Genomic DNA, 43,795 nt, shown 5'->3' with positions numbered 1-43,795 from the left:
TTTAGGATAAGGATAATCAAAAGTATGATGCGAATAGGTTTTTAAAGTATGAGCCACTGCTTTTGTAGACAAATCGCCCCAAAGTGGATTTGCTTCTTTAGGATAAACTGAAATTGCCAATGGCTTGTTGGTTGGCAAATTAACGGCCATCGCATCAATAATGAATTTTCTAGATGTTGAAAATCCGAAATCTCTAACATTTTGTGCTTTAAATCTCCATGTTTTTTTCTGTTCAGAAAATCCTTTTTCGGCTTGTATTGCTTCTTCTTGAGTTACAATTACTACTGGCTTATCAAATGTAGTTTCGGCCAAAGCCCAACGCTTCATTTGTTCGGGAGTATATACTTCACTTTTGTTTTGAATCACTCCAGTTCCTTCCATTATGTGATCGGCAGGCACTGTAATATTCACTTCATAATCTCCAAAAGTAAGCGCAAACTCTCCTCTTCCCCAAAACTGCATATTTTGCCATCCTTCCACATCGCTGTAGACTGCCATTCTTGGATAAAACTGAGCCATCACATACAAACGGTTTCCATCAGGGAATTGTTCATATCCAGAGCGTCCGTTGTTAACTTGCTCTTGGTAATTGACTATATTGTACCACCATTTGATCGAAAAAGTTATTTTTTCACCATTTTTTAATGGCTTTGCTAAATCAATACGCATCATGGTTTGGTTAATCGTATAATTCATGGGATTTCCCTTGGCATCATTTACATATTCAATATTAAATCCTCCTTGAAATGGCTTTTCCATAAATTTTTTAGCAAACCCATCGGTTGATATTGATTTGCTCAACGATTCGCTTTCTGCTAACGGGGTCTTTGAATCGGGTCGTTCAATATTTTGATCCAATTGTACCCACAAATACTCTAATGACTCTGGAGCGTTATTATGATAGGTAATCGTTTCCGAACCGTATAACTTCTTATTTTTATCGTCCAATTCCAAATTCATTTTATAGTCAGCCTTCTGCTGATAATAAGCTGGTCCTGGAGCACCCGATGCCGTTCTATACATATTAGGCGTTGCCATTTCGTTATACATTTGACGAAATTTATTTTCATCATAATGTCCCAGTTCACGCTTTTTCTCTTCTGTTTTTACTTCTTGAGCCATAGTCCCTAAAGCAACCGTTAAGGTTAATAAAGCACTAAGTAGAATTGATTTTTTCATAATATAGTTGGTCGTTTTAATAGTCAATTTTTTCGTTAAACTTTGTATTTGTCATCAAAAAGCTCTTTTTGTTACCGTTGATATTGGTATGCACAATGTTTTGCTGTTCTTGAAAGGTTTCTGTTAATAATGAATTGTAAATTTCGAAGGTATTTATTTTTTTTGAAATGGCAATTTTTGTGTAAATAATTATCACATCACCATCTATTTCTTTTGCTAAATATTCGATTCGTTGTAGTTTATTATTGATCGAAACTTTAATTTTTTCAGTGATATATTGCTTTATCCATTCTTCTGCTTCTGGGAGTTCATTCGAAGTAGTAATGTTTGGCTTTTGCTTGAATTTTTTTGTTAGAGCCTTTTCGAAATCATCAATGAAAATTCGTGAGGTAATTTCAACACGCTTTTTTTGAGGCACTAAATCCATTTGAGTAACAGCTACATAATATTTGTGGGGTGTAAATGAACTACAAACGATCCAACATAAAAGCAAAATTCCTATGATATACTTAATTTTCATTTGGTAAAAATACAAATTATTCTTTTTGATTTTGCTTTTTGAATTCGGCAGCTTTTTGAATTAAATATTCTATTAATTTCAACTCGTTTTCTGGCTTTAATAAGGGCGATAATTCATAAACATTTAGTTCAGAAAAACCCATAAACATCGGTATATCTTCATTTTTGATTTTTAAAGTTTCCACAAAAAAGTTGTGTGAAAACCGTTCAAATAAATGATCGGAATACGATTTTGATTGCAAATTTTTAATTCTTCGCTCTTCAAAAACACGCTCTGAATTCTTTTTTGGATTTGTCTTTAGGCCAACTAAATTTACTATTCCAACCACTACTAGTCCCAGTAAATTTACTCCTGTTGGTGCAAAAACATTGGGCATAGCGGTATTTACAGGTGCACCAGTTCTTACGTCATCCTCATAATGCATTATTTTTTTTGCATCAATTAAAGCAAAACCATCTCCGTATACTTGAATACGATTGGTATCTTCGGATAAATTGCCCGATAAAGTATATGGCGTAATAACGAGTTCATCCAATTCTGTTATTTTTACGTGCAATCGAATTTCTAATTCTTCCTTCCAAAAATCTTTATGAGACAATATGTATCGTTGTGAAATAAACGACTGACTTTCAAAAAACAAAGTGTCGGTGGCTCTTGCGCGAATTGAAAACTTACCGTCAATATCAGTTATTGCTTTAAGATTTGACGAAATATTACGAACAGTAACAGCTTCAACATCAAACGAATCAACCACGACAATACCGCGAAGGACCTTGCGTTCAATTCCTTGAGAAAACAAATAAGGCCCTACGAACAAACTTAACAACAATAACGTTTTCATAATTGACAATTTAAGTACTATTTAAACCCTTGTAATTCGCGATATTTTGAAGCCAATTCAGAAAGTATAAACGAAGCCATCGTATAATTTTTAACTTTCATAGACGAGGCAAAACCTTCATTTTCTGAAGCATAAAATATGAATCCATCTACATATTCTTCCGGTATTTTAAGAGTATTGATGATATATTCTTTATCATACTTATTAGCTAATTTAACTTGAAGCCTCTCTTTTTTTTCTACTTCTAATTCTTTCTTGAGCATACTGGTTCGCCCGCTAATGGAATTGATGAGTCCGTCGACACTCATTCCTCCCAATGGAATCAACAGCGGACTGTACCATTTAAATTCGCCCGCAGCTATTAATTTTCGCTCTGCAGGTGTGTAGGTTCTTTGTCCTTTTGGAACAATTCCTAAGGATTCGGCGTTAATACTTTTATAATCAATAATTGCGAGTTCTTTGAGTTGGGTTCGGTGCAATTGCATCGGAATAAAAACTAAATTTTCGCCAAAATCTTGTTCCGAAATTATATGTTTGGTTGGCGTAAAATTAAAACCAATAAATTTCAACGTATCATTTGGTTTTCCTTGGATCCTAAAATATCCGCCACGTTGAGAAAAGGTTTCCTCATTAGACGTATTGTTTTTAATTAATATCCCTTCAACATCCATAGCTTCAGAAACTATTTTTCCACTTACAAACCTCGTGTTTTGCGAAAAGCCGCAAACCGAAATCATATAAATTAAATAGAATAGACTCCTCAGCATTATGCTTTTTTTGAATATTTTTGTAAATGTAGGAAATCATCCTTAAAAGGAAATCCTAACAAGATGATAAACTTTTGTTAATACAAAGCCTTACTTTTGCAAAAAAAGAACCATGAAAAAAATTTTAATTGCCAGTACCTCAACCCTGCATAATGGAAGTTATTTAGATTATTTATTACCCGAATTAAAACTGTTTTTCAAAAATTGTACAGAAATAATATTCATACCTTATGCGCGTCCAAGCGGAATATCTTACGACGATTACACACAAAAAGTAGCTCAGGCTTTTAGTAAAATTTCGATTACTGTCAGAGGTATTCACGAATTCGAAAATCCTATAAAAGCCTTAGAAAAAGCTCAAGGTGTTTTTACGGGAGGTGGCAATACTTTTCTATTAGTAAGCCAATTATACGAAAACAACCTTATGGATACTTTGAAAGAAGTAGTTAAAAATGGAATCCCTTATTTAGGAACCAGTGCAGGAAGCAATATCTGTGGTTTAACGATGAGTACAACTAATGATATGCCCATAATATATCCACCAAGTTTTAAAACTTTAGGTTGGTTACCTTTCAATATCAATCCACATTATCTAGATCCAATTGAAGGATCAATGCATATGGGAGAAACGCGTGAAACAAGAATTCAAGAGTTCCATCACTTAAATACAGTACCTGTAATTGGTTTAAGGGAAGGGAGTTGGTTAGCAGTGAACGGAGATTCTATTGTATTAAAAGGCAATTTAACTGCTCGAATTTTTAAGAGAAATGAAACGCCATATGAAGTTTCACCCGGAACTGAACTGAATGAGTTGAAATAAAAAAGCCTTGCAAATTGCAAGGCTTTTTTATTGGAGCGGAAGACGAGGCTCGAACTCGCGACAACCAGCTTGGAAGGCTGGAGCTCTACCAACTGAGCTACTTCCGCAGGTGATAATTTTTAAAACTTTATCTTGTTTTGGAGCGGAAGACGAGGCTCGAACTCGCGACAACCAGCTTGGAAGGCTGGAGCTCTACCAACTGAGCTACTTCCGCAAAAAAGTAGTTAATTACTTATTTTGTGGGTGCAAATATACTCCAAAAGTTTTTTGAATTGCAAATTTTTAAACATATTTTTTTAAATCCTTTGTTATAAATTTGGGGCTAAGAATTGATGCTTTCTTAATTCATTAAAAAATAAATAGTTAGCTATACATGATCCTTCCCATTCATTATCAAGAAACCTATGTAATTCGTCAAGAAGTATTGCGAAAAGGGAAGCCTATTGAAACCTGTTATTTTACAGGCGACACTGAAAAAAGCACAGCGCATTTTGGATTCTTCCATGAAGAAAAATTAATAGGTGTAATTTCTGTTTTTAATAGCCCTTCAACGCTTTTTCAAGAGAAATCACAAATTCAGATTAGGGGAATGGCAGTTTTAGATAAATTTCAGCAAAATGGAATTGGAAACCAACTCTTACTGCATGCTGAAAATTATTGCAAACAGCAAAAGGTGGAGATTATTTGGTTCAATGCGCGAGAAAAAGCTGTTCAATTTTATAAAAAAAATGCCTACAAAATTTTAGGCGATGCATTTGAAATTCCTGAAGTGGGTATGCATTTTGTAATGTATAAACAAGTTATGGAATACTAGTATATAAGGACTAATTGCTATGAAAAAAATAATTTTTCTGTTTTCATTATTTGTACTCACTTCTTGTTTTAAGGAAACAAGAACACAACCATTTGAAAACAACAATCAGAGAGACAGTGTGCATAATGTAATTATTAGACCCGTGAATCCGGAACTCTTGAATGATACAACAGATAGTGTGCGCTTGTACTATCAAAAAATGAATTTTTACGAAATTTGGTATTTGGATGAAAACCGAAACGCTTTACTCGCCGAAATAAAAAAGTGCGGTGAAGATGGCTTAAATCGAGATGACTATGAATACCAAACACTAAAAGAATTAGAAAACAAAAGAAAGCACCTTTCAGAAAAACAACAAATAGCATATGACATATTATTGACCCAATCTTTTGAAAAATTAGCATTGCATTTGTATAAAGGAAAATTAAATCCAAAAACACTTTATTCGAATTGGGACTTACATCCAAAAGAAATTGCGCTTTCAGATTACCTAATTAAAGCTGTTAAGAAGCAAAAAGTAGCGTCAACTTTAAAAGAACTAAAACCGAATCACATTGTATATCAATTGCTTAAAAAAAGCTTAGTAACACTGGACGCATTTCCAGATATGCCTTTTTCAACAATTTATAGTTCCAAAAATAAAATACAACTTAACGATACCCTACCTGAACTGGTTAAAATTAAAAAACGATTGACATATTGGAAAGACTATACCAATCCGGATAGTATATTTACTTGGGCTTATGATTCAATTACATATAAAGCGGTAAAAAAATTTCAGAAAAGGCATGGATTAAAACCAGACGGAGTGATTGGGAAAGGAACAATTTATGCCTTAAATTTCACAAAAAACGAACGAAAAGAACAAATATTTGCTAATTTAGAACGTTGGCGTTGGTATCCTAAAGATTTAGGTGATCAATATCTCCTTGTAAATCTGCCCGAATATACCTTGAATTATGTGTCTCATAATGATACCGTTGCAACACATAAAGTTATTGTTGGAACCGCTAAAAGAAGCACTCCAATATTGAGTTCAAAACTATCTAATTTTGTTTTTAATCCAACGTGGACTATTCCCCCAACAATCATTAAAGAAGACCTACAGCCAAGTGCGGCAACCAATAGAGAATATTTTGCTGCCCGAAGATTAACCATATATAATACAGAAGGAAAAGAAATTAGTCCTAGTGAGTGGAATCCAGATAAAGCTAATAATTATCGCTATGTGCAAGAACCAGGCTATAACAACTCTTTAGGCTTGGTGAAATTTAATTTTCCAAATCATCACACAGTTTATCTCCACGACACCAATCACCGAGATTATTTTACCAAAACAAATCGCGCTTTGAGTTCGGGCTGTGTACGAGTAGAACACCCTTTAGAATTGGCTCAACAAATTATAGCACAAGAGTATCCTGAGCGAAATGCGAAAGAATGGATTGCATCCTTACTAAAAAATAAAAAAACGAAATCAATTTCCGTAAAGAGTACAATCCCAATTCATCTTTTTTACTGGACCAGTTGGATAGAAGGCAGCCAACTGCAATTTAGACCTGATATTTATTTACTGGATAAAGAATTGGCTAAAAAATTACGACAATAATTTGGCCGCTTGAAGCGGCTTGCGAGAAGGATGAAAAATGAACAAACAGGATTTGTTTTTGATCAATTCTATCATTTGCAAATGCACTTCAATTGGCACTGCCGGACAACCTAAACTTCTACCTATATAACCTTGTTTTTGGGCTAATTTTTTATTGACGTAATCGGCTCCATGAAGCACTACCGCTCGCTCACGAGCATTATGATTGATCCCGTATTCTAATCCGTCGAGGCGCAAAGAAACACCGTGTTTTCCCTTATACACTTCTCCTGTAAGATAAAATCCTAAACTACTTTTAAAGGAATCATTTTCATTTGAAAAATCGGTTGCATAGGCAAGACCCGAATTTCTTCCATGGGCTACTAATGATTTCAAAACAATTTGTTGGCAACTCATATCAATAACCCACAAACGTTCTTCTGAAGAAGGCAAACTAAAATCAATTACCGTCAATAAATCATTTTCTAGTCGTCCTTGCTGTTTTATTTGCTCATATCCTTGAAAGGCCGCTAAAAAAACATCAAATTTTGGCAACGAAAAAGAATTTAAATCTAAAGTTTCGTAAATCGATTTGCATCTAAATTCTAATGAATTTGATGAATTTGACGCTATTATATTAGCATCCGCAACATAAGAACGCTTCCTTGAAGACTCATATGAGCTAAAAGAAAACAATACTACAATCAGTACGGGTATAATGCGGTAAATCATAAATTTTTTTCGTTAACAAAACTTTGAAAGCTCCAAATATATTTATTAAAAAATCAATATCCAATAAAAAAATGTTTTTTATCGATTATTTGTGTATTTCATCGATTATTTATTTAAAAGTTAAACATAAATTAAAAAAAATAGACCAATACAATATTCGCTTACATTTGCGCCAAATTTATCCATATGCCAAATAAAATCTGTTTACTGTTACTACTTTTTATTGGAAATTTGTTTTTCTCGTTTGCGCAATCCAAAAAGAGCATTTCAACTACAAAAATTTCAGGAACCATAGCTTTAGACGGAGAACTAAATGAGGAAGCATGGAAAAATGTCTCAGTGGCAACTGATTTTGTGATGTTTGAACCCGATAATGGCAAAGCTATTGATCCCAAAAAAAAGACTGAAGTTCGAATTTTATATGATGATGAGGCTATTTATGTTGGAGCCCTACTATATGATGATGAACCTTCAAAAATAATGAAAGAAATTACCGAGCGGGACGACTTTGGAACGACAGATGCTTTTGGAATTTTCATAAATGGTTATAACGATGGGCAGCAAGATTTTCGCTTTTTTGTAACTGCAGCAGGTGGACAATTAGATTGCTTAGCAACTGAACAAATTGGGGAAGATTTTTCATGGAATGCTATTTGGGATAGCAAAGTAAAAATAACCTCTTTTGGTTGGGCTATAGAAATGAAAATTCCGTATGCCGCGCTACGTTTTCCGGGAGAAAACATACAAACTTGGGGCTTAAATTTTGTGCGTGAAATCAAAAGAGAGCGACGCATTTATACGTGGACACATGTAGACTCTAGAATTGGAGCTGTTATTCAACAAGCAGGAATTTTAAACGGAATTCAAAACATTAAAACCCCCACACGGCTCTTTTTAATTCCCTATTCTTCCTTTTATTTGAATGCTGGAGACCGTCAAAATACCAAAGGCGAACTTAAAGGCGGTTTAGATGTTAAATATGGTATTAACGATGCTTATACCCTTGATGCTATATTAGTACCGGATTTTGGCCAAACCAAGTTTGATAATGTAATATTAAATTTAGGCCCATTCGAACAACAATTCAACGAAAATAGGCCTTTTTTTACAGAAGGAACCGATTTATTCAGTAAAGGAAATTTACTGTATTCACGTCGTATTGGTCAAACACCTAACTTCTATCCATCACTTTCGGAAAATGAATCCATTACAGACTATCCTGGAGGGATAAATTTATTGAATGCAATGAAAATATCAGGTCGGGATAAAGACGGTTTGGGTATTGGTTTTCTAAATGCAATTACTGAAAGAACAACTGCAACTGTTTCAAATTCTAGTGATAATAGCACCAGAGAAGTCGTTGTTTCACCATTAACCAATTACAATGTAACCGTATTCGACCAACGTTTTAACCAAAATTCATCAGTAACATTCATCAATACCAATGTAACCAGAAACGGAAGTTTTAGAGATGCAAATGTGACCGGTTTACTTTTTGATTTGAATAACAAATCAAACAAATATAATGCTTCAGGAGGAATTAAATCGAGCGGTATTTATGATGTGATAAATACCAATGGTGTAAATGCATCTTTAAATTTAGCTGAGACTAGTGGGAAATTTAGATACAGTGTGGGAGGTGAATACATTTCAAAAGATTTTGACAACAACGACCTTGGCATTAATTTTAAAACCAATTATTATTCAATATATAGCAATGTAAACTACCGTATCCTAAACCCAAACAAAGTATTCAATACATTTAGAGTCAGTTTAGGTTCGTATGTTGAATTTTACAAACCTACCCAACAAATTCAGTTGAGTAATTTTAACTTCAACCTCAATTCTACCAACAAGAACAATCATTATTTTGGTGGAGGCATTTCTATAAATCCATTTGAAAATTATGATTATTATGAGCCGCGAATAGCCAATCGCTATTTTGTAAACCCAAAAAATATGGGTGGGTACTTTTATTTTTCTTCCAATTACAATTATAAATTTGCCATTGACTTGAATCCCTATCTCACGCATGTATTAAACGAAAATCGTTATGAAACAGGTATCAATATCCGCCCGAGATACCGTTTTAATGACCGCTTTTCCTTAGTATATAGTTTTGATTATGCCAGACAACAAAATGACATTGGATTTATTGATTTTGAAAACAGTGATATAATTTTTGCACGTAGAGACCGAAATACGTACACGAACGCTTTGAGCAGTAAATTTTCAATCAGTAGTGTTATGAACTTTAATTTATCCGTGCGTCATTATTGGTCAATTGCAGAAAACAATCAAATCAACACCTTGAATGAAGACGGAAGTTTATCACCAAACACAACATATTCCAACAATAAGAATTCCAATTTCAGCAGTTGGAATTTAGACTTATCATATTCGTGGTGGTTTGCACCTGGCAGTCAAATGTCAATTTTGTATCGCAACAATGCAGCTACTTTCGATCGCAACATAAATAGAAATTTTGGCACTAATTTTAACAACCTTTTCGATGACAATTTAAATCATGTATTATCTATAAGTGTGCGCTATTTTATCGATTACAATCAGGCTAAAGGTTGGGTTAAAAAAGGGTAATCAGCGTAATCGTTTTCGTAAATTTCACCTTAAATAACCGCAAAAAAACAGCCATTTGTTTATCTTTGTACAAATACAAAGTCATGAATAAAAAAGTAATTTTAATGATCCTTGACGGTTGGGGAAAATCACCTGATCCAAAAGTATCCGCAATAGATCAAGCAAATACCCCCTTTATTGATCGTTTATATACCCAATACCCAAATGCACAACTTCGAACTGATGGATTAAATGTAGGATTACCGGAAGGGCAAATGGGAAATTCTGAAGTAGGCCACATGAATTTGGGTGCTGGTCGAATTGTATACCAAGATTTAGCAAAACTTAATTTGGCAGTGGAAAACAAAACCATGAGTCAAGAACTTCCGCTACAAGAAGCTTTTGAATATGCGAAGAAAAACCAAAAAGCCATTCATTTTTTGGGATTGGTTTCAGATGGAGGTGTTCATTCGCACACTTCACATTTGCGCGGATTAATTGATGCAGCTCAAGAAAGCGGTGTTCAAAAAATGTTTGTTCACGCTTTTACGGATGGTCGGGATGTCGATCCAAAATCGGGAGTTACATACCTTACTGACCTAGAAAAATATTTAGAAAACACCCCCGCAAAACTAGCAACAGTTATCGGAAGGTATTATGCAATGGATCGCGACAAACGATGGGAACGCGTAAAGTTGGCCTACGATTTAGTAGTTAATAATGACGGCACTCCTACTCACAATGCAGTAGCTAGTTTACAAGAAAGCTATGCAAATAACATCACCGATGAGTTCATACAACCTTTAGTGATAATGGACAAAAACAACAAACCGATCGCTGCAATTAAAGAAGAAGACGTTGTAATTTTTTTCAATTTTAGAACCGATAGAGGCAGAGAATTAACCGAAGTACTTACTCAAAAAGATTTTCATGAATTCAATATGCATAAATTGAATTTATATTATGTAACCATGACCAATTATGATGAAACCTATCAAAATGTTAAGGTCATATATGATAAGGATAATATAACCGAAACTTTGGGTGAAGTATTGGAAAAAGCAGGAAAAACTCAAATTAGAATAGCTGAAACTGAGAAATATCCACACGTTACCTTTTTCTTTTCAGGGGGTCGTGAAGAACCTTTTAAGGGCGAAACACGTATTTTAAAAAATTCTCCAAAGGTAGCTACTTATGACTTACAACCCGAAATGAGCGCCTTTGAACTTAAAGATGCTTTGGTTACCGAATTGAAAAAAGGAACCGTTGATTTTGTGTGCTTGAATTTTGCAAACGGAGATATGGTGGGACATACAGGTGTTATGGAAGCTGCTATAAAAGCCTGTGAAGCAGTAGATGAGTGTGTAAAAGAAGTTGTTGAAACGGCACTGCAATACAAGTATACCACACTTATCATTGCCGATCACGGAAATTGTGAAACCATGATTAATCCAGATGGCTCACCCAATACCGCTCATACAACCAACCCGGTGCCCATAATCTTAGTTGATCCCGAATTAAAACAAATTAATAATGGCGTTTTAGGAGACATTGCTCCCACAATTTTAGCCTTAATGGGGGTTGAACAACCCATTGTAATGAATTGCAAATCACTACTATAGTTTGCAATTCTATTTTTGTTTAACAAAATTAAAAAAATGATAAACATTTTTTTAATTTTAATATTTATTTATATATTTGAAAAATTTTAAAAAAAAATAAACAGCATAATTATGAAAAAATTAAAACATTTATTTATTTTATTGTTGGCTTTTACTACAGTATTTCAATCGTGTACGAGTAGTGACGATGTTGCTGATCCTCAAAAGAGTACAGCATTACGTATTTTCTTGAAAGAAATGAAATCTGCGTACAACATATCGGGTAGAACATCAAGTGATGATTCAGACATGTGTTTTGAATTTGTATACCCTCTAACCTTATCCTACAATAATGGCACTACAGTAGTTGTAGCTAATGAGAATGAATTACTTTCCATATTAGAAAACGAGACCAGCGAATTATATATTGATGGTATTTCTTTTCCTTTTGATATTTTAGTCGCTGGAAGTACTGTTCCAGTTACAATTGCAGATGAAGAGGCATTTTGGAATGCTATTGAAAATTGCGACATGGATACTTATGACGATTCTATTAGTGAAAACGACTGCTTCACTTTCGTGTATCCTTTTTCATTGGTGACAAACAATAACCAAACAATTGTCATTACTAGTGAAAGTGCTTTACTAAATATTTTAGATGATGATGATAATGATGACAATTATATTGTAGATTTTGTGTATCCATTTTCTATAATAATTAACAACGAAACGGTACAAGTTGACAATGCATATGAATTTGAAGAGCTTATTGAAGATTGTTCTTCTTCGAATTGTAATTGTCCTGATATTGACGCACCGGTTTGTGTAAATATTGGTGGTGAGACCATAGAATTCCCTAATGCTTGTAACGCTGAATGTGCAGGATTTACCTCAGCAGATTTTGTGGATTGTGGTAGCGACGATGATTTTGACGATGATTTTGACGATGTATTAGAAAGTTGTTTAAACATTTCATATCCTGTGCAGGTTCAATTTAATGGCGCAGTAGCAACTGCTCAAAATGATTCGCAATTGCTACAATTATACAACCCAAGCCAAAACCAAATTCCCGCATTTAATTACCCTATAACTGTTTCATTTGAGGACAATCCAAATGTAACGTACACTGTAGCCAATCAAAATGGGTTGATTGAATTGATTAATACACATTGTGACTAAACTTTAAAAGTCATTAACAATACAAAAAACATCACAAATAGTATTTGTGATGTTTTTTTTTACGTGTTAGTGAAGAAAAAAATATTAATTAAAAGTTAAACTTTTAACACTTAATAGTAATACTATTAAATTTGCAGTGATAAAGTAAATTGTTATGCAACATATATTATCCAATATTAAAATTACCATTAACGAAAAACTCTATGTTAAAGACCCCGAAACATCAGATTTGGGACGTAACATATTAAAAAACAGCATTGAGTTAATTGACAAAATTGGTTTTGAAGCCTTTACTTTTAAAAAACTTGGCGAACAAATTCAATCCAACGAAAGTTCAATTTACAGGTATTTTGAAAACAAGCACAAATTATTAATGTATTTGTCTTCCTGGTATTGGTCTTGGATGGAATATCGTATAATATTTGCTACAGCAAATGTTACAGATCCGATTCAAAAATTAGAAAAAGCGATACAAATTGTTACAGAGAATATATCAGAAGACGAAGCTACGCCTTACATTAATGAACAACTCTTGAATCGAATCATTATTGAAGAATTTACTAAAACGATGCGCACTAAAAATGTAGACGATGAGAACAAAGCAGGCTTCTTTTTAGTTTATAAAAGAGTCATTAATCGATTGGTGAACATTATTGAAGAAATCAATCCCAATTATGCCTATTCGAAAAGTTTAGCCTCTACAATTGTAGAAAGTGCTCTTCACCAACAATTTTTAAAAGAACATTTGAAAACAATTACAAATTTTTCTGAAAAAGACTGCTCCTCTGCCTTTTTTATTGATTTAGTTAAAAAAACCATCTTATGAGACCATTAGAACGATTTAAGAACTTAATTTTGATTGATAAACAAGACATTTATCAAATCTTTTTATATTCTATCATTGCGGGGCTTATTAGCTTATCGCTTCCATTAGGAATACAATCAATCATTAATTTTATTCAAGCAGGAAAAGTAAGTACCTCATGGATTGTACTCGTATTTGTAGTTGTAATAGGAGTTGCTTTCGTGGGACTGTTAAAAATAATGCAATTTAGAATTACCGAAAACTTACAACAAAAAATATTTGTACGATCGTCTTTTGAATTTGCCTACCGCTTTCCAAAAATAAAATTCAATCAATTACACAACCAATATCCGCCTGAATTAGCCAATCGTTTTTTTGATACCCTAACGGTTCAAAAAGGAGTATCCAAATTATTACTTGATAGTTCTGGAGCTGCACTGCAAATTATTTTTGGAATTGCATTACTTTCCCTTTATCATTCATTTTTTATATTTTTTGGAATACTTTTAATGGGTCTATTATATTTGATTTTTAAAATCAACTTCAATACGGGTTTAGAAACCAGTCTAAAAGAATCCAAATACAAATATAAAATTGCACATTGGCTACAAGAAATAGCCAGAAATCACTTGAGCTTTAAGAGTAATACCACTTTCTCTTATTCGTTGCATAAAAACGATCGATTGGTAACCGAATATTTAAAACAGCGCGAAAGTCATTTTCATGTATTGTTAAAACAATTTATTCAACTTACCGGATTTAAGATTCTAATAACTGCAGGGCTATTAATCATTGGAGGACTTCTCGTGATCAATCAAAAAATGAATATTGGACAATTTGTAGCGGCAGAAATTATCATATTAAGTATCATTACCGCTGTAGAAAAATTATTTTCGGGACTTGAGTTGTTTTATGATGTGTTGACCTCATTAGAAAAACTGGGAGCTGTTGTAGATCTCGAATTAGAAGAAGAGTCAGAAAACACCACTTATACTATTGAGCAAGAATCATTGTCGGTAGAACTACAAAACGTATCATTTAAATATCCCGACGCTGAAAAAGAAACATTGCAGAATGTTTCATTAACCATTCAACCCAAACAACATACTTTAATTGATGGTGAAAATGGCTCAGGAAAAACCACATTAATTCGTTTGTTAGCTCGAATATTAGAACCCACAACGGGTAGTATTTTTATCAACAATACCAATTATAAAAAATTCTCTGGAGCAAAATACCGATCGAGAATTGGAGTTATTACAACCCAAGAGATGCCATTTGAAGGAACCATTTTGGAAAATATAACTTGCGCTAACCCGGCCATTAAAATGGAGTCTGTTTTTGAATTGTTAGACAAGTTGAAACTTACAGAGGTCATCAAAGCTTTACCCCAGGGCTTGGAAACAAACATATCATCAGAAGGCAAACAAATCAATGCTTCAACGATTCAAAAAATTGTTTTGGCGCGATGCATTATTAACCAACCCAAGTTGTTATTTTTAGAAAATCCTTTAGATAAAATTGATGAAAACAATTGTAAAGAAATATTGGATTTCTTATGTGAAGAAAATCAACCTTGGACTTTAGTGGTCGTAAGTAAAAACAATTATTGGAAACAAATTTGTAAACAGACGATCGTTTTAGATCGAGGCACAATTAAAACACGCTAATTATGTTAAACATCTCTAAAAATAGAATTAATCCTTTAGTGAAAGTTGATGAATTTAAGTCGACAGCTGTCTTTAAACAACCCAAACATTACCAAATCATTCGTAAAATAATATGGGGATTTGTTTTGTTATTACTGATATTTCTATTTCTCCCATGGACACAAAATATCAAGGGAACTGGGTTTGTTACTACCTTAAAACCAAATCAAAGACCACAGACCATTCATACCGCCATTGCAGGTCGAATAGAACAATGGTACGTTCAAGAAGGTGATTTTGTAAAAAAGGGGGATACTATATTATTTATCTCAGAAATCAAAGAGGATTATTTAGATCCAAATTTAATTGAAAATACCGGCAAACAAGTAAAAGCAAAAGAAATGGCGGTACAATCTTACTCTGATAAAGTAAAAGCTTTGGAAAATCAAATGGGTGCCATCGAGAGCGAAAAAAATCTAAAAGTAAGACAAGCACAAAACAAACTGAAACAATCTTATTTAAAAGTACAAAGCGACAGCATTGATTTTGAGGCAAGTAAAACCCAACTTAAAATCGCTAAAACACAATACAATCGTTCGGTAAACTTAAATAAGGAAGGTTTAAAACCGCTAACCGATGTGGAAGAAAAACGATTGAAACTGCAAGAAACTGAAGCTAAAATTATTACGAAAGAAAACGACTATATAACCAGTAAAAATGAAGTACTAAATGCTACAATGGAACTCAACCGTATTCGTGCAGAATATGCAGAGAAAGATGCAAAAGCGAGTAGTGACAAACAAACAGCTTTAAGTGTGCAGTTTGATACTGAAGCCCAAGTAAATAAATTGAAAAATCAATACAGTAACTATCAAATTCGAAACGGTATGTATTACATTACTGCTCCTCAGGACGGTTACATCAATCGCGCTTTACAATCAGGTATAGGCGAAACCTTAAAAGAAGGCACGCCTGTTGTTAGCATCATGCCTTACTTATACGACATTGCCGTTGAAACCTACATTGAACCTATGGATTTTCCTTTGATAAATAATGGTGAAAAAGTAAGAGTTTGGTTTGATGGATGGCCAACCATCGTATTTAGCGGATGGCCCGATGTATCGTTTGGAACCTTTGGAGGAGTTATTGTAGCGAAAGAAAATTTCATTAGCGAAAATGGCAAATATAGGGTGTTGATTGCTCCCGATCCAAAGGATAAAAAATGGCCCAAACAACTTAGTATTGGTGCCGGAACCCAATCATTGGCCTTATTGAATAACGTTCCCATTTGGTTTGAAATTTGGCGAACATTAAATGGTTTCCCACCAAATTTTTACCAACCTTCTACGCAAGAAAAATCAAAAAAATAATGAAAACGAAATTGTATTTTCTTTGTATTTTCATCGGATGGAGTTGGACCATTTTTGGACAAAACAATACAGAGTTTAGCTTTAATGAATTTTTAGGATATGTAAAAAAATACCATCCTCTTGTCAAACAAGCTGACTTAAAATTGAACGAAGCACAAGCCAATTTAATGTTAGCTCGCGGAGCTTTTGATCCAAAAATCGAAGTGGATTTCAGTGAAAAACAGTTCAAAGACACAAACTATTATTCGATTCTAAACAGCAGTTTTAAAATACCTACTTGGTATGGAATTGAATTAAAAGCAGGATTTGACAATGCTGAAGGCATGTATATAAATCCCGAAAACACCCTGCCTAATACTGGGATAACCTCTTTGGGGATATCTGTACCGGTAGGCCAAGGCCTTTTCATCAATCAAAGAATGGCGGATATTAGAAAAGCAAAAATTGCACAAAATTTAAATAGTGCCGAACGAAACTTACAAGCGATTGAAGTATTGTATCAAGCCTCTACAAGTTATGCCAATTGGAAGAGAAGTTATGATGAGGTGAAATTATATGAAAACTATTTAAAAAATGCTCAAATTCGTTATGAAGGAGTATCTGAATTAATTGTTCAAGGCGATAAACCTGCAATCGACAGTGTGGAAGCTGGTATTGCAGTTACTACTAGGAGATTAAATTTAGAAGACGCCCAATTAAAATACACCAAAGCTCGATTGGAACTGTCTAACTATTTATGGTTTGAAAACAACCTCCCTTTAGAATTGAAAGAAGAATTACTGCCTGAAAAAACACTGTCAATTACAATAAAAGAAACGCTACAAGTTAATGAATTGAATAGTTTTTCATTAGACAACCATCCAAAAATTAAAGCCTTAGATGCTAAAATTGCTCTTTTAAATGTTGAAAAACGGCTGAAAGCAAATGCGCTTTTACCCAAATTAGATTTAAGTTATAACTATTTATCGGAACCCAGTGCAATCGATCAATACCGAATGGAAGATTACAAAATAGGCTTGAATTTTTCGATTCCAATTTTTTTGAGAAAAGAACGAGCGGGACTAAAATTGGCCAAACTAAAAATTCAAGATTCTCAATTTAGCTTACAATTTGAAAGAAAAAGTTTAGAAAACAAACTGAAATCACAACAACAAGAAATTATTTCGTTACAAAAACAACAAGCTTATAATTCGCAATTGGTTCAAAACTTTAATCAATTACTAACGGCGGAAGATCGGTTATTTGGTATGGGTGAAAGTTCGCTTTTTCTCATTAATTCTAGAGAAAATACTTTAGTAAGTTCACAACTGAATGCCATAGGTTTAGAAAATCGGTATTTTCAGGCGCTCATAGAATTGTACAAAACTTTGGCACAACCATAATAAATTAAAAAACCTCCGCAAATGCGAAGGTTTTTTTCGTTTTATATTACAAAAATATTAGTAACGATCTCTTGAGTTGTTGTCTCTATTACTAGAGTATCCACCTCTGTTTCCACCTGAATTACGATCGAAACTTCTTCTTTCGCCTTCTGGTTTTGGTTCTGATTTGTTCACAACGATTTTTCTACCTTCGATAGTTCCACCGTTTAATTCGTCAATTGCTTTTTGTGCTTCTGCATCATTAGGCATTTCAACAAATCCAAATCCTTTACTTCTTCCGGTAAATTTATCCGAGATAATTTTAACTGACTCAACAGTTCCATACTCTTCAAAATAACCTCTTAAATCTGCTTCCTCTACACTGAAAGGAAGACTTCCTACAAAAATGTTCATCTATGAAAAATTTAATTCTCAACAAAGGTAGACTATTTAATGTTGTTTTACCTTTAAACTTTGAAATATTTTCAAAAAGTAGGTATTTTAACTAAATATTATAAAATCAAACAGCCTTTTTATTGAAATTTTTACAAAAAAAGACAATAAAATAATATGACTGCCTATTTTAGAACTAAATAAAGTATACGCGTAGATTAAATCTTATCCTTTCATCATTAAGTAGTGCTTTTCATTTACAGTTGAAGAAAGCGATAAGCAGTACAAACATGATATTGCTGCAATTTGGAATTGGTTTTGGCGCTTTAAAATTGAATTTTTAATTTGGTCTTGTAATTGAACTTGAATTTGTATTTTTGTCTCGAAATTTTCTATTATGATTGTACTCAAAACCCTTGAAGAAATTGAACTAATGCGTGAAAGCGCCTTAATCGTTTCTAAAACGCTAGGAATGATTGCGAAAGAAATCAAACCGGGTGTTACCACTTTATACCTAGACAAATTAGCCGAAGACTATATTCGCTCTCATGGAGCCGAACCTGCATTTTTAGGAATGTATGGCTTTCCAAACACCCTTTGTATGAGTCCAAATACTCAAGTGGTTCATGGTATTCCAAATACAATTCCTTTACAGGAAGGAGATATTATTTCGGTAGATTGTGGCGCTTTAAAGAACGGATTTTATGGCGATCATGCCTATACTTTTGAAGTAGGTGAAGTAGATGCAGCGACTAAAAAGTTATTAAAAATTACTAAAGAATCTCTTTACGAAGGCATTCGAGCTACAAAAGTGGGCAACCGCGTTGAAGATATTGGAAATGCCGTTCAAGTATATTGTGAAGCACAAGGCTATGGCGTGGTTCGAGAGTTGTGCGGGCACGGATTAGGAAGAAAAATGCACGAAGATCCGGAGGTACCAAATTATGGGAAACGAGGGCGTGGAAAAAAATTAGTCAACGGTATGGTTATTGCCATTGAACCAATGATCAATATGGGAACCAAAAACATCAAACAACACAAAGACGGATGGACGATTACCACTGCCGACGGGAAACCGAGTGCCCACTTTGAACACGATGTGGCGATTGTAGATGGTAAACCCGAATTATTATCCACTTTTGCATACATCTATGAAGCGCTTGGAATTGTAAGTAATGAAGAAGATGGATTGCGACAAAAACCAATGGTATTATAATGAAACAACTTTTTAAACTCCTGTTAAATACCATCCCTCGTCCGATATTAATTCGGGTAAGTCTGGTGGTGCGTCCAATTCTAGCTTTACTCTTGAAAGGATCGCGCTATACGGATCCAATTGATGGAAAAAGCTTTCGAATGTTTTTACCCTATGGATACGGAACCCAACGAAACAATGTATTATCTCCCAGTACCCTTTCCTTAGAAAGACACCGATTATTGTGGTTGTATTTACAAAATGAAACCAATTTTTTTACGGCACCCAAAAAAGTCTTGCATTTTGCTCCAGAACAAGAATTTTACAAACGATTTAAAAAACAAAGCAATTTAGACTATACTACAACCGATTTGTATTCACCCTTAGCGGATGTCAAAGCTGATATTTGCAACCTTCCATTTAAAGATAATACCTACGACATCATTTTGTGCAACCACGTTTTGGAACACATTCCAGATGACACCAAGGCCATGCAAGAATTGTATCGCGTATTAAAACCAGGGGGCATGGGCATTTTTCAAATTCCACAAGAAATCACTAGAACAACTACGTTTACCGATGATTCAATTACAGATCCCAAAGAACGTGCTAAAATATTTGGACAATATGACCATGTGCGCATTTACGGATTGGATTATTTTGACAAACTACGAAGTATAGGTTTCCAAGTCGAAGAGGTAAAATACACTGAAACCATCTCACCCGTACTAGTAGAAAAATATTGTCTTGCAAAAGGAGAAATCATTCCGGTCTGTTTTAAATAACTTTTTCGCGCTTTTCATTTATCAAAAATTAAGCTAGAGAGTTGCAGACCTTAAAATAGTTTGCTATTTTTACGAAGAATAAATTTTTTCAAATGAAAAATTTTTGGCTTGTCCTGACCTTTTTATCTTTCCAAAGTTTTTATGGACAAACGGCCTTAGAACAAGATCCCCCGTTTAACATCAAAACCATATCATTTGTCCAAAATGGCAGAAATGTTATCCCTTTTTTTAAACTAGGAGATTCTTTCGAAATACAATTCGACGATCTTTACAGTGATGAAGCTGACTACTATTACACGCTTACGCATTACAACGCTGACTGGAATATACCGTCTAACTTATCCAAAGCAGAGTACCTTACAGGGCTCGATAATCAACGAATAATTACCTACCAAAATTCGTTCAATACCCTACAATTATATTCTCATTACAAACAAGTTTTTCCAAATAAATTCAATCAAATTACGAAAACCGGTAACTATTTACTTTCGGTTTTAAACGAAGAAAATGAAGTTATTTTTTCTAGAAGATTCGTACTTTATGAAGAAGATATTCAAGTAGGCTTACTGGTAAGAAGATCCCGTGATTTTGAAACCATAGATACCAAACACAATATTGAATTAACCTTAAATTATGGTGATAAAACACTACAGAATCCAATTCAAAATGTAAAAGTTACGTTGTTACAAAACGGCAATTGGAATACCAGTATCACCGGAGTAAAACCTCAATATACTTTGGGCAGTGAATTGATCTACAGATACAACAAAGAAACACAATTTTGGGGCGGAAACGAATGTTACACCATCGACAATAAGATCATACGAAGTACAAATAATACGGTTGCAAAAGTTACTTCAGGAGACCAAATCTACAACACTTATCTGTATACTAATACGCCCAGAAAGAGAAGTGTTTACACCTATTTCCCTGATATTAATGGTAATTTTTTTATTCAAAATGCCAATTCAAATTATCCGGAAACAGAAGCCGATTATACTTGGGTATATTTTTCATTAGCCATGCCACAAGAGCCAGAAAAAGATGTATATATTTCAGGAATGTTTACAAATAATGCGCTTTCTGAAGAAGCTAAAATGGAATACAATAACGCCACAAAATGCTATGAAAAAGCCCTATTAATCAAACAAGGATTTACAAATTTTTTCTATCTACTAACAGATAAATTAGGGAATATTGATCATAAAAATGCGATTGATGGCAATTTTTTCCAAACCGAAAACAATTACACCGCACTAATTTATTATAGAGGCAACAATGACCGATATGATCGTGTAATAGGGATTGGAATGACAAATAGCGAAGAAATAAAAAACTAATTTGTTACCCTTAAAAATCATTATTTGTGATTTTTTAATAAATTTTAGCTTTTCCTATATATAAAATACGATATAATTTGTACTTTTGAATCAAAGATTTCTTGCTCAATAAAGCGATTCGATAATGGTAAGTCAAATAACAAGAGGGATAAAAATTTCAGTGTTTACTAGTTTTGAAGGTACCTATTTCAAAAACTATAAAATTCACTACGCCTTTACGTATCATATCACCATTGAAAATCAAAGCAAAGATTCTGTTCAATTAAACTCGCGCCATTGGGAAATTTTTGATGCACTCAACGACATAGAAATTGTAGATGGCGAAGGAGTAATCGGGAAAAAACCCGTATTAAAACCCGGTGAAATTTACACCTATTCTTCAGGTTGTTTGTTGTCGTCTCCTTTAGGCGCAATGAAAGGTCATTTCAATATGGTCAATTTCACCTCTACACGCAGTTTCAAAGTTGAAATTCCAGCCTTTAAATTAGGAGCCCCATTTGCACTCAATTGATATTTCTTTTGTTTCAGCGTCACGCAAACGTAACTTTTGTTATCAATAATTCAAAAATTACTTCGTATTTTTGTGATCGATTACGATAATACCATAAAATAATACAATCAATTGTTTAATTTTCACTTCTGCTATGTTTTGAAAGTGAAGTAAAATACCATACCATGTTAAAAGGATTTTTTAATGTTCCTAAAGCAGTAAATGAACCCGTAAAATCATATGCTCCTGGAACCCCAGAACGTAAAAAAGTAGCCGAAACGTATAAAACCATGTGGAATGCAGAAGTAGAAGTTCCACTTTACATTGGTAGTGAAACCATTACAACCGGCAATACCAAAAAAATGTCAGCCCCGCACGATCACCAGCATGTTGTAGGTGTGTATCATCAAGCTGATAAAGCATTAGTAGAAAAAGCAATAACAACTGCATTAGAAGCGCGAAAAAAATGGGCCACCATGTCTTGGGAAAACCGGGCCAGTATTTTCTTGAAAGCAGCCGAATTATTAGCCGGTCCTTATAGAGCTAAGATCAATGCCGCCACAATGATTGCGCAATCTAAAACCATTCACCAAGCTGAAATTGATGCTGCTTGTGAATTAATTGATTTTTTGCGTTACAACGTAGAATTCATGACCAAAATTTATGCAGACCAACCCGCTTCAACTTCTGACATGTGGAATCGAGTAGAATACCGTCCGTTAGAAGGATTTGTATATGCTATTACTCCGTTCAACTTTACTGCAATTGCAGGTAATTTACCTTCAAGTGCCGCTTTAATGGGTAATGTAGTGGTTTGGAAACCAGCGGCTACACAAGTATATTCGGCCAATGTAATCATGCAAGTATTCAAAGAAGCCGGTTTACCAGATGGAGTAATCAATATGGTTATGGGAGATTCGGGCATGGTATCCGATGTAATTCTATCCAACCCTCATCTAGCAGGCGTTCACTTTACTGGTTCAACTGGGGTATTTAATGACATTTGGAAAACCATTGGAACGAATATCGCCACCTATAAAACCTATCCAAGAATTGTAGGTGAAACCGGTGGAAAAGATTTCATCATTGCACATCCATCTGCCAATCCAACTCAAGTTGCGGTTGGAATTGCTCGTGGTGCATTTGAATTCCAAGGACAAAAATGTAGTGCAGCTTCTCGTGTTTATATTCCTCAAAGTTTGTGGCCAGCAGTTCAAACTCAATTAAAATCCGATTTAGCATCCATGAAAATGGGATCACCAGAAGATATGGGTAATTTTATTACGGCGGTTATTTCGGAAGCTTCTTTTGACAAATTAGCGCATTACATTGACCAAGCAAAAAAGGACAGCGATGCCGAAGTAATCATCGGTGGAAATTACGACAAATCAAAAGGATATTTTATTGAACCAACGGTTATTTTAACTTCAAATCCAAAATACGCAACAATGGAAACCGAATTGTTCGGACCCGTAGTTACGATTTATGTGTATGAAGACGCCAAATGGTCTGAAACATTGAAATTAGTGGACGAAACTTCAGAATATGCGCTGACTGGCGCCGTATTTAGCCAATGTCGTTATGCGGTAGAAGAAGCAACCGTTGCCTTACAAAACGCTGCCGGAAACTTCTATATCAACGATAAACCAACAGGAGCAGTTGTAGGTATGCAACCTTTTGGAGGGGCAAGAGGTTCTGGAACAAATGATAAAGCTGGTTCGGCACAAAACTTATTGCGTTGGGCTTCTGTTAGAACGATCAAAGAAACATTTGTAACACCAGAAGATTATAAATATCCGTTTTTAGGATAATTCGAAGTAGAGTTTACAAGTACGAAATACAAAATAGGAAACCCGATTTTCAGCTGAAAATCGGGTTTTGTTTTGTAATATTTTTCCTGACACCTAACACCCATTACCAAAGAATCATTTCTTATACTTCAATGGCAAATGCACCACTTTCTTAGTTTCAAAAAATTCATCGGTAAAGAAATCCGATAAATTGTATTCTGTAGCTTTTGGAAAAGCCGCCAATTCTTCGGTTAAATCGCCTCCTTTTAAATATAAAATACCGTTAGCTAATTCGTGGTGTTGCTTTTTAGCCACTTTGTCTTCCACCCAATTCACAAAATCGGGCATATTAGTTACCGCACGACTTACAATAAAATCAAATTCTTGTTTTACCAATTCGGCCCGTTTTTGTTCGGCTTTTACATTCTTTAAACCCAATGCTGTTGCCACTTCATTCACAACTTTAATTTTTTTAGCAATAACATCAATCAAATAAAAATCAACTTCCGGATGTAATATAGCTAGTGGAATACCGGGGAAACCACCACCTGTTCCTACATCCATTATTTTAGAGCCGGGTCTAAACTCAATGATTTTAGCAATTCCTAATGAATGTAGAACATGACGCGTATACAATTCGTCAATATCTTTTCTAGAAATAACATTAATCTTTGAATTCCAATCTTCATATAATTCTTGCAATTTTTGAAACTGAAGGACTTGAATTTCGGTTAAATTTGGAAATTGACTTAAAATAGCTTCCATTCGTTAAATTTTGCACAAAAATACGCTTTTTAATGAATAAAAAATGGAGAATACCCTAAATGAAAAAATTATAATAATTATCTTTGACAAATTTGATTTTCAATTTGAGATCAAATAATTGAACCGTTTGTTTTGGCAAACTCATCTATAAGTGAAGGTTATTTCACTTAAAAACACTATACTATGGAGACACAAGCACCTGTTTTTTCAAAAAACGACAATCTTAAGTTTTTTAGAACGTTGAATAAACGCGTAAACGATTATTTTAAAGAAAACAACCTCGATAAAACGGGAAACTGGAAATTGCACTTGAAAACGATTGTGATGTTTGCACTTTTCTTAACACCTTACTTCTTTTTATTAGCAATGGATATGCCTTTTTGGACCTATTTATTGCTTAATGTAGTGATAGGTGTAGGAATGGCAGGCGTGGGAATGAACGTAATGCACGACGGAAATCATGGCGCTTATTCCACTAAATCCTGGGTAAACAAAGTAATGGGAGGTAGTATTTATATCTTAGCAGGAAATGTATACAATTGGCAAGTACAACATAACGTTTTACACCATACCTACACTAACATTCTTGGACACGATGAAGATTTAGAAGCGGGTCGCATTTTGCGCTTTTCTAAAACAGCTAAATGGTATAGTTTTCACCAATTCCAACATTACTATTCTGTATTTTTATATGGATTGCTAACATTCAACTGGGCCATTACAACTGATTTTCTTCAGATGAAGCGCTATTTAAAAAGAAATTTATCTTACGGTGAATTCAAAAAACCTGTAATTCGTTGGACTACCTTAATTATTACTAAAATTATTTACTTCACCATTTGGTTGGCACTTCCCATGGTATTAGGAATCACATGGTGGAAAGTTGTGCTTGGTTTTGTAGTAATGCATTACACCGCCGGATTAATATTAAGCGTTGTGTTTCAATTGGCACACGTGGTGGAAGATACTGTAAACCCAATGCCTGATGACAATGGAGAAATCGAGAATACTTGGGCTATTCATCAATTGTTTACAACTGCAAACTTTGCGCCTAAAAACTGGATCATCAACTATTATACCGGAGGTCTCAATCACCAAATTGAACACCATATTTTTCCTAATATTAGTCACGTTCACTACAACAAAATTGCCGAAATTGTAAAACAAACAGCAGCAGAATGTAACTTACCGTATCACGAGTTTAAAACAACTCGAGCGGCCATCGCATCTCATTTCAAACATTTGAGAGAACTAGGAAGAAAACCACAATTAGCATAATAAAAGAAGAGACGCGAGGAATCGCGTCTTTTGTATTAACTATAATAACTAACACACAATGAACCCGTTATCGGACCGAATTAACAACTTAGCCGTTTCACAAACCTTAGCAATGGCGGCTCTTGCTAGAGAATTAAAAGCACAAGGAAAAGACATCATTAGTCTTAGTTTAGGCGAACCAGATTTCAACACACCCGAATTTATTAAAGAAGCTGCAAAACGCGCTATCGATGAAAACTACAGCACGTACACCCCTGTAGAAGGATATTTAGAATTGAAAGAAGCCATCTGCAAAAAATTTAAAAGAGATAATAATTTAGAGTATAAAGCCTCACAAATTGTAGTGTCTACGGGTGCTAAACAATCGTTATACAACATTGCTCAAGTCATGTTAAATAATGGTGATGAAGTCATTCTTCCAGCGCCTTATTGGGTTTCCTATTTCGAAATCATCAAGCTTTCGGGAGGAATCCCGGTAGAAGTTCCTACTTCAGTTGAAAGCGATTTTAAAATTACGCCAGAACAATTAGAAGCTGCTATCACACCCAAAACAAAAATGATGTGGTTTAGTTCGCCTTGCAACCCAAGTGGCTCGGTATACAATCGCGAAGAGCTAACGGCGTTAGCTGCTGTATTAGAAAAACACCCACACGTTTATATTGTTTCGGATGAAATATACGAACACATCAATTTTTCAGGAACTTTCTGTAGTATCGGTTCTATTCCAGGCATGTTAGAAAGAACCATAACTGTTAATGGAGTTGCCAAAGCTTTTGCTATGACCGGATGGAGAATTGGATACATTGGCGCACCCGAATTCATCGCAAAAGCGTGTACAAAGATACAAGGCCAAGTTACTTCTGGAGCCAATTCTATTGCGCAAAGAGCAACTATTACAGCTGTTGAAGCCGACCCAAGTGTATTGAACGATATGGTTATGGCTTTTAAAAACCGCAGAGATTTAGTAGTCGGATTGGTCAATCAAATTCCAGGATTCAAATTGAATGTACCCGAAGGAGCATTTTATGTTTTTCCTGATGTATCGTATTATTTTGGTAAAACCATCAAAGGAACCGAAATTAAAGACGCTACAGATTTCTCCATGTTTTTATTGGCCGAAGCCAATGTTGCGACTGTAACCGGTGATGCTTTTGGAAATCCAAATTGTATTCGTTTCTCTTATGCAACTAGCGAAGCTTTATTAACGGAAGCCATGAGAAGAATCAAAGAAGCGGTTTCTTAAATCAGAAAAAGCAAACTTCAATTAGAAATCTCAATTTTTTTATATGAACTTTGCACACTTTCTTAAGGAAAATACCGAATTATTATAGTTCAACCAATGAAAAAGAAGATTGAAATTTTAGCGCCCGCAAAAGATTTACTCACCGGAATTGCCGCCATAAATGCGGGTGCTGATGCAGTATATATTGGAGCCCCACAATTTGGCGCACGCTCTAACGCGCACAATTCGCTGGAAGATGTTGCCGCACTTGTTCAATATGCTCACTTGTATAATGCGCAAGTTTTTGTGGTTATCAATACCATTTTATATGATGACGAATTGGAAAAATGCCGTCAATTAATTTGGAAGCTTTATGATATCGGAGTTGATGCTTTAATTATTCAAGACATGGCAATACTAGAGATGGAACTCCCCCCTATTGCATTGCATGCCAGTACACAAGCCAACAACCGAGATGCTGATAAAATCAAATTTTTAGCCGACGCCGGAATCCAAAGAGTGGTTTTAGCTCGGGAATTAAACTTACACCAAATTAAAGAAATCAGTGATACTACCGATGTTGAACTAGAATTCTTCGTTACTGGTGCTTTATGTGTTTCGTTTAGTGGGAATTGTTATATGAGTGTAGCCAATGGCGAGCGCTCGGCAAACCGCGGATCTTGTGCGCAGAACTGTCGCTTACCTTATAATTTGATTGACGGGAATGGCGATACGTTAATTAAAAACAGTCACTTACTCTCCATTAAAGATTTTGATGTTTCGGATCAAATTCCAAATTTAGTAAAAGCCGGAATTGTATCCTTTAAAATTGAAGGCCGCTTGAAAGATATTGTCTATGTGAAAAATAATGTATCCTATTTGCGCCAAAAATTAGACGCTTTCTTATGCGAAAATGAAGCAGAATACACCAAAGCTTCTTCTGGAACTTGTACATATACATTTGATTCGGCTTTGGATCGTACTTTCAATCGCGGGTACACGGATTATTTTGTAAACGAAAGACATCAATCGATTGGTTCTTGGGAAAGCCCAAAATCGAAAGGACAATATATCGGAAAACTCATCCAAACTGTGGGCAATGCCTACGAAATTGAAAATGGAGAATTGCTCAACAACGGTGACGGATTGTGCTTCATCAATCAAAATAATGAGGCCGAAGGTATTTATGTCAACCGTGCAGAAAACGGTTGGGTTTACCCGAATGTATTGAAGGAAATTGCAGATGGCACATTTATCTACAGAAATAACGATGCCGCTTTTATTAAAATTGTAGAACGCGAAGACAGTGCTGTTCGAAAAATTAGTACTGCATTAGTGCTGCGTGAAAGCGAATCAGGTTTTGAATTGATTGTTACTGACGAAGATGGAAATGTGAGTAAAGTTGCTTTGGAACACCCAAAAGAACGCACCAAAAATAACGATTCACTAGCCGAAAATTTTAAAAAAAACTTGGCCAAAACAGGATTTACACCCTATACTGCAACTGAAATTACCATTGATTTTTCTGAAAATTGGTTTTTACCCATTTCAAAAATCAATGAAATGCGAAGAACCGTTTTCGAACAATTATCAGAAATTCGCCTGAAAAATTATGTGCGCAAAGAACACCAATTGGAAAAAACATCACATCCATATCCAGAAACAAAATTGGATTTCATGTACAATGTGGCCAACAAAACCGCACGTAAATTTTACGAGCGTCATGGCGTTACCGAAATAGAAAAAGCCTTCGAATTGCAATGGGATCCAGGTAAATCTCGTGTAATGACCACCAAATATTGCATCAAATACGAATTGGAACGTTGCCCAAAATACCATCCGGAACATCGTGACAAAAAGGTTAAAGAGCCTTTGGTATTAAAACAAGGTGAATTAGAATACAAACTCAAATTCAATTGCAAGCCTTGTGAAATGGAAATTTGGGAAAAAGATGCCGAATTTGAAATCGAAGAAGATCACTTTCATTAATATAGTAACCGATGTCATTTAAAAACATCGGTTTTTTATTTCTCTAATTTTTTAATTACTCTTGCGGGATTACCTACAGCCAATGAATTTGCCGGAATATCCTTAGTAACAACCGAACCCGCGCCAATCGTACTCCCTTCTCCTATGGTAACTCCAGGACAAATTACGGTATTTCCTCCGACCCAACAATCGTTGCCAATGGTTATGGGCTTGGCCATTTGATGAGTTCGTCTCTCCAATGCATTTGTGGGATGGGTAGCTGTATACATTTGAACCGCCGGACCAATGAATACATTATTACCTATGGTTACTTTTGCAGCATCCAATACTACACAATTTACATTAAAATATACCCCTTCCCCAAGCTGTATGTTATACCCATAATCGCAATGAAAAGGAGGTTCAATATAGATTCTTTTAGAAGCATTGGGTAACAATTCACGCAGAATCACACGCGCATTGGCATTCATAAGATATTCGGTTACATTGAACCGGTGCAATAGTTTTTTTGCTTTATGTCTATCCATTACCAATTCCTTATCATTGGAAAAATAATAGTCACCGCAGCACATTTTTTCTTTTTCAGTTTTCATAGTTGAAGCAAAGAGACAACAGCAGTTGCGTAAATTACCAAATTGTTGCTATTCGATCCTTCAAAGATATTAAAACCGTTGCACTTTTATTTTTAAATTTCTTACCGCTAAATAAATTGGTATTACTATCATATTCTAGTAACTTTGCATATTAAATTTCATTTATGAAAACAGTACTGCATACCGCAAATTCACGTGGCCATGCCAATCACGGTTGGCTAAACGCCTATCATAGTTTTAGTTTTGCCAGTTGGTTTCACCCCGATAGAATTCAATTTGGAATGTTACGCGTTCTGAATGACGACACCATCGCTGCTGGAATGGGCTTTGGAACGCATCCGCACGATAATATGGAGATTATAACCATCCCGTTAGAAGGCGATTTAGCCCATAAAGACAGTATGGGAAATGCTTCAACGATCAAAAGTGGTGACATCCAAGTCATGAGCGCTGGCACCGGCATACAACACAGTGAATTCAATCCGAATGCTGATCAACATACAAAATTGTTCCAAATTTGGTTGTTCCCAAAATACAGAAATGTGGAACCACGATACCAACAAATAAAGCTAGATCCGAGCTTACAAAAAAACAATTTTGACCAAATTTTATCCCCCAATCCAGACGATTCGGGTGTTTGGATTCACCAAGATGCTTGGTTTTATTTGAGCAATTTTGAAGCAGATTTTACCAAAAAGTTATCCCTTAAAAAAGAAGGTAATGGTTTTTACATCATGACTATTGAAGGGGTAATTGAAGTGAATGGTCAAAAATTAGAAACAAGAGATGCGCTAGGTATTTGGGAAACCTCAGAAATTGAGATCAAAGCAATTTCTAATGCTAAGTTTCTAATAATGGAAATCCCTATGGAACAGTAAATAGTATTCAACAATCAGTTTTTAGTGTTCGGTTAAAAAAATTGTTATTTTTGCCATTCAAGAACAACATGAAACATTAAACTTGAAATAAACTTATGAAAGCATACATATTTCCAGGTCAAGGGGCACAATTTCCAGGAATGGGTAAAGATTTATATGAAACTTCTGATGTGGCAAAAGCACTATTCGAAAGTGCAAACGATATTTTAGGATTCCGAATTACAGACATCATGTTTGAAGGAACCGCCGAAGAACTTAAAGAAACCAAAGTTACGCAACCCGCCGTGTTTTTACACTCGGTAATCTTAGCAAAAGTATTAAACGTAAAGCCAGATATGGTAGCCGGGCATTCATTAGGTGAATTTTCTGCATTAGTAGTCAATGGTGCACTTTCATTTGAAGACGGATTAAAATTGGTCTATCAAAGAGCTATGGCCATGCAAAAAGCCTGTGAGATTGCGCCCTCTACAATGGCGGCAGTTTTGAATTTGGAAGATAAAATAGTGGAAGACATCTGTGATTCGATTGATGGCGTGGTTGTGGCAGCTAATTACAACTGTCCGGGTCAATTGGTGATTTCAGGTGAATATAAAGCGGTAGAAATTGCCTGCGAAAAAATGAAAGAAGCGGGTGCTAAACGTGCCTTAATTTTACCCGTTGGGGGAGCATTTCATTCGCCCATGATGGAGCCTGCTAGAGCAGAATTGGCTGCGGCTATAGAAGCAACAGCTTTTTCAACACCTTCATGTCCTGTTTACCAAAACGTAACAGCAAATGCCGTTACTAATCCAGCGGATATTCAGAAAAATTTAATTTCACAATTAACCGGTGCTGTAAAATGGACCCAATCGGTACAACAAATGATAACGGATGGAGCTACTAGTTTTACGGAAGTTGGTCCTGGAAAAGTTTTGGTGGGATTGGTCAATAAAATTGATAAAGAAGTGGCAACCTTTTCTGCATAAATTTACCCTTTGAGGTGCTACTTTGGCATCTCTTTTGCAATACGTTCTTTAAAAACTAAATCATATTATGAAAAAAATTATCGCACTATTTGCAATAGCCTCAATAGGTTTTGCTTGTAAAAAAGAAACAAAAGAAAAAGTAAAAGAAGCCTCTGAAGCAGTTTCTTCCGATGTGAAAGTAGCCATCGATTCGGCTAAGCTTAAAGCAAAAGAAGTGATTGATTCATCAAAAGTTGGTGAGAAAGCCAAAAATTTAGTTATAAAAGGAGCCGAAAAAGTAGAAGAAGGAGCAAAAAAGCTAAAAGAATCCGCAAAAAAATAAACCGAAATCCTCATGAAAATAACATGAGGATTTTTTTATGAAAAAAAGGCACAATATTGTATCTTGCCACCTTTAAAAAGTGCATATTAATTTATTATTATACCATGAAAATTGTAAGAATACTACTTATTTTAGTTGTTTTACCAGCCTTTGCACAACAAGGTGGTATGTGGATTCCTAGCTTATTAAAAGGCCCCAATGAAACGGAAATGAAAGCCTTGGGAATGAAAATTAGTGCCGATGATATTTATTCGGTCAATACTTCTAGCTTAAAAGACGCAGTTCCCCATTTTGATGGCGGATGTACTGCAGAAATGATTTCGCCAAAAGGACTTTTGTTAACCAATCACCACTGTGGTTATGATAACATTCAAAGTCATTCTACGGTTGAGCATGATTATTTAACTGATGGGTTTTGGGCCTATAAAATGTCTGAAGAACTACCAAACAAAGATCTTACAGTAACCTTTATTATTAAAATTGAAGATGTCACTTCAAAAATATTTGAAGGGGTAAACAATCTTTCTACTGAAGTTGAAAAACAAAAGAAAATCCAACTAAATATTGCAGCAGTAGGCAAAAGCTTCCCAAAAGAAGCTTGGCAAGAAGCTATGATCCGCGCTTTTTATGACGGTAATCAATACCTGTTATTTGTTACCGAAACATTTAAAGATGTACGTTTGGTGGGTGCCCCACCAAGTTCGATTGGAAAATTTGGATCGGATACTGACAACTGGGTTTGGCCTCGCCATACAGGAGATTTTTCATTGTTTAGAATTTATGCCGACAAAAACAATCGCCCGGCAGACTATTCCATTGACAACGTTCCATACCAACCGAAACACTTTTTCCCGATTTCAGCAAAAGGCATTCAAGAGAATGATTTTACAATGGTAATGGGTTATCCAGGCAGAACACAAGAATATTTACCCTCATTTGCAGTGGAACAAATAGTTAATGATTTAAATCCTGCAAAAATTGAAATTCGCGATGCCGCTTTAAAAGTTCAAGACGGATTCATGAGAAAAGACAATGCTATTAAAATTCAGTATGCTTCTAAGTATGCGGGAGTTGCAAACTATTGGAAAAAATGGATTGGTGAAACAAAAGGGTTGAAAAAATCAAATGCCGTTGCCCTTAAAAAAGAATTTGAAAAGAAATTTCAAGAACGAATCATGAAAGCAGGCAAGCAAGCCGAATACGGAAGTGTTTTAGCCGATTTTGAGAAAAACTATACAGAAATAAGACCCTTTGCAATTGCAAAAGATTACTTTACGGAAGTTGTTTTGAGAAATTCTGAAATATTATCATTTGGATACCGTTTGTATCAATTAGAACAAGTTTACAATTCCAGAGGAGAACAAGCATTTACCGATAGAAAAAACAATCTAATTGCTGGATTTGAGGGTTTATATAAAGATTATAGTGCTCAAGTAGACGAAAAAGTTTTTGAACAGTTGATTGATTTATACACCTCAAAATCACCAAAACAATTTTTACCAGAAAGTTTAAACAACGTAAATGCTTCATCACTAACAACAGGTATTTTTGGTGTTTCAAAACTCACCAACTATGACGGCTTGAAAAATATCCTAAGTGGAGACGCTAAATCGGTTGTAGAAAAATTAAATCAAGATCCTGCGTATAAATTAGTAAAATTAATTGCCGATAGTTATCAAAAAAATGTAGCTCCTAAATTTGACGAAATCAATTTAAAGAATATCGCATTGCAAAGAACCTACATGAAAGGAATTATGGAATTCTTCCCTAACGATAGAATTTTCCCAGATGCCAATAGCACGCTACGTGTAACTTATGGTCAAGTTAAAGGCTACAAACCGAGCGATGCCGTTGTTTATGAACCAGTAAGTTATTTAGACGGTGTTATTGAAAAATACATACCCGGTGATTATGAGTTTGACGTTCCAAAAAAATTAATCGATTTGTATAACGCAAAAGAATACGGAAAATATGCTGATAAAAATGGTAAAATGCCCTTGGCATTTATTGCTACGAATCATACCACAGGTGGTAACTCTGGAAGTCCAGCTCTCGATGCCAATGGAAATTTAATCGGATTGAATTTTGACCGCGTTTGGGAAGGGACCATGAGTGACATTTATTATAGTCCTGAAATCTGCAGAAACATCATGGTAGATGCACGTTACATTCTTTTCATCATTGATAAATTTGCTCATGCAAATAATTTAATTGAAGAGCTAACTATTGTGTATCCCAAGTCCAAAAAATCGAAATAATTACACTAATTAGTGTACGTAAATAATTTGGCATAACCTTTGAAAGAATAAATTTTGGAATTCAAAGAAAAAAAATGAAAAAAATTGTCTAAAAATATTTTGACATGTTAAAAAATTTATATCTTTGCTCCGAATTAATAATTAACCTTTATAATTTAGTAAGATGAAAAAAGTTGTATTAAGTTTAGCATTCGTTGCTGCTATGTTCGTTTCTTGTAAAGAAAATGCTGCTGAAACTACAGAAACTGTAGATTCAACTGCTGTTGAAGCTCCTGCTGTTGAAGAAGCACCTGCTGCTGATTCTACTGCTGTTGATAGCGCTGCTGCACCTGCTGCTGCACCTGCTGCTGAAGCTGCACCTGCTAAGTAATTTATTGCTACAGAAAAAATTAAGCTCCACTAGGTGGGGCTTTTTTTATACTATATTCAAAACAGAATAGAACACATCTATCCAAAAATGTAATTTTAACCTTTTATACTTAAAAAATGAAAAAAGTTGTATTAAGTTTAGCATTCGTTGCTACTATGTTCGTTTCTTGTAAAGAAGCTGCTGAAAATACTGAAGCTGCTGTAGATTCTACTGCTGTTGAAACTCCGGCTGTAGATTCTACTGCTGTTGCTACTGATTCTATTGAAACTACTGCTAAACCGACTGAAAATGAGGAAAGCAATTTAGAAGATGAGATCATGAAAAAGGAAGCAGAACATGAAGAATCAGAAAATTAATTAGCTACTAGTTATAAAAAAGCCCTGCTTCGCAGGGCTTTTTTATACTAAGGTGTTCCAAAAATATCATCCCCAGATGAAAAATCTAAAAATTCAGCTTTATCGGCATATTTTATAATTTCATCAATTCCTTTTTGTAGTAATAATTGGGTAGTATATCTTCTACTTACAGCTAGCTCGTGTTTATCCAAAATCAAGCGAAAAAAAAACTTGCCCCCTGACGATTTAAAACGCATGAATACACAACGTTCAATTGCATTTTTTAGCAGTACTATTTGTTCTTCACATTCAAAACGCAATTCAAAATCATTACTAGTAAAAATGGTTTTTCCTTTTCGCGATACAAACTCATACTTATATGGTCCGCTCGCACGTTGTGTAATGACAAATGTGCCCATAAAATAAGAAATAAATTGAATAATTTTGTTCTTTTAAAGAAAACGAATATAACAAAAAAAGCTCCAAACATAGTTTGAAGCTTTTTGTACTCAAGGCGGGACTTGAACCCGCACGGGCATTACTACCCACTGGATTTTAAGTCCAGCGTGTCTACCAATTCCACCACTCGAGCAAATATTTTTGGTAGTAGAGCGAAAAACGGGGTTCGAACCCGCGACCTCGACCTTGGCAAGGTCGCGCTCTACCAACTGAGCTATTTTCGCGTTTCGTTTCGTTAATTAAAAAAGAACGTTGCATTCTTGTTTCATAATGCGAGTGCAAATATAGTACATATTTTCATTCTTGCAAGTACTTTTGAAATAAAAATAAAATCTTTTTTATAACCTTTTGATAGCGAATATTTTATTCCAATAAATTATTTTTTAACCAACATTCGCTTGATTTCATTCAATTTCATCAAGGCTTCAACAGGTGTTAAGGTATTAATATCGATATTCAAGATTTCTTCTTTTATCTCCTCTAATAATGGGTCGTCCAAATTAAAAAAACTCAATTGTAACTCATCATTTGCTGTTTTAATTCCCGACAACTCTTCGCTAGAATGTCGCTTCTCTAATTGCTTCAATAGCTTTTGTGCTCTCTGAATCACAATTTGGGGCATTCCCGCCATTTTTGCAACATGAATTCCAAAACTATGCGCACTTCCCCCTTTTACTAATTTTCGTAAAAACAAAACCGTATCTTTCAATTCCTTTACCGAAACATTGTAATTTCGTATGCGATCAAACGTCACTTCCATTTCGTTCAATTCGTGATAATGAGTTGCAAATAGCGTTTTAGGTCTGTTTGGATGTTCGTGCAAATATTCTGAAATCGCCCAAGCAATCGAAATACCGTCATAGGTTGATGTCCCTCTTCCAATCTCATCCAACAAAACCAAACTTCGTTCCGAAATATTATTCAAGATAGAAGCAGTTTCATTCATTTCTACCATAAAAGTAGATTCGCCCATCGAAATATTATCGCTAGCACCAACTCTGGTAAAGATTTTGTCCACCAAACCCATTCTCACGCTTTCTGCCGGTACAAAACTGCCCATTTGCGCCATCAAAACAATCAAAGCGGTTTGACGTAAAATAGCTGATTTACCCGACATGTTTGGCCCCGTAATCATGATGATTTGTTGTGACTCGCAATCCAAATACACATCATTTGAAATATAAGGAATACCTACAGGTAATTGTTTTTCAATGACAGGATGGCGGCCTTCTTTGATTTCCAAATCAAAACTGTCATCTATAGTTGGGCAAACGTACTTATTATCTATGGCTAATTGTGTAAACGAGGTCAAACAATCCAATTGGGCCACCAAATTAGCATTCAATTGAACATGCTTTATATAAGTTGCGATCCAATGTACCAATTGCTCAAACAACTGACTTTCTAGTTGATGTATTTTTTCTTCGGCTCCTAAAATTTTTGATTCGTATTCTTTAAGTTCCTCCGTAATATAACGCTCTGCATTAACTAGGGTTTGCTTGCGAATCCAAGCTGCTGGAACTTTATCTTTATGCGTATTTCGAACTTCGATATAATACCCAAAAACATTATTGAACGACACCTTCAACGAAGGAATTCCAGAAGCAGCACTTTCGCGTTGTTCTAATTCTTCTAAATAGCCTTTCCCTGTTGATGAAATGGCACGTAATTCATCCAATTCTGCATGAACGCCCACTGCAATTGCATTTCCTTTATTTACACTAACCGGCGCCTCTTCTTGAAGCGTAGTTTTAATTTTTTCGCGCAACAATTCGCAAGCATGCAAACTATCACCAATAATTCTCAAGGCTTCATTATCACTGGCCAAAGCCAATGTTTTAATCGGAACAATAGCATCCAACGAATCTTTCAAAAAATTTACTTCTCTGGGCGAAATTTTACCCGTTGCAACTTTTGAAATCAAACGTTCCAAATCGGAAATCTGCTTGATTTGAAATTGAATTTGTTGTAATACTTCAAGATTAGCCTTAAAATATGAAATCACTTCATGACGCCCTCTAATTTTTGTGCTATCTTTTAATGGAAGTGCCAACCAGCGTTTCAACAACCTAGCACCCATTGGCGAAAGCGTTTTGTCAATTACATCTAAAAGTGTAACAGCATTGGGATTGTAACTGTGGTATAATTCTAAATTTCGAATGGTAAATTTATCCATCCAAACATAGGCATCCTCAGCAATGCGTTGGATATTGGTAATGTGTTGGATTTTGTTGTGTTGCGTTTCCGACAAATAATATAAGATTGCTCCAGAGGCAATAATACCCTCTGATAATTCTTCAACGCCAAATCCTTTTAGTGAATTGGTTTGAAAATGTTTGGTCAAACTTTCTATGGCAAAATCTTCTTTATATACCCAATCTTCCAAAAAGAACGTATGAAAATCAGTACCGAATGATGCATTGAATTGGTTCTTAAATTGCTTTGGAATTAATATTTCGCTCGGTCGAAAATTTTGCAACAATTTGTCAATGTATTCTTCATTGCCTTGTGATACTAAAAATTCGCCAGTAGAAACATCCAAAAAAGAAACGCCCAGTTGCTTTTTCCCGAAATGAATGGCCGCTAAAAAATTATTTGATTTTGATTGCAACACTTCGTCATTCATTGACACTCCCGGAGTAACCAATTCGGTCACCCCTCGCTTAACAATCGTTTTAGTCATTTTTGGATCTTCTAATTGATCGCAAATTGCTACTCGAAGTCCCGCTTTTACTAACTTGGGTAAATACGTATTTATAGAATGATGCGGAAATCCGGCTAAAGCCGTTTCATTTTCAGAACCCGCACCTCTTTTGGTTAAAGTAATACCAAGAATTTGTGAAGCGCGCACAGCATCTTCCCCAAAGGTTTCATAAAAATCGCCCACACGAAACAACAAACACGCATCGGGATATTTGTTTTTTATCTCGTTGTATTGTTTCATTAAAGGCGTTTCCTTAGGTGTTTTATCAGAAACTGTTGCAGATTTTTTAGCCACGATTTTGAAAATTATAGTGCATTTGCGAAGGTAAGAAAATCAAGAACAATTTCAAGGGCAAGAACAATTTTTAAGTTTAAAAAAATTATACGCAAAGAGGCAACGTTTTTTCTCAAAGTTCACATAGACTAATAGAATTTCGGTATAATCAAATATATTAAAAATTGATACCTCGACTAATTGCCAAATTGCCGCTTAATATCTATTTTTGTGCCATGAGAAAATTAGCCAACGCCGAATTAGATCGCAAAAACATCAACGAGTTTAAAGAAGCTCAAAAAACGCCTATTATCATTGTCTTAGATGATATTAGAAGTTTACACAATATTGGTTCGGTTTTTAGAACTTCGGATGCCTTTTTGATTGAAAAAATTTATTTGTGTGGCATTACGGCAACTCCTCCCAACAAAGAAATACATAAAACAGCACTTGGCGCTACTGAAACGGTTGCTTGGGAATATGCAAATAATGTGCTGGATATTATACAACTATTGAAGTCGGAAAAAATAAAAGTATTTGCAATAGAACAAACCGAAAATGCTGTGATGCTGGATAATTTTCAACCTGAAACCCATTCAAAACATGCCTTAATTTTTGGCAATGAAGTAAAAGGTGTATCACAAGAAGCCATAAACTTAAGCGATGGTGTCATTGAAATACCGCAATTGGGGAGCAAACATTCGTTGAATATTTCGGTTAGCGCCGGGATTGTAATTTGGGATTTATTTCAGAAAATTACTGCGTCTAACTAATACTTTCGTATTATCTTTGTACTATGCAATTGATTCAAAAGTTTCTTATACTATTTCTTTTCTTTTCAAGTGTCTTGTTCGGGCAAAATGTTGCCCCAGTTTTACAAGCTACTGGAAATCAAATATACTGCCCACAAACATCACTTCCAATCGTAACCGATATGTCGATTACAGATCCGGATGATGTGGGCATTAGTGCCATGTATATCCAAATTTCTTCGGGCTATGTTTTTGGACAAGACGTGTTGACATTAACAGGGGTGCATCCGAGTATTTCTGCTTCTTGGAATACGATTGAAGGAAAATTAACATTAAATGGTGTCAGCGGAAACCCCACTTATGTTTCGTTTATTGCCGCTATTGAAGCGGTTGTGTTTTCTACTACAAACCCATCTCCTAGTGGTCAGCGTGTTTTTTCTATTACGGTAGGACAAGCAAATTATTTGGCGTCAACCGACCATTATTACGAATTTGTACCCAATATTGGTATTGACTGGAATGCTGCAAAAAATGCAGCTGCAGCTTCAACTTATTATGGATTACAAGGCTATTTAGCCACAATAACTATAATGGATGAAGTCCAAATTTCTGGAGTCCAAGCCTCAGGAGCTGGTTGGATTGGGGGTACCGACTCAGAGACAGAAGGGGTATGGAAATGGGTAACAGGACCAGAATTAGGAACTGTTTTCTGGAACGGTACAGTTTCAGGGAGCTCCCCAAATTTTGCCTTTTGGAACACTAATGAACCGAACAACTTAGGAGAAGAAGATTATGCACACGTTACAGCCCCAGGTGTTGGACAACCTGGCTCTTGGAACGATTTAACTGCAAATGGAGCTTCGAGTGGCGCCTATCAACCAAAAGGATACATAGTAGAATATGGTGGGATGCCTGGTGACCCAGTGTTACAGATTTCAACGACTTCTACAATAACAATTCCGCAAATTACCGGAACAACAAATGCCACACGTTGTGGTAGTGGTAGTGTTATCTTACAAGCAACAGCCAATATTGGAACTGTCAATTGGTATACTAGTCCAACAGGGGGAACGCCTGTGTTTTCAGGAAATTCATTTACTACTCCGGACTTGTCCACCACAACCAATTACTATGTAGATGCAATGCCAATTGGTTGCACAACAACCAACAGAACTATGGTAACCGCCACCATAAATGCTTTACCTGTAACCCAATTCATTACACCTACTACCGTTTGTCAAAATACCAGTACTACACTAACGGTTTCTACTACTGCTGGTGTCATAAATTGGTACGATTCAGCAACTAGCACAACACCAATTACTACCGGTACTACATTTACAACTCCAAATTTATCAGTAACCACCACGTATTATTTTGAAGCGTTTAACAACAATTGTACTTCAGCTAGAACTCCCATTACTGTTCAAGTAAGCATAGCTCCTGTTGTCCAAGATGAATTTATTGGGATTTGTGAAAACACTGGAGTAACAATTCATGCAGGCATAAACAATGCCACTTATTTATGGTCAACTGGTGCCACAACACAAACGATTATTATTTGGAACGCCGGAAATTATAGTGTTACCATTACGAATAGTTTTGGTTGTAGTGCTACAAAAAATTTCACGGCTACACTGTATCCACTTCCAAGAATTGATACCGTTTTGGTTGAAAATGATCAAATTACCATTATTCCACTGAATTCAGGGGATTTTGAATATTCGATTGACGGGGTTACCTATTTTTCATCACCACAATTTACCATAACTGAAGGAGGTATGTATACAGCTTATATTAGAGAAATTCATGATTGTGGTTATCGAAGTAAAGATTTTGTGGTAGTTTCTACACCACGCTATTTTACCCCAAATAACGATGGCGTAAATGATTTTTGGTCGGTAAAAGGTACACAATATTATCCAAAAGCGACTACCGTTATTTTTGATCGACATGGGCAATTAATTATCACTTTAACACAAAATAACCACGTGTGGGATGGAACGTTTCATAATGAAAAATTACCCTCAACTGATTATTGGTTTATTGCTGAAATACCCGAAACCCAACAAATAATTAAAGGGCATTTTTCGTTAATTCGATAACGTTGCTTGTTGAATTTTTTCTAACAAGAAGACATAATCGGCTTGCTTTTTCACAAAATCCAATTCTGAAACATCAATAATGAGTACATTCAAATCGGTTTGGGTTTTGATATAATCCAAATAGCCTTGATTGATTTTCTCTAAATATTCAGCGGGAATTTCTTGTTCATAGGAACGCCCACGCTTTTTGATATTTTGCAATAAACGCGTTGTATTTTGATATAAGTACACGTACAAATCGGGTTTTGGCATTTCTTTATGAATGATATCAAACATCGTTTTGTACAATCGAAATTCATCTTCTTGCAGCGTAACCTTTGCAAAAATCAACGATTTAAAAATATGATAATCGGCCACCACAAAATCTTTGAACAAATCAAATTGAGCCAAATCATCCGATAATTGTTGGTATCGATCCGCTAAAAAAGACATTTCTAAAGGAAAAGCATACCGACTTTGATCTTTGTAAAACTTGGGTAAAAAAGGATTGTCGGCAAATCGTTCCAACACTAATTTAGCATTACAATCCTCAGCTAATTTGGATGCCAAAGTAGTTTTACCCGCACCAATATTTCCTTCAATAGCAATATAATTAAAGGGCTGTAAGGCCAATTTTTCAATGGGCGAATCTAGCGTATGTACTGCTTGAATAACACTCGTGTCTTCGGTTTCAGCAACCAATTGAACAATTGATTTCTTAAGAACGGGATGGACCCAATTCCTGTCTAAATCCAATAGCGGTTGCAAAACAAACATTCGCTTTTGCAACAACGGATGTGGAATTTGCAAGGTTTCCGTAGCCACAACATCTTCATCAAAAGTAAGAATATCAATATCGATAGGACGTGGTTGGTATTCTGCAACTTGATTTCGCACCCTCCCTAATTTTTTCTCAACTTTTAAAAGCTGATTCAGCAATTTTTGTGGGGATTTTGAGGTGTGTAGCAACAACACACAATTGTAAAAAGGTTCACTTTCAAAACCCCAAGCGGGGGTTTCGTATATTTTTGAAACCTTTACCACGACTGCTACTTCGTTATGAATCAAATCAATACATGATTCAATCAGGGCTAAACGATTGCCTTGATTACTTCCGAGAGATACCATTACTTGATGTTGCTTCATAGTGGCAAAATAACAAACATTTTTAGACTTATAATTTACCTTTTCCGTTTTTTTATGAACATGTAACAATTTTATCCCTTTTACTACTTATACGATATAATTAAAACAGCAACATGAAATTTTTAGGAAATGTATTGGCCACTGTTATTGGGCTATTTGTATTTTGTATGTTATTTTTCTTCGGAATCATTATTATTGGTGCGATTGCAGGTGGAAATGATGATGCAATTACAGTAGAAGAAAATACGGTAATTGAATTGGATCTTTCAAAAGTTACCCTTGATTATGCAGGAAAAACAAGCTATAAAGACTTCAACTATTTTGAAGCCGATCACGATGGGGTTACCGACATTCTTAATGCAATTGAAGTGGCTAAAAAAGATGATAAAATCAAAGGAATTTCAATAGTAAACCTTCAATCGCAATTGGGCATGGCCCAAATGAAATCGGTTAGAGATAAATTAGACGAATTTAAAAAGACAGGCAAATTTGTCTATGCCTATGGAAATAATTATACCCAAGGTTCCTATTATTTGAATTCCGTTGCCGATCAAATCTATTTAAATCCTGTGGGAACCATAGACTTTAAAGGGTTGTCAGCAGAAATTTTATACCTAAAAGATCTGCAAGAAAAATCTGGGGTAAAATTTGAAGTCATTCGCCACGGCAAATACAAAAGTGCTGTTGAACCCTTCTTAGCGCAAGAAATGAGTCCGGAAAACAGAGAACAAATGACCGTTCTATTGAACTCGATATGGGATGCACTACTAAAAGATATTGCAAAAAGTAGAAAATTATCTGAATTACAACTGAATGCAATTGCAACTTCCCTAGATGCCAGAACTCCTGAATTGGCTTTGGCCAATAAAATGATTGATAAAATAGCTTATGAAGATGAATACCACAACGCCATTCGTACCCAGTTAAAAGTAAGTGAAAAAGAAAAATACAACACCGTAAGCATCACAGAATACGCAAAAACAGCTGCTTTAACCGTCGATGATTATACGAAAGAAGATATCATTGCGGTAATTTATGCTCAGGGCGAAATCTTAAGCGGGGAAGGCGATGTCAACATTATCGGCGAGGGGTCTATCAAACGCTCGTTGGAAGAAGCACGAAATAACGACGATGTTAAAGCTATTGTATTGCGGGTGGATAGTCCGGGTGGTAATGCCCTAACTTCAGAATTAATTTGGAGAGAAATTGAAATTACCAAAAAGACAAAACCAGTAATAGTATCTATGGGGAATTATGCAGCCTCGGGTGGGTATTACATTGCCGCAAATGCCGATCGCATTTTTGCAGAAAACAACACCATCACCGGATCAATAGGTGTTTTTGGGATGCTTCCCAATATGAGCCAATTGGGTAAAAATATTGGCATCAATGCCGAGCAAGTAAAAACCCATGAAAATGCATCTGGGTATAGTATTTTTGAACCTATGGATGAAAAGTACAAAGAATATGCCTTAGAAAGCATTGAGAAAACCTACACTACATTTTTACAACGGGTAGCTTCCGGAAGAAAAATGACTCTTGCACAAGTAGATGCTATTGGACAAGGTAGGGTTTGGACCGGAACAGCTGCAAAAAAATTGGGCTTAGT

General features: G+C 35.2%; 37 protein-coding genes, 4 tRNA genes and 1 pseudogene. 27 read left to right on the top strand and 15 right to left on the bottom strand.

All coding sequences use genetic code 11. From position 1 onward, the window contains the following. From ACIQ6Z_RS01755 to ACIQ6Z_RS01740, 4 genes and pseudogenes are all read right to left on the bottom strand, one after another. A pseudogene (locus ACIQ6Z_RS01755) lies at window positions 1-1,179 on the bottom strand (M1 family peptidase); the annotation flags it as partial. 16 nt (window positions 1,180-1,195) lie between these two features. Continuing rightward, window positions 1,196-1,699 (bottom strand): DUF6702 family protein, encoded by a 504-nt coding sequence (locus ACIQ6Z_RS01750; protein WP_396209216.1) that lies wholly within the window; start codon window positions 1,697-1,699, stop codon window positions 1,196-1,198. A gap of 16 nt (window positions 1,700-1,715) precedes the next feature. Continuing rightward, window positions 1,716-2,540 (bottom strand): hypothetical protein, encoded by an 825-nt coding sequence (locus tag ACIQ6Z_RS01745; protein ID WP_396209215.1) that lies wholly within the window; start codon window positions 2,538-2,540, stop codon window positions 1,716-1,718. Between the two features lie 17 nt (window positions 2,541-2,557). Beyond that, the gene (locus ACIQ6Z_RS01740; RefSeq protein ID WP_396209214.1) at window positions 2,558-3,277 is read right to left on the bottom strand and encodes a hypothetical protein; all 720 of its coding nucleotides are present in this window, start codon (window positions 3,275-3,277) and stop codon (window positions 2,558-2,560) included. Window positions 3,278-3,419: 142 nt separating this feature from the next. On the opposite strand from ACIQ6Z_RS01740, the gene pepE reads away from it, so the two are divergent. Continuing rightward, window positions 3,420-4,127, top strand: coding sequence for a dipeptidase PepE (gene pepE, locus ACIQ6Z_RS01735; RefSeq protein ID WP_396209213.1), 708 nt, complete (start codon window positions 3,420-3,422; stop codon window positions 4,125-4,127). A 31-nt stretch (window positions 4,128-4,158) separates the two neighbouring features. Here pepE and ACIQ6Z_RS01730 read toward each other — a convergent pair. Both ACIQ6Z_RS01730 and ACIQ6Z_RS01725 read right to left on the bottom strand, forming a co-directional pair. After that, window positions 4,159-4,234: transfer RNA gene (locus tag ACIQ6Z_RS01730), tRNA-Gly, on the bottom strand. Between the two features lie 31 nt (window positions 4,235-4,265). Continuing rightward, window positions 4,266-4,341, bottom strand: a tRNA-Gly gene (locus tag ACIQ6Z_RS01725). Window positions 4,342-4,500: 159 nt separating this feature from the next. Between ACIQ6Z_RS01725 and ACIQ6Z_RS01720 the strand changes: the two genes are divergently transcribed. Continuing rightward, complete coding sequence (locus ACIQ6Z_RS01720) at window positions 4,501-4,941, top strand: GNAT family N-acetyltransferase (RefSeq protein ID WP_396209212.1); 441 nt, start codon at window positions 4,501-4,503, stop codon at window positions 4,939-4,941. Between the two features lie 19 nt (window positions 4,942-4,960). Continuing rightward, window positions 4,961-6,547, top strand: a complete 1,587-nt coding sequence (locus ACIQ6Z_RS01715) for a murein L,D-transpeptidase (protein ID WP_396209211.1) — start codon at window positions 4,961-4,963, stop codon at window positions 6,545-6,547. Here ACIQ6Z_RS01715 and ACIQ6Z_RS01710 read toward each other — a convergent pair. After that, window positions 6,536-7,258: a murein L,D-transpeptidase catalytic domain family protein gene (locus tag ACIQ6Z_RS01710; protein ID WP_396209210.1), complete on the bottom strand. Its 723-nt coding sequence runs from the start codon at window positions 7,256-7,258 to the stop codon at window positions 6,536-6,538. The two genes, ACIQ6Z_RS01715 and ACIQ6Z_RS01710, sit on opposite strands and share 12 nt — an antisense overlap. A 186-nt stretch (window positions 7,259-7,444) precedes the next feature. Here ACIQ6Z_RS01710 and ACIQ6Z_RS01705 point away from each other — a divergent pair, with 186 nt between their 5' ends. From ACIQ6Z_RS01705 to ACIQ6Z_RS01675, 7 genes are all read left to right on the top strand, one after another. Beyond that, complete coding sequence (locus ACIQ6Z_RS01705) at window positions 7,445-9,856, top strand: DUF5916 domain-containing protein (protein ID WP_396209209.1); 2,412 nt, start codon at window positions 7,445-7,447, stop codon at window positions 9,854-9,856. Window positions 9,857-9,939: 83 nt separating this feature from the next. Further along, window positions 9,940-11,457 (top strand): 2,3-bisphosphoglycerate-independent phosphoglycerate mutase, encoded by a 1,518-nt coding sequence (gene gpmI, locus ACIQ6Z_RS01700; RefSeq protein ID WP_396209208.1) that lies wholly within the window; start codon window positions 9,940-9,942, stop codon window positions 11,455-11,457. A gap of 111 nt (window positions 11,458-11,568) precedes the next feature. Then, complete coding sequence (locus ACIQ6Z_RS01695) at window positions 11,569-12,615, top strand: hypothetical protein (RefSeq protein ID WP_396209207.1); 1,047 nt, start codon at window positions 11,569-11,571, stop codon at window positions 12,613-12,615. 154 nt (window positions 12,616-12,769) lie between these two features. Next, window positions 12,770-13,441 (top strand): TetR/AcrR family transcriptional regulator, encoded by a 672-nt coding sequence (locus tag ACIQ6Z_RS01690; protein ID WP_396209206.1) that lies wholly within the window; start codon window positions 12,770-12,772, stop codon window positions 13,439-13,441. After that, entirely contained in the window at window positions 13,438-15,090 is a 1,653-nt protein-coding gene (locus ACIQ6Z_RS01685) for a peptidase domain-containing ABC transporter (RefSeq protein ID WP_396209205.1), read from the top strand. The genes ACIQ6Z_RS01690 and ACIQ6Z_RS01685 overlap by 4 nt, the downstream gene beginning before the upstream one ends. Window positions 15,091-15,092: 2 nt before the next feature. Further along, window positions 15,093-16,439 carry an HlyD family secretion protein gene (locus ACIQ6Z_RS01680; protein ID WP_396209204.1) on the top strand — a complete coding sequence of 449 codons (1,347 nt, stop codon included), beginning with the start codon at window positions 15,093-15,095 and terminating at the stop codon, window positions 16,437-16,439. Beyond that, window positions 16,439-17,821: a TolC family protein gene (locus tag ACIQ6Z_RS01675; protein ID WP_396209203.1), complete on the top strand. Its 1,383-nt coding sequence runs from the start codon at window positions 16,439-16,441 to the stop codon at window positions 17,819-17,821. Before ACIQ6Z_RS01680 ends, ACIQ6Z_RS01675 begins: the two co-directional genes overlap by 1 nt. Window positions 17,822-17,878: 57 nt before the next feature. Here the strand turns inward: ACIQ6Z_RS01675 and ACIQ6Z_RS01670 are convergent, their stop codons facing one another. Beyond that, window positions 17,879-18,214: an RNA recognition motif domain-containing protein gene (locus ACIQ6Z_RS01670; protein WP_396196497.1), complete on the bottom strand. Its 336-nt coding sequence runs from the start codon at window positions 18,212-18,214 to the stop codon at window positions 17,879-17,881. A gap of 376 nt (window positions 18,215-18,590) precedes the next feature. Between ACIQ6Z_RS01670 and map the strand changes: the two genes are divergently transcribed. The 5 genes from map to pruA all read left to right on the top strand — a co-directional run bounded on the left by map (window position 18,591) and on the right by pruA (window position 23,814). Then, entirely contained in the window at window positions 18,591-19,409 is an 819-nt protein-coding gene (gene map / locus ACIQ6Z_RS01665; RefSeq protein WP_396209202.1) for a type I methionyl aminopeptidase, read from the top strand. Beyond that, window positions 19,409-20,173, top strand: a complete 765-nt coding sequence (locus tag ACIQ6Z_RS01660) for a class I SAM-dependent methyltransferase (RefSeq protein ID WP_396209201.1) — start codon at window positions 19,409-19,411, stop codon at window positions 20,171-20,173. Before map ends, ACIQ6Z_RS01660 begins: the two co-directional genes overlap by 1 nt. A gap of 92 nt (window positions 20,174-20,265) precedes the next feature. Then, window positions 20,266-21,513, top strand: a complete 1,248-nt coding sequence (locus ACIQ6Z_RS01655) for a DUF5103 domain-containing protein (protein WP_396209200.1) — start codon at window positions 20,266-20,268, stop codon at window positions 21,511-21,513. A gap of 124 nt (window positions 21,514-21,637) precedes the next feature. Next, the gene (gene apaG, locus ACIQ6Z_RS01650) at window positions 21,638-22,024 is read left to right on the top strand and encodes a Co2+/Mg2+ efflux protein ApaG (RefSeq protein ID WP_396209199.1); all 387 of its coding nucleotides are present in this window, start codon (window positions 21,638-21,640) and stop codon (window positions 22,022-22,024) included. Window positions 22,025-22,188: 164 nt separating this feature from the next. After that, entirely contained in the window at window positions 22,189-23,814 is a 1,626-nt protein-coding gene (gene pruA, locus ACIQ6Z_RS01645; RefSeq protein WP_396209198.1) for an L-glutamate gamma-semialdehyde dehydrogenase, read from the top strand. Between the two features lie 114 nt (window positions 23,815-23,928). On the opposite strand, the gene rsmG is transcribed toward pruA, so the two are convergent. Continuing rightward, a complete protein-coding gene (rsmG, locus tag ACIQ6Z_RS01640; RefSeq protein ID WP_396209197.1) occupies window positions 23,929-24,558 on the bottom strand; it encodes a 16S rRNA (guanine(527)-N(7))-methyltransferase RsmG in 630 nt (209 codons plus the stop codon). Window positions 24,559-24,741: 183 nt separating this feature from the next. On the opposite strand from rsmG, the gene ACIQ6Z_RS01635 reads away from it, so the two are divergent. The 3 genes from ACIQ6Z_RS01635 to ACIQ6Z_RS01625 all read left to right on the top strand — a co-directional run bounded on the left by ACIQ6Z_RS01635 (window position 24,742) and on the right by ACIQ6Z_RS01625 (window position 29,047). Continuing rightward, the gene (locus tag ACIQ6Z_RS01635; RefSeq protein ID WP_396209196.1) at window positions 24,742-25,836 is read left to right on the top strand and encodes a fatty acid desaturase family protein; all 1,095 of its coding nucleotides are present in this window, start codon (window positions 24,742-24,744) and stop codon (window positions 25,834-25,836) included. Window positions 25,837-25,894: 58 nt separating this feature from the next. Further along, window positions 25,895-27,079, top strand: a complete 1,185-nt coding sequence (locus ACIQ6Z_RS01630; protein WP_396209195.1) for a pyridoxal phosphate-dependent aminotransferase — start codon at window positions 25,895-25,897, stop codon at window positions 27,077-27,079. Window positions 27,080-27,175: 96 nt separating this feature from the next. Then, entirely contained in the window at window positions 27,176-29,047 is a 1,872-nt protein-coding gene (locus ACIQ6Z_RS01625) for a U32 family peptidase (protein ID WP_396209194.1), read from the top strand. 35 nt (window positions 29,048-29,082) lie between these two features. Here ACIQ6Z_RS01625 and ACIQ6Z_RS01620 read toward each other — a convergent pair whose 3' ends face one another. After that, on the bottom strand, window positions 29,083-29,640 hold the full coding sequence (locus tag ACIQ6Z_RS01620; protein WP_396209193.1) for a sugar O-acetyltransferase: 558 nt from the start codon (window positions 29,638-29,640) through the stop codon (window positions 29,083-29,085). A gap of 164 nt (window positions 29,641-29,804) precedes the next feature. On the opposite strand from ACIQ6Z_RS01620, the gene ACIQ6Z_RS01615 reads away from it, so the two are divergent. The 6 genes from ACIQ6Z_RS01615 (at window position 29,805) to ACIQ6Z_RS01590 (ending at window position 34,789) form a co-directional block, all read left to right on the top strand. Further along, window positions 29,805-30,518, top strand: coding sequence for a pirin family protein (locus tag ACIQ6Z_RS01615; RefSeq protein WP_396209192.1), 714 nt, complete (start codon window positions 29,805-29,807; stop codon window positions 30,516-30,518). Between the two features lie 95 nt (window positions 30,519-30,613). Further along, complete coding sequence (fabD, locus tag ACIQ6Z_RS01610; RefSeq protein WP_396209191.1) at window positions 30,614-31,483, top strand: ACP S-malonyltransferase; 870 nt, start codon at window positions 30,614-30,616, stop codon at window positions 31,481-31,483. A gap of 67 nt (window positions 31,484-31,550) precedes the next feature. Next, window positions 31,551-31,805 (top strand): hypothetical protein, encoded by a 255-nt coding sequence (locus tag ACIQ6Z_RS01605; RefSeq protein ID WP_396209190.1) that lies wholly within the window; start codon window positions 31,551-31,553, stop codon window positions 31,803-31,805. Between the two features lie 104 nt (window positions 31,806-31,909). Next, window positions 31,910-34,063 (top strand): S46 family peptidase, encoded by a 2,154-nt coding sequence (locus ACIQ6Z_RS01600; protein WP_396209189.1) that lies wholly within the window; start codon window positions 31,910-31,912, stop codon window positions 34,061-34,063. A gap of 163 nt (window positions 34,064-34,226) precedes the next feature. Further along, window positions 34,227-34,433 (top strand): hypothetical protein, encoded by a 207-nt coding sequence (locus ACIQ6Z_RS01595; RefSeq protein WP_396209188.1) that lies wholly within the window; start codon window positions 34,227-34,229, stop codon window positions 34,431-34,433. A 155-nt stretch (window positions 34,434-34,588) separates the two neighbouring features. Next, entirely contained in the window at window positions 34,589-34,789 is a 201-nt protein-coding gene (locus ACIQ6Z_RS01590) for a hypothetical protein (RefSeq protein ID WP_396209187.1), read from the top strand. A 47-nt stretch (window positions 34,790-34,836) separates the two neighbouring features. On the opposite strand, the gene ACIQ6Z_RS01585 is transcribed toward ACIQ6Z_RS01590, so the two are convergent. The 4 genes from ACIQ6Z_RS01585 to mutS all read right to left on the bottom strand — a co-directional run bounded on the left by ACIQ6Z_RS01585 (window position 34,837) and on the right by mutS (window position 38,171). After that, on the bottom strand, window positions 34,837-35,187 hold the full coding sequence (locus ACIQ6Z_RS01585) for a DUF1508 domain-containing protein (protein WP_396209186.1): 351 nt from the start codon (window positions 35,185-35,187) through the stop codon (window positions 34,837-34,839). Window positions 35,188-35,274: 87 nt separating this feature from the next. Then, window positions 35,275-35,360, bottom strand: a tRNA-Leu gene (locus ACIQ6Z_RS01580). Window positions 35,361-35,378: 18 nt separating this feature from the next. Continuing rightward, window positions 35,379-35,451: transfer RNA gene (locus tag ACIQ6Z_RS01575), tRNA-Gly, on the bottom strand. A 152-nt stretch (window positions 35,452-35,603) separates the two neighbouring features. Then, window positions 35,604-38,171: a DNA mismatch repair protein MutS gene (gene mutS, locus ACIQ6Z_RS01570; protein WP_396209217.1), complete on the bottom strand. Its 2,568-nt coding sequence runs from the start codon at window positions 38,169-38,171 to the stop codon at window positions 35,604-35,606. 269 nt (window positions 38,172-38,440) lie between these two features. Between mutS and ACIQ6Z_RS01565 the strand changes: the two genes are divergently transcribed. Beyond that, window positions 38,441-38,977, top strand: coding sequence for an RNA methyltransferase (locus ACIQ6Z_RS01565; protein WP_396209185.1), 537 nt, complete (start codon window positions 38,441-38,443; stop codon window positions 38,975-38,977). Between the two features lie 23 nt (window positions 38,978-39,000). Further along, complete coding sequence (locus ACIQ6Z_RS01560; RefSeq protein ID WP_396209184.1) at window positions 39,001-41,061, top strand: T9SS type B sorting domain-containing protein; 2,061 nt, start codon at window positions 39,001-39,003, stop codon at window positions 41,059-41,061. Here ACIQ6Z_RS01560 and folK read toward each other — a convergent pair. Further along, window positions 41,050-42,186 (bottom strand): 2-amino-4-hydroxy-6-hydroxymethyldihydropteridine diphosphokinase, encoded by a 1,137-nt coding sequence (gene folK, locus ACIQ6Z_RS01555; RefSeq protein ID WP_396209183.1) that lies wholly within the window; start codon window positions 42,184-42,186, stop codon window positions 41,050-41,052. The two genes, ACIQ6Z_RS01560 and folK, sit on opposite strands and share 12 nt — an antisense overlap. A gap of 113 nt (window positions 42,187-42,299) precedes the next feature. Between folK and sppA the strand changes: the two genes are divergently transcribed. Continuing rightward, window positions 42,300-43,795, top strand: a 1,496-nt coding sequence (gene sppA / locus ACIQ6Z_RS01550) for a signal peptide peptidase SppA (RefSeq protein WP_396209182.1), incomplete at its 3' end; no start/stop codon positions are given.

Source organism: Flavobacterium sp. (genome assembly GCF_044376915.1).
GTDB lineage: Bacteria > Bacteroidota > Bacteroidia > Flavobacteriales > Flavobacteriaceae > Flavobacterium.
This window is presented reverse-complemented; position numbering and strand designations above follow the sequence as displayed.

Coding starts and splice junctions, on each gene's coding strand:
- ACIQ6Z_RS01750 (WP_396209216.1), bottom strand. CDS start 1,699: ATGAAAATTAAGTATATCATAGGAATTTTGCTTTTATGTTGGATCGTT.
- ACIQ6Z_RS01745 (WP_396209215.1), bottom strand. CDS start 2,540: ATGAAAACGTTATTGTTGTTAAGTTTGTTCGTAGGGCCTTATTTGTTT.
- ACIQ6Z_RS01740 (WP_396209214.1), bottom strand. CDS start 3,277: ATGATTTCGGTTTGCGGCTTTTCGCAAAACACGAGGTTTGTAAGTGGA.
- pepE (WP_396209213.1), top strand. CDS start 3,420: ATGAAAAAAATTTTAATTGCCAGTACCTCAACCCTGCATAATGGAAGT.
- ACIQ6Z_RS01720 (WP_396209212.1), top strand. CDS start 4,501: ATGATCCTTCCCATTCATTATCAAGAAACCTATGTAATTCGTCAAGAA.
- ACIQ6Z_RS01715 (WP_396209211.1), top strand. CDS start 4,961: ATGAAAAAAATAATTTTTCTGTTTTCATTATTTGTACTCACTTCTTGT.
- ACIQ6Z_RS01710 (WP_396209210.1), bottom strand. CDS start 7,258: ATGATTTACCGCATTATACCCGTACTGATTGTAGTATTGTTTTCTTTT.
- ACIQ6Z_RS01705 (WP_396209209.1), top strand. CDS start 7,445: ATGCCAAATAAAATCTGTTTACTGTTACTACTTTTTATTGGAAATTTG.
- gpmI (WP_396209208.1), top strand. CDS start 9,940: ATGAATAAAAAAGTAATTTTAATGATCCTTGACGGTTGGGGAAAATCA.
- ACIQ6Z_RS01695 (WP_396209207.1), top strand. CDS start 11,569: ATGAAAAAATTAAAACATTTATTTATTTTATTGTTGGCTTTTACTACA.
- ACIQ6Z_RS01690 (WP_396209206.1), top strand. CDS start 12,770: ATGCAACATATATTATCCAATATTAAAATTACCATTAACGAAAAACTC.
- ACIQ6Z_RS01685 (WP_396209205.1), top strand. CDS start 13,438: ATGAGACCATTAGAACGATTTAAGAACTTAATTTTGATTGATAAACAA.
- ACIQ6Z_RS01680 (WP_396209204.1), top strand. CDS start 15,093: ATGTTAAACATCTCTAAAAATAGAATTAATCCTTTAGTGAAAGTTGAT.
- ACIQ6Z_RS01675 (WP_396209203.1), top strand. CDS start 16,439: ATGAAAACGAAATTGTATTTTCTTTGTATTTTCATCGGATGGAGTTGG.
- ACIQ6Z_RS01670 (WP_396196497.1), bottom strand. CDS start 18,214: ATGAACATTTTTGTAGGAAGTCTTCCTTTCAGTGTAGAGGAAGCAGAT.
- map (WP_396209202.1), top strand. CDS start 18,591: ATGATTGTACTCAAAACCCTTGAAGAAATTGAACTAATGCGTGAAAGC.
- ACIQ6Z_RS01660 (WP_396209201.1), top strand. CDS start 19,409: ATGAAACAACTTTTTAAACTCCTGTTAAATACCATCCCTCGTCCGATA.
- ACIQ6Z_RS01655 (WP_396209200.1), top strand. CDS start 20,266: ATGAAAAATTTTTGGCTTGTCCTGACCTTTTTATCTTTCCAAAGTTTT.
- apaG (WP_396209199.1), top strand. CDS start 21,638: ATGGTAAGTCAAATAACAAGAGGGATAAAAATTTCAGTGTTTACTAGT.
- pruA (WP_396209198.1), top strand. CDS start 22,189: ATGTTAAAAGGATTTTTTAATGTTCCTAAAGCAGTAAATGAACCCGTA.
- rsmG (WP_396209197.1), bottom strand. CDS start 24,558: ATGGAAGCTATTTTAAGTCAATTTCCAAATTTAACCGAAATTCAAGTC.
- ACIQ6Z_RS01635 (WP_396209196.1), top strand. CDS start 24,742: ATGGAGACACAAGCACCTGTTTTTTCAAAAAACGACAATCTTAAGTTT.
- ACIQ6Z_RS01630 (WP_396209195.1), top strand. CDS start 25,895: ATGAACCCGTTATCGGACCGAATTAACAACTTAGCCGTTTCACAAACC.
- ACIQ6Z_RS01625 (WP_396209194.1), top strand. CDS start 27,176: ATGAAAAAGAAGATTGAAATTTTAGCGCCCGCAAAAGATTTACTCACC.
- ACIQ6Z_RS01620 (WP_396209193.1), bottom strand. CDS start 29,640: ATGAAAACTGAAAAAGAAAAAATGTGCTGCGGTGACTATTATTTTTCC.
- ACIQ6Z_RS01615 (WP_396209192.1), top strand. CDS start 29,805: ATGAAAACAGTACTGCATACCGCAAATTCACGTGGCCATGCCAATCAC.
- fabD (WP_396209191.1), top strand. CDS start 30,614: ATGAAAGCATACATATTTCCAGGTCAAGGGGCACAATTTCCAGGAATG.
- ACIQ6Z_RS01605 (WP_396209190.1), top strand. CDS start 31,551: ATGAAAAAAATTATCGCACTATTTGCAATAGCCTCAATAGGTTTTGCT.
- ACIQ6Z_RS01600 (WP_396209189.1), top strand. CDS start 31,910: ATGAAAATTGTAAGAATACTACTTATTTTAGTTGTTTTACCAGCCTTT.
- ACIQ6Z_RS01595 (WP_396209188.1), top strand. CDS start 34,227: ATGAAAAAAGTTGTATTAAGTTTAGCATTCGTTGCTGCTATGTTCGTT.
- ACIQ6Z_RS01590 (WP_396209187.1), top strand. CDS start 34,589: ATGTTCGTTTCTTGTAAAGAAGCTGCTGAAAATACTGAAGCTGCTGTA.
- ACIQ6Z_RS01585 (WP_396209186.1), bottom strand. CDS start 35,187: ATGGGCACATTTGTCATTACACAACGTGCGAGCGGACCATATAAGTAT.
- mutS (WP_396209217.1), bottom strand. CDS start 38,171: ATGAAACAATACAACGAGATAAAAAACAAATATCCCGATGCGTGTTTG.
- ACIQ6Z_RS01565 (WP_396209185.1), top strand. CDS start 38,441: ATGAGAAAATTAGCCAACGCCGAATTAGATCGCAAAAACATCAACGAG.
- ACIQ6Z_RS01560 (WP_396209184.1), top strand. CDS start 39,001: ATGCAATTGATTCAAAAGTTTCTTATACTATTTCTTTTCTTTTCAAGT.
- folK (WP_396209183.1), bottom strand. CDS start 42,186: ATGAAGCAACATCAAGTAATGGTATCTCTCGGAAGTAATCAAGGCAAT.